Origin of the sequence: Clostridium sp. YIM B02506 (genome assembly GCF_022324845.1) — a bacterium.
Classification (GTDB): Bacteria; Bacillota; Clostridia; order Clostridiales; family Clostridiaceae; genus Clostridium_T; species Clostridium_T intestinale.
This window is the reverse complement of the sequence record NZ_JAKGTG010000020.1, coordinates 1-57,267: the sequence shown is the minus strand read 5'-3', so window position 1 is coordinate 57,267 and position 57,267 is coordinate 1. Positions and strand designations below refer to the sequence as shown.

The 57,267-nt window shown below is 32.6% G+C and carries 71 protein-coding genes, 1 tRNA gene and 1 other annotated feature (1 of these 73 only partly in view); of the genes, 69 read left to right on the top strand and 3 right to left on the bottom strand.

All coding sequences use genetic code 11. From position 1 onward, the window contains the following. The 63 genes from L1S49_RS15060 to cwlD all read left to right on the top strand — a co-directional run. Positions 1-964 carry the 3' portion of a PIN/TRAM domain-containing protein gene (locus tag L1S49_RS15060; RefSeq protein WP_073022783.1) on the top strand. Its footprint begins 128 nt before the window's first position, so the window shows 964 of its 1,092 coding nt (coding positions 129-1,092); the start codon falls outside the window, past its left edge; it ends in the stop codon at positions 962-964. A gap of 19 nt (positions 965-983) precedes the next feature. After that, positions 984-1,658 carry a 2-C-methyl-D-erythritol 4-phosphate cytidylyltransferase gene (gene ispD, locus L1S49_RS15055; protein WP_238905908.1) on the top strand — a complete coding sequence of 225 codons (675 nt, stop codon included), beginning with the start codon at positions 984-986 and terminating at the stop codon, positions 1,656-1,658. Between the two features lie 289 nt (positions 1,659-1,947). Further along, positions 1,948-3,384, top strand: coding sequence for a proline--tRNA ligase (gene proS / locus L1S49_RS15050; protein WP_238905907.1), 1,437 nt, complete (start codon positions 1,948-1,950; stop codon positions 3,382-3,384). Between the two features lie 107 nt (positions 3,385-3,491). Further along, positions 3,492-4,892, top strand: coding sequence for a cysteine--tRNA ligase (cysS, locus tag L1S49_RS15045; RefSeq protein WP_238905905.1), 1,401 nt, complete (start codon positions 3,492-3,494; stop codon positions 4,890-4,892). Positions 4,893-5,208: 316 nt separating this feature from the next. Next, positions 5,209-5,616: a ribonuclease III domain-containing protein gene (locus L1S49_RS15040; protein WP_238905903.1), complete on the top strand. Its 408-nt coding sequence runs from the start codon at positions 5,209-5,211 to the stop codon at positions 5,614-5,616. 71 nt (positions 5,617-5,687) lie between these two features. Beyond that, complete coding sequence (rlmB, locus tag L1S49_RS15035) at positions 5,688-6,482, top strand: 23S rRNA (guanosine(2251)-2'-O)-methyltransferase RlmB (RefSeq protein WP_238905901.1); 795 nt, start codon at positions 5,688-5,690, stop codon at positions 6,480-6,482. 19 nt (positions 6,483-6,501) lie between these two features. Beyond that, positions 6,502-7,011, top strand: coding sequence for an NYN domain-containing protein (locus L1S49_RS15030; protein ID WP_238905892.1), 510 nt, complete (start codon positions 6,502-6,504; stop codon positions 7,009-7,011). Positions 7,012-7,091: 80 nt separating this feature from the next. After that, complete coding sequence (gene sigH / locus L1S49_RS15025; protein WP_238905931.1) at positions 7,092-7,709, top strand: RNA polymerase sporulation sigma factor SigH; 618 nt, start codon at positions 7,092-7,094, stop codon at positions 7,707-7,709. Between the two features lie 92 nt (positions 7,710-7,801). Beyond that, positions 7,802-7,877: transfer RNA gene (locus L1S49_RS15020), tRNA-Thr, on the top strand. A gap of 61 nt (positions 7,878-7,938) precedes the next feature. Further along, complete coding sequence (tuf, locus tag L1S49_RS15015) at positions 7,939-9,132, top strand: elongation factor Tu (protein ID WP_021800139.1); 1,194 nt, start codon at positions 7,939-7,941, stop codon at positions 9,130-9,132. 171 nt (positions 9,133-9,303) lie between these two features. Beyond that, positions 9,304-9,453, top strand: a complete 150-nt coding sequence (gene rpmG, locus L1S49_RS15010; protein WP_021800140.1) for a 50S ribosomal protein L33 — start codon at positions 9,304-9,306, stop codon at positions 9,451-9,453. Positions 9,454-9,489: 36 nt separating this feature from the next. Next, the gene (gene secE / locus L1S49_RS15005) at positions 9,490-9,723 is read left to right on the top strand and encodes a preprotein translocase subunit SecE (protein WP_073022857.1); all 234 of its coding nucleotides are present in this window, start codon (positions 9,490-9,492) and stop codon (positions 9,721-9,723) included. Between the two features lie 33 nt (positions 9,724-9,756). Then, positions 9,757-10,278 (top strand): transcription termination/antitermination protein NusG, encoded by a 522-nt coding sequence (gene nusG / locus L1S49_RS15000; RefSeq protein ID WP_073022858.1) that lies wholly within the window; start codon positions 9,757-9,759, stop codon positions 10,276-10,278. A gap of 85 nt (positions 10,279-10,363) precedes the next feature. Continuing rightward, positions 10,364-10,789: a 50S ribosomal protein L11 gene (gene rplK, locus L1S49_RS14995; RefSeq protein WP_021800143.1), complete on the top strand. Its 426-nt coding sequence runs from the start codon at positions 10,364-10,366 to the stop codon at positions 10,787-10,789. Positions 10,790-10,844: 55 nt separating this feature from the next. Further along, on the top strand, positions 10,845-11,534 hold the full coding sequence (rplA, locus tag L1S49_RS14990) for a 50S ribosomal protein L1 (protein WP_021800144.1): 690 nt from the start codon (positions 10,845-10,847) through the stop codon (positions 11,532-11,534). Between the two features lie 44 nt (positions 11,535-11,578). After that, positions 11,579-11,708 (top strand) — a sequence feature (ribosomal protein L10 leader region). Positions 11,709-11,743: 35 nt separating this feature from the next. Continuing rightward, positions 11,744-12,250, top strand: a complete 507-nt coding sequence (gene rplJ, locus L1S49_RS14985) for a 50S ribosomal protein L10 (RefSeq protein WP_021800145.1) — start codon at positions 11,744-11,746, stop codon at positions 12,248-12,250. Between the two features lie 55 nt (positions 12,251-12,305). Continuing rightward, positions 12,306-12,668: a 50S ribosomal protein L7/L12 gene (gene rplL / locus L1S49_RS14980; RefSeq protein WP_021800146.1), complete on the top strand. Its 363-nt coding sequence runs from the start codon at positions 12,306-12,308 to the stop codon at positions 12,666-12,668. A gap of 298 nt (positions 12,669-12,966) precedes the next feature. Next, positions 12,967-16,671, top strand: coding sequence for a DNA-directed RNA polymerase subunit beta (gene rpoB / locus L1S49_RS14975; protein WP_073022859.1), 3,705 nt, complete (start codon positions 12,967-12,969; stop codon positions 16,669-16,671). 20 nt (positions 16,672-16,691) lie between these two features. Then, positions 16,692-20,228 carry a DNA-directed RNA polymerase subunit beta' gene (gene rpoC, locus L1S49_RS14970; RefSeq protein WP_238905890.1) on the top strand — a complete coding sequence of 1,179 codons (3,537 nt, stop codon included), beginning with the start codon at positions 16,692-16,694 and terminating at the stop codon, positions 20,226-20,228. A 150-nt stretch (positions 20,229-20,378) separates the two neighbouring features. Then, complete coding sequence (locus L1S49_RS14965) at positions 20,379-20,618, top strand: ribosomal L7Ae/L30e/S12e/Gadd45 family protein (RefSeq protein WP_073022861.1); 240 nt, start codon at positions 20,379-20,381, stop codon at positions 20,616-20,618. Positions 20,619-20,668: 50 nt separating this feature from the next. Further along, complete coding sequence (rpsL, locus tag L1S49_RS14960; RefSeq protein WP_021800150.1) at positions 20,669-21,046, top strand: 30S ribosomal protein S12; 378 nt, start codon at positions 20,669-20,671, stop codon at positions 21,044-21,046. 141 nt (positions 21,047-21,187) lie between these two features. After that, positions 21,188-21,658, top strand: coding sequence for a 30S ribosomal protein S7 (gene rpsG, locus L1S49_RS14955; protein WP_073022862.1), 471 nt, complete (start codon positions 21,188-21,190; stop codon positions 21,656-21,658). Positions 21,659-21,733: 75 nt separating this feature from the next. Beyond that, positions 21,734-23,797 carry an elongation factor G gene (gene fusA / locus L1S49_RS14950; protein WP_073022863.1) on the top strand — a complete coding sequence of 688 codons (2,064 nt, stop codon included), beginning with the start codon at positions 21,734-21,736 and terminating at the stop codon, positions 23,795-23,797. 54 nt (positions 23,798-23,851) lie between these two features. Beyond that, on the top strand, positions 23,852-25,045 hold the full coding sequence (gene tuf, locus L1S49_RS14945; protein ID WP_238905888.1) for an elongation factor Tu: 1,194 nt from the start codon (positions 23,852-23,854) through the stop codon (positions 25,043-25,045). A gap of 397 nt (positions 25,046-25,442) precedes the next feature. Then, a complete protein-coding gene (gene rpsJ, locus L1S49_RS14940; RefSeq protein WP_021800153.1) occupies positions 25,443-25,751 on the top strand; it encodes a 30S ribosomal protein S10 in 309 nt (102 codons plus the stop codon). An 87-nt stretch (positions 25,752-25,838) separates the two neighbouring features. Next, positions 25,839-26,468: a 50S ribosomal protein L3 gene (gene rplC, locus L1S49_RS14935; protein ID WP_238905887.1), complete on the top strand. Its 630-nt coding sequence runs from the start codon at positions 25,839-25,841 to the stop codon at positions 26,466-26,468. A gap of 23 nt (positions 26,469-26,491) precedes the next feature. After that, positions 26,492-27,112: a 50S ribosomal protein L4 gene (gene rplD, locus L1S49_RS14930; RefSeq protein ID WP_021800155.1), complete on the top strand. Its 621-nt coding sequence runs from the start codon at positions 26,492-26,494 to the stop codon at positions 27,110-27,112. Then, the gene (gene rplW, locus L1S49_RS14925; RefSeq protein WP_073021322.1) at positions 27,112-27,411 is read left to right on the top strand and encodes a 50S ribosomal protein L23; all 300 of its coding nucleotides are present in this window, start codon (positions 27,112-27,114) and stop codon (positions 27,409-27,411) included. Before rplD ends, rplW begins: the two co-directional genes overlap by 1 nt. A 56-nt stretch (positions 27,412-27,467) precedes the next feature. Continuing rightward, positions 27,468-28,301 carry a 50S ribosomal protein L2 gene (rplB, locus tag L1S49_RS14920; RefSeq protein ID WP_021800157.1) on the top strand — a complete coding sequence of 278 codons (834 nt, stop codon included), beginning with the start codon at positions 27,468-27,470 and terminating at the stop codon, positions 28,299-28,301. Positions 28,302-28,368: 67 nt separating this feature from the next. Beyond that, positions 28,369-28,650: a 30S ribosomal protein S19 gene (gene rpsS, locus L1S49_RS14915; protein ID WP_021800158.1), complete on the top strand. Its 282-nt coding sequence runs from the start codon at positions 28,369-28,371 to the stop codon at positions 28,648-28,650. A 23-nt stretch (positions 28,651-28,673) separates the two neighbouring features. Beyond that, the gene (gene rplV / locus L1S49_RS14910) at positions 28,674-29,009 is read left to right on the top strand and encodes a 50S ribosomal protein L22 (RefSeq protein WP_021800159.1); all 336 of its coding nucleotides are present in this window, start codon (positions 28,674-28,676) and stop codon (positions 29,007-29,009) included. 18 nt (positions 29,010-29,027) lie between these two features. Beyond that, positions 29,028-29,693 carry a 30S ribosomal protein S3 gene (gene rpsC, locus L1S49_RS14905; protein WP_238905885.1) on the top strand — a complete coding sequence of 222 codons (666 nt, stop codon included), beginning with the start codon at positions 29,028-29,030 and terminating at the stop codon, positions 29,691-29,693. A gap of 21 nt (positions 29,694-29,714) precedes the next feature. After that, a complete protein-coding gene (gene rplP, locus L1S49_RS14900; protein ID WP_021800161.1) occupies positions 29,715-30,149 on the top strand; it encodes a 50S ribosomal protein L16 in 435 nt (144 codons plus the stop codon). Next, complete coding sequence (rpmC, locus tag L1S49_RS14895; protein WP_021800162.1) at positions 30,149-30,361, top strand: 50S ribosomal protein L29; 213 nt, start codon at positions 30,149-30,151, stop codon at positions 30,359-30,361. The genes rplP and rpmC overlap by 1 nt, the downstream gene beginning before the upstream one ends. A gap of 30 nt (positions 30,362-30,391) precedes the next feature. After that, the gene (gene rpsQ, locus L1S49_RS14890) at positions 30,392-30,646 is read left to right on the top strand and encodes a 30S ribosomal protein S17 (protein WP_021800163.1); all 255 of its coding nucleotides are present in this window, start codon (positions 30,392-30,394) and stop codon (positions 30,644-30,646) included. 31 nt (positions 30,647-30,677) lie between these two features. After that, positions 30,678-31,046, top strand: coding sequence for a 50S ribosomal protein L14 (gene rplN / locus L1S49_RS14885; RefSeq protein ID WP_021800164.1), 369 nt, complete (start codon positions 30,678-30,680; stop codon positions 31,044-31,046). Between the two features lie 20 nt (positions 31,047-31,066). Continuing rightward, positions 31,067-31,381 carry a 50S ribosomal protein L24 gene (gene rplX / locus L1S49_RS14880; protein WP_021800165.1) on the top strand — a complete coding sequence of 105 codons (315 nt, stop codon included), beginning with the start codon at positions 31,067-31,069 and terminating at the stop codon, positions 31,379-31,381. 22 nt (positions 31,382-31,403) lie between these two features. Next, on the top strand, positions 31,404-31,946 hold the full coding sequence (gene rplE, locus L1S49_RS14875; RefSeq protein WP_073021327.1) for a 50S ribosomal protein L5: 543 nt from the start codon (positions 31,404-31,406) through the stop codon (positions 31,944-31,946). Between the two features lie 15 nt (positions 31,947-31,961). Then, positions 31,962-32,147 (top strand): type Z 30S ribosomal protein S14, encoded by a 186-nt coding sequence (locus L1S49_RS14870; protein ID WP_021800167.1) that lies wholly within the window; start codon positions 31,962-31,964, stop codon positions 32,145-32,147. Positions 32,148-32,178: 31 nt separating this feature from the next. Beyond that, positions 32,179-32,577: a 30S ribosomal protein S8 gene (gene rpsH, locus L1S49_RS14865; RefSeq protein WP_073021328.1), complete on the top strand. Its 399-nt coding sequence runs from the start codon at positions 32,179-32,181 to the stop codon at positions 32,575-32,577. Positions 32,578-32,649: 72 nt separating this feature from the next. Next, positions 32,650-33,192: a 50S ribosomal protein L6 gene (gene rplF / locus L1S49_RS14860; protein ID WP_021800169.1), complete on the top strand. Its 543-nt coding sequence runs from the start codon at positions 32,650-32,652 to the stop codon at positions 33,190-33,192. An 18-nt stretch (positions 33,193-33,210) separates the two neighbouring features. Next, a complete protein-coding gene (gene rplR, locus L1S49_RS14855) occupies positions 33,211-33,573 on the top strand; it encodes a 50S ribosomal protein L18 (RefSeq protein WP_021800170.1) in 363 nt (120 codons plus the stop codon). 19 nt (positions 33,574-33,592) lie between these two features. Next, complete coding sequence (gene rpsE, locus L1S49_RS14850; protein ID WP_021800171.1) at positions 33,593-34,090, top strand: 30S ribosomal protein S5; 498 nt, start codon at positions 33,593-33,595, stop codon at positions 34,088-34,090. Between the two features lie 13 nt (positions 34,091-34,103). After that, positions 34,104-34,283: a 50S ribosomal protein L30 gene (rpmD, locus tag L1S49_RS14845; protein ID WP_021800172.1), complete on the top strand. Its 180-nt coding sequence runs from the start codon at positions 34,104-34,106 to the stop codon at positions 34,281-34,283. 20 nt (positions 34,284-34,303) lie between these two features. Continuing rightward, complete coding sequence (rplO, locus tag L1S49_RS14840) at positions 34,304-34,744, top strand: 50S ribosomal protein L15 (protein ID WP_021800173.1); 441 nt, start codon at positions 34,304-34,306, stop codon at positions 34,742-34,744. A gap of 1 nt (position 34,745) precedes the next feature. Further along, positions 34,746-36,026, top strand: a complete 1,281-nt coding sequence (secY, locus tag L1S49_RS14835) for a preprotein translocase subunit SecY (RefSeq protein ID WP_073021331.1) — start codon at positions 34,746-34,748, stop codon at positions 36,024-36,026. 23 nt (positions 36,027-36,049) lie between these two features. Next, entirely contained in the window at positions 36,050-36,697 is a 648-nt protein-coding gene (locus L1S49_RS14830; RefSeq protein WP_073021333.1) for an adenylate kinase, read from the top strand. 2 nt (positions 36,698-36,699) lie between these two features. Beyond that, a complete protein-coding gene (map, locus tag L1S49_RS14825; RefSeq protein ID WP_073021336.1) occupies positions 36,700-37,449 on the top strand; it encodes a type I methionyl aminopeptidase in 750 nt (249 codons plus the stop codon). Between the two features lie 85 nt (positions 37,450-37,534). Then, entirely contained in the window at positions 37,535-37,816 is a 282-nt protein-coding gene (locus L1S49_RS14820) for a hypothetical protein (RefSeq protein ID WP_181601617.1), read from the top strand. A gap of 7 nt (positions 37,817-37,823) precedes the next feature. Next, complete coding sequence (infA, locus tag L1S49_RS14815) at positions 37,824-38,042, top strand: translation initiation factor IF-1 (protein ID WP_021800178.1); 219 nt, start codon at positions 37,824-37,826, stop codon at positions 38,040-38,042. A gap of 71 nt (positions 38,043-38,113) precedes the next feature. Beyond that, positions 38,114-38,227 (top strand): 50S ribosomal protein L36, encoded by a 114-nt coding sequence (rpmJ, locus tag L1S49_RS14810; RefSeq protein ID WP_003448032.1) that lies wholly within the window; start codon positions 38,114-38,116, stop codon positions 38,225-38,227. A 209-nt stretch (positions 38,228-38,436) separates the two neighbouring features. Next, a complete protein-coding gene (gene rpsM, locus L1S49_RS14805; protein ID WP_021800179.1) occupies positions 38,437-38,805 on the top strand; it encodes a 30S ribosomal protein S13 in 369 nt (122 codons plus the stop codon). Between the two features lie 15 nt (positions 38,806-38,820). Further along, positions 38,821-39,216, top strand: coding sequence for a 30S ribosomal protein S11 (gene rpsK / locus L1S49_RS14800; protein ID WP_021800180.1), 396 nt, complete (start codon positions 38,821-38,823; stop codon positions 39,214-39,216). Positions 39,217-39,242: 26 nt separating this feature from the next. Continuing rightward, positions 39,243-39,863, top strand: coding sequence for a 30S ribosomal protein S4 (gene rpsD / locus L1S49_RS14795; protein WP_073021340.1), 621 nt, complete (start codon positions 39,243-39,245; stop codon positions 39,861-39,863). A gap of 100 nt (positions 39,864-39,963) precedes the next feature. Then, on the top strand, positions 39,964-40,911 hold the full coding sequence (locus tag L1S49_RS14790) for a DNA-directed RNA polymerase subunit alpha (RefSeq protein ID WP_021800182.1): 948 nt from the start codon (positions 39,964-39,966) through the stop codon (positions 40,909-40,911). 12 nt (positions 40,912-40,923) lie between these two features. Further along, on the top strand, positions 40,924-41,265 hold the full coding sequence (gene rplQ, locus L1S49_RS14785; protein WP_021800183.1) for a 50S ribosomal protein L17: 342 nt from the start codon (positions 40,924-40,926) through the stop codon (positions 41,263-41,265). A gap of 119 nt (positions 41,266-41,384) precedes the next feature. Next, positions 41,385-42,230 carry an energy-coupling factor transporter ATPase gene (locus L1S49_RS14780; RefSeq protein ID WP_238905883.1) on the top strand — a complete coding sequence of 282 codons (846 nt, stop codon included), beginning with the start codon at positions 41,385-41,387 and terminating at the stop codon, positions 42,228-42,230. After that, positions 42,215-43,069, top strand: coding sequence for an energy-coupling factor transporter ATPase (locus L1S49_RS14775; RefSeq protein WP_238905880.1), 855 nt, complete (start codon positions 42,215-42,217; stop codon positions 43,067-43,069). The genes L1S49_RS14780 and L1S49_RS14775 overlap by 16 nt, the downstream gene beginning before the upstream one ends. Positions 43,070-43,084: 15 nt before the next feature. Then, the gene (locus L1S49_RS14770) at positions 43,085-43,894 is read left to right on the top strand and encodes an energy-coupling factor transporter transmembrane component T (RefSeq protein WP_073021349.1); all 810 of its coding nucleotides are present in this window, start codon (positions 43,085-43,087) and stop codon (positions 43,892-43,894) included. 11 nt (positions 43,895-43,905) lie between these two features. Continuing rightward, on the top strand, positions 43,906-44,640 hold the full coding sequence (truA, locus tag L1S49_RS14765) for a tRNA pseudouridine(38-40) synthase TruA (protein WP_238905878.1): 735 nt from the start codon (positions 43,906-43,908) through the stop codon (positions 44,638-44,640). 161 nt (positions 44,641-44,801) lie between these two features. Continuing rightward, complete coding sequence (gene rplM, locus L1S49_RS14760; RefSeq protein WP_021800188.1) at positions 44,802-45,236, top strand: 50S ribosomal protein L13; 435 nt, start codon at positions 44,802-44,804, stop codon at positions 45,234-45,236. Positions 45,237-45,261: 25 nt separating this feature from the next. After that, positions 45,262-45,654, top strand: coding sequence for a 30S ribosomal protein S9 (gene rpsI / locus L1S49_RS14755; protein WP_073021355.1), 393 nt, complete (start codon positions 45,262-45,264; stop codon positions 45,652-45,654). 181 nt (positions 45,655-45,835) lie between these two features. Continuing rightward, positions 45,836-46,504 carry an N-acetylmuramoyl-L-alanine amidase CwlD gene (gene cwlD / locus L1S49_RS14750; RefSeq protein WP_238905860.1) on the top strand — a complete coding sequence of 223 codons (669 nt, stop codon included), beginning with the start codon at positions 45,836-45,838 and terminating at the stop codon, positions 46,502-46,504. Positions 46,505-46,555: 51 nt separating this feature from the next. On the opposite strand, the gene L1S49_RS14745 is transcribed toward cwlD, so the two are convergent. Continuing rightward, on the bottom strand, positions 46,556-47,353 hold the full coding sequence (locus tag L1S49_RS14745) for a hypothetical protein (protein WP_238905858.1): 798 nt from the start codon (positions 47,351-47,353) through the stop codon (positions 46,556-46,558). Between the two features lie 105 nt (positions 47,354-47,458). Between L1S49_RS14745 and L1S49_RS14740 the strand changes: the two genes are divergently transcribed. Beyond that, on the top strand, positions 47,459-48,301 hold the full coding sequence (locus tag L1S49_RS14740; RefSeq protein WP_238905856.1) for a fumarate hydratase: 843 nt from the start codon (positions 47,459-47,461) through the stop codon (positions 48,299-48,301). 13 nt (positions 48,302-48,314) lie between these two features. Continuing rightward, positions 48,315-48,872 (top strand): Fe-S-containing hydro-lyase, encoded by a 558-nt coding sequence (locus L1S49_RS14735; RefSeq protein WP_238905854.1) that lies wholly within the window; start codon positions 48,315-48,317, stop codon positions 48,870-48,872. Positions 48,873-48,920: 48 nt separating this feature from the next. On the opposite strand, the gene L1S49_RS14730 is transcribed toward L1S49_RS14735, so the two are convergent. Further along, positions 48,921-49,778 (bottom strand): YitT family protein, encoded by an 858-nt coding sequence (locus tag L1S49_RS14730; protein WP_073021367.1) that lies wholly within the window; start codon positions 49,776-49,778, stop codon positions 48,921-48,923. A gap of 229 nt (positions 49,779-50,007) precedes the next feature. Here L1S49_RS14730 and L1S49_RS14725 point away from each other — a divergent pair, with 229 nt between their 5' ends. From L1S49_RS14725 to L1S49_RS14710, 4 genes are all read left to right on the top strand, one after another. Beyond that, positions 50,008-50,715: a response regulator transcription factor gene (locus L1S49_RS14725; protein ID WP_021800195.1), complete on the top strand. Its 708-nt coding sequence runs from the start codon at positions 50,008-50,010 to the stop codon at positions 50,713-50,715. After that, entirely contained in the window at positions 50,693-52,549 is a 1,857-nt protein-coding gene (locus tag L1S49_RS14720) for a HAMP domain-containing sensor histidine kinase (protein ID WP_238905852.1), read from the top strand. The genes L1S49_RS14725 and L1S49_RS14720 overlap by 23 nt, the downstream gene beginning before the upstream one ends. Positions 52,550-52,814: 265 nt before the next feature. Next, on the top strand, positions 52,815-55,040 hold the full coding sequence (locus tag L1S49_RS14715; RefSeq protein ID WP_238905850.1) for a ribonucleoside-diphosphate reductase subunit alpha: 2,226 nt from the start codon (positions 52,815-52,817) through the stop codon (positions 55,038-55,040). A 9-nt stretch (positions 55,041-55,049) separates the two neighbouring features. After that, complete coding sequence (locus L1S49_RS14710) at positions 55,050-56,090, top strand: ribonucleotide-diphosphate reductase subunit beta (RefSeq protein ID WP_021800198.1); 1,041 nt, start codon at positions 55,050-55,052, stop codon at positions 56,088-56,090. A gap of 19 nt (positions 56,091-56,109) precedes the next feature. Here the strand turns inward: L1S49_RS14710 and L1S49_RS14705 are convergent. Beyond that, positions 56,110-57,267: DHHA1 domain-containing protein (locus L1S49_RS14705; RefSeq protein WP_238905848.1), on the bottom strand; the 1,158-nt coding region annotated here is incomplete at its 5' end.

Genomic DNA, 57,267 nt, shown 5'->3' with positions numbered 1-57,267 from the left:
TAGAATATCATTTCTAGTTTTTATAACTATTTTATTTGGACTTATCTTCTTTTTATTATCACCATATATTTATAAAGGAATTACTAAATTAATTGAGTATGCAGAAAAAAGTATACAAAAGTTAAGTGCTTCTGAAATTATTTTTGGTGCAGTAGGTGTAATCATAGCCTTGATAATAACATCTTTAGTAGGTATGCCTCTGAATAGAATTGAGAAAATACCTGTAGTTGGGCAAGTTCTATTTATATTATTTAATATAATAGGTGCAATTATAGGAGCAGATGTAGCTATAAAGAAAAAAGAGGATATTTACAATATAATTGCGTCTATGAAAAAGGCTCCAAAGGATAAAAAGGCTAAGACCAAAGCTATATCTAAAGTTCTTGATACGTCAGTTATCATTGATGGTAGAATATTTGATATATGTGAAACAGGATTTGTAGAAGGTCCTTTAGTTATACCTAATTTCGTTTTGGATGAATTAAGACATATATCAGATTCATCAGATTCTCTAAAAAGAAATAGAGGTAGAAGAGGTTTAGACATACTTAATAAGATTCAAAAAGAGCTTGCTATAGAAGTTCAAATCTGGGAAGGAGATTTCCCAGAAATCGCAGAAGTTGATTCAAAATTATTAAAATTAGCACAAAAATTAGGTGGTAAGGTTGTAACAAATGATTATAATCTTAATAAAGTAGCTGAATTTCAAGGTGTACCAGTACTAAATATAAATGAGCTTGCAAATGCTATAAAACCTGTAGTAATACCTGGCGAAGAGATGAGAATACCTATAATCAAAGATGGAAAAGAATCTGGTCAAGGTATAGGATATCTAGATGATGGTACTATGATTGTAGTTGAAGGCGGAAGAAGATTTATAGGAGAAGAGTTAGATGTTACAGTTACATCGGTTCTTCAGACTGCTGCTGGTAGGATGATATTTGCGAAACAAAAAGAGGCTTAATTTTAGAAAGGGATATTAAATGAATAAGGTAAGTGCCATTATATTAGCAGGTGGAAAAGGTAAAAGAATGGGGAATGAGATAAGCAAACAATTCTTAGACCTTAAAAAAAAGCCTATGCTTTATTACACTTTAAAGAAGTTTTTAAATAATGGTAATGTTCATGAAATTATTCTAGTTTTACCTGAAGATGAAATTGATTATTGCAAAGAGGAAATTCTAGATAAATATGAATTAAAGGTTGATAGAGTAGTAGTGGGAGGCAAAGAGCGAAGTGATTCTGTTTATAATGGATTAAAGGCGATTGAAGATTCTTCAATAGTTCTTATACATGATGGAGCAAGGCCTTTTGTATCTAATAGAATCATTGACGAAGGAATAGATTACGCCAAGAGATATGGAGCAACTGCATGTGGAGTTACTCCTAAAGATACTATAAAAATTGTTGATAATTCAGGCTTTTCTAAAGAAACGCCAGATAGAAGTACTTTAATAGCTATTCAGACGCCACAAACTTTCGATTATAAAATGATATTAGAAGCTCACGAATGGGTTAGAGAAAAAAAACTTGCTGTTACAGATGATACAATGGTAGCAGAAGCCTATGGAAAGAAAGTATTCATATATGAAGGAGACTATACTAACATAAAAATTACTACACCTGATGACTTGATACTTGCAGAAAGATTAGTATAGATAAACTTATTGACAGTACTTTTTTTAGAAGTTATAATATGAAAAGAAAAATATAATACGAAAAGCAGTGAAGAAGAATAGTAGAGACTATATTAAAGAGAGATAATCCTAGGCTGAAAGATTTTCAACTGTTTCGAACCCGCTTTGGAGTTGTAGGGAAAAACTATCGGTTTAACACCGTTAACATTACTAGAGTACAAATTTAGGTGGTACCGCGACTATGAGTTCGCCCTAATATAGGGCGGACTCTTTTTATATTTAATAATTATAAACTAAAGGAGGATTTTTTATGGGAAAAAATAAAAAATTAGTTGAAGCAATAACCTCAATGGATGTAGACTTTGCTCAATGGTATACAGACATAGTAAAAAAGGCTGAGTTAGTTGACTATTCAAGTGTAAAGGGTTGTATGATAATAAGACCTTATGGTTATGCTATATGGGAAAATATACAACAAGATTTAGATAGAAGATTTAAAGAAACAGGTCATGAAAATGTATATATGCCAATGTTTATTCCTGAGTCTTTACTTCAAAAAGAAAAAGATCACGTTGAAGGATTTGCACCAGAGGTTGCTTGGGTAACACATTTTGGAGAAGAAAAACTTACAGAAAAGTTATGCGTTCGTCCAACTTCTGAAACGTTATTTTGTGAACACTACTCTAAGATAGTACAATCTTATAATGACCTTCCTAAATTATATAATCAATGGTGTTCAGTAGTTAGATGTGAAAAAACTACAAGACCATTCTTAAGAACTACAGAATTCTTATGGCAAGAAGGGCATACAGTACATGCTACTGCAGAAGAATCTATGGAAGAAACTAAGAGAATGCTTAATGTTTATGCAAGTTTCTGCGAAGAGTTTTTAGCTATCCCTGTAGTTAAGGGACAAAAAACTGAAAAAGAAAAATTTGCAGGAGCAGAAGCTACCTTTACAATAGAAAGTTTAATGCATGATGGTAAAGCACTTCAAACAGGAACTTCACACAATTTTGGAGATAACTTTGCTAAAGCATTTAATATTCAATACACAGATAAAAATGGTAAGTTACAATATGTTCATGAAACTTCATGGGGAATGACAACGAGATTAATAGGTGCTGTTATAATGGTACATGGAGATGATAATGGATTAGTACTTCCACCAAAAGTAGCACCAACACAAGTAGTTATTGTTCCAGTAGCACAACATAAAGAAGGTGTTTTAGAAAAAGCAAACGAGCTTAAAGAGAAGATAGCTAAAATAGCTAGAGTTAAGCTTGATGATAAAGATAAAATGCCAGGTTGGAAGTTTGCTGAGTACGAAATGAAAGGTGTTCCAGTAAGATTAGAAATAGGACCAAAAGACATCGAAAATAATCAATGTGTATTAGTTAGAAGAGATACATTAGAAAAAACAGTTGTATCTTTAGATAATTTAGAAGAAAGCGTTAAAGAACTTCTTCTAAATATCCAAATTAATATGTTAGAAAAAGCAAGAAAAAATAGAGATGAGCATACTTATGTAGCTAAAAATATAGAAGAACTTAAAGGAGTAGTAGAAAATACTCCAGGATTCGTAAAAGCTATGTGGTGTGGCGATAGAGCTTGTGAAGATAAAATAAAAGAAGAAACAGGAGCTACATCAAGATGTATTCCATTTGAGCAAGAAAAACACTCAGAAGAATGTGTATGTTGTGGTAAGAAAGCAGAAAAAATGGTTTATTGGGGTAGAGCATATTAATAAGTAAGGCATATCATTATTATATGATAGGAGAAAGTTAATTTGCTTTCCATATATAATACAGTAAACAAAATTTCATACACGAAAATTAAAGAAGGAGGGAAAAAATGAAGGTTTATAATACCCTAACGAGAAAAAAAGAAGAGTTTATCCCAATTACACAAGGAGAAGTAAAGATGTATGTTTGCGGACCTACAGTTTATAACTTCTTTCATATTGGTAATGGAAGAACTTTTATAGTATTTGATACAATAAGAAGATATTTTGAATACAGAGGATACAAAGTAAAATTTGTTCAAAACTTTACTGATGTTGATGACAAATTAATAAAAAAAGCTAATGAAGAAAACATTACACTAAGACAAATCGGAGATAAATATATATCAGAGTATTATAAAGATGCGGATGGATTAAACATAAAAAGAGCTACAATAAATCCTAGAGCTACTGAATATATAGATGAAATAATAAAGTTTGTAGAGGAACTAATCCAAAAAGGCTTTGCATATGAAGTTGACGGCGATGTTTACTTCAGTACTAAAAACTTCACTACTTATGGGAAATTATCGGGACAGAATTTAGATGATTTACAAGCTGGAGCTAGAATATCTGTTGATGAAAGAAAAAAAGATTCTATGGATTTTGCTATTTGGAAAGCTAAAAAAGAAGGCGAACCAGGCTGGGAATGTCCATGGGGAGAAGGAAGACCAGGTTGGCATATAGAGTGCTCATGCATGGCTAAGAATATATTAGGAGATACTATTGATATACATGCAGGTGGTTCAGACTTAGTGTTTCCACACCATGAAAATGAGATAGCACAAAGTGAAGCTTTAACTGGCAAAACTTTTGCTAACTATTGGATGCATTCTGCTTTTGTTAATATTAATAATGAAAAGATGTCAAAGTCACTAAATAACTTCTTTACAGCAAGAGAAATTTTAGAAAGATATGATGCTGACGTAATTAGATTTTTAATGTTATCTGGACATTATAGAGTTCAATTAAATTTCTCGGAAGATCTTCTTGAATCGGCAAAAGCTTCAGTTGAAAGATTATACAATGCAGTATCTAATCTAGAAAATCTTCTTGAAGAAAGTTGTGTTGAAGAGATAAATGATAAAGAAGAAAAATATATTGCTTCGTTAGATGTATACAGGAAGAGATATATAGACAAGATGGATGATGATTTCAATACTGCAGATGCTATATCTGTTCTATTTGATTTAGTAAAGGATATTAATACTAATATAAGTGTTGATTCATCTAGAAAAGCAATTCAAGGTGCATTAGATATTATAAGAGAACTTGGAGATCCTCTTGGAATACTTCAAAAATCAACTAAAGGAAGTATAGAAGAAGAAATAGAGAAGCTTATTGAAGACAGACAACAAGCAAGAAAAAATAGAGATTTTGCGCTAGCAGATAAAATAAGAGACGATCTAAAAGATAGAGGAATAGTATTAGAAGACACACCACAGGGTGTTAGATGGAAAAAGATTAATTAATCAATTAAAAAGAGGCTATATATCCTTAGAGATTATAGCTTCTTTTTGTTTATATAGATTTCAGGCATAAAATTATTTTGTTGATTTTAGTTGGGTTTATAAAATATTATGTTTAATAACCATATAACCATATAACCAGTTAACTGGTTAACCAGAAATCCAGAAATCCAGATATCCAGAAAACCAGCCGAAAAATTTAATGATTCATTGTTTTTAAAGACAAAATTAAATTATATTTAATATAATTTGAATACTTATGAGTTTATGGTATATTAAGTAGAGTAGGTAAATCATAAAGTTAAAGGAGAGTTAATCTTTGGAAAACTTATTATATAGAAAATTCACAAAAGAAGAGGCTAGAATGCTAAATCCACTTCAACTGGCTTTTGTAGGGGATGGAGTATACGAGGTATTTATAAGAAATTATATTTTAAATAATAATAAAGAACTATCTACACATAAACTGCATGTAGAGGCCATTAAGTATGTTAAAGCTCATGCTCAAAGTGAGATAATTAGGAGAATAGAGTCAGATTTAACTGAAGAAGAAATATATATCTATAAACGTGGAAGGAATACAAAATCAGCAACAGTACCTAAAAATGCAAATTTAGCTGAATATAGAGCTGCAACAGGATTTGAAGCTCTTGTTGGATATTTATACTTAATTAATGAGATAGATAGATTAAATACTATATTATTAAAATCAGTAGAGCAGGAATAAAATTAATTTGTTTTATTAATAATTAGATAGATATATAAGTTTAGTTAACTATAGAAAATGAGGAGAAAAAGATGTCAAATAAAGAGGAATATAAAAAAAATAAAGAGAATAAAGAAAAAACAATTAGAGAAGATTTGATAGAAGGTAGAAATTCAGTGTCAGAGGCCTTGAAATCTGATAGAACAATAGAATATTTATTAATAGCAAAAGGTAATGTTGAAGGATCTATAAAAAAAATAATACAAGTAGCTAAAGATAAAAAGATAGTCATAAAAGAAGTAGAAAAAAGAAAACTAGACTCTATGAGCGAAACAGGGTCACATCAGGGTGTTATGGCGGTAGTAACTCCTTTTAAATATTCAGAAATAGATGAGATATTAGAGTATGCTAAGAAAAAAGAAGAAGATCCATTTATAGTTATTTTAGATGAATTAGAAGATCCTCATAATTTAGGGTCTATAGTAAGAACTGCTGAGTTATGTGGTGTACATGGGATAATAATACCTAAAAGAAGAAATGTAGGTGTTACACCAACTGTATATAAATCTTCAGCTGGAGCTGTTGAACATATGAAGATTGCAAAGGTAACTAATATAAATGTAGCAATAGATAAATTAAAAGATCAAGGTTTATGGGTTTATGGTGCAGATATAAATGGAGAAGATTATAGTTATAATACTAATTTTTCTGGCTCTTGTGCTATTATAATAGGAAGTGAAGGGAGAGGAATATCTAACTTAACTTTAAAGAAATGTGATAAACTTGTTAAAATTCCTATGGTGGGCAAAATAAACTCTTTAAACGCTTCTGTTGCAGGTGGTATAATGATGTATGAGGTTTTAAAATCTCGAATAACAAAAAGATAGATTTGAGAGTGATAGGGTTTTGAAAATTTTATTTGTTGACGGATATAATGTTATCAATAGTTGGCCAAATCTTAAAAAAATTAAAGAGTATAGTTACGAGTCAGCTAGACAGCAGCTTATAGAAACTCTCCACAATTATGCTAATTATGAAGATTGTAATATAAATATAGTCTTTGACGCACATAAGGTAGAAGGAAATCTGGAGAATAAAGAAGAAGTGGATAAAAGACTGTCGGTTGTTTTTACAAAAGATGGTGAAACCGCGGATAATTACATAGAGAGACAAGTAAATGAGCTGGGAAGAAGGTTTGAGGTTTTAGTTGTTACGTCTGATTGGTTGGAGCAACAAACCATATTTCAAAGAGGTGCTATACGAGTATCTTCATTAGAGTTTTATCACATTATAGTTAATATGGAAAAAGAAATAATGAGCGAAACTAGGAAAGTAACAAAAGGTAGTAAAAATCTTTTGGAGGATAGCATAGATAAAGAGGTATTGAAAAAGTTGGAGAAGATGAGAAGAAGTTAAATTCTAGTATTTTATTAGCTCCTTTAATTCTTGATAGTGGCATGTGAGGGGGGAGTACTTTGGGTTATAGTGAAAGGTCTATAGAAAGAAATGTTGATTTTAAGAATAGATTGGATGAAGATGTTGCTGTTGAGGCTAAGGAAGGGAATATTGAGGCTCAAGAATACCTAATTAGCAAATATGAGACGTTTGTAAAAACAAAGGCTAAATCTTATTTCTTAATTGGTGCGGACAAAGAAGATATATATCAAGAAGGAATGATAGGCTTATATAAGGCTATAAGAGATTTTAACCCTCATAAATTAGCTTCATTTAGAGCTTTTGCAGAGCTTTGTATAACAAGGCAGATAATTACAGCTATAAAAACAGCTACTAGACAGAAGCATATACCATTAAATACTTATATATCTTTGAATAAACCTGTTTATGAAGAGGAGTCTGAGAGAACTTTATTAGATATTTTATCTGGAATTAAGATATCAGATCCTGAGGAGTTGATAATAAGTAAAGAAGAGATAGAGAGGATGGAAAAAGAGATTTCTAATGCCTTAACAGAATTAGAAATGGAAGTGTTAACATCCTACCTAGATGGTAAGTCATATCAAGAGATTGCTTGTGATTTAGATAGACATGCTAAATCAATAGATAATGCCCTTCAGAGGGTGAAAAGGAAACTTGAAAAATGTCTCAAATTATAGCAATTATTTTAATTCAAATATATTGACAAATACCAAATTGGATAGTAAACTTTATAATTGGTATATATATTATACATATATGTATTTAAGTTGCTCACGTAGCTCAGTAGGTAGAGCGTCGCCTTGGTAAGGCGGAGGTCGTCGGTTCAATCCCGATCGTGAGCTCCAATTTTTTCAAAATACAAAACGCTAGGCAAAGTTTATTTAATTAGTAAGGAGGAAAATAAAAATGGCTAAGTCAAAATTCGAAAGAAATAAACCACACGTAAATATTGGAACAATAGGACACGTAGACCACGGTAAGACAACATTAACAGCAGCAATAACAACAGTATTAGCAAAAAAAGGGTTTGCAGAAGCATTTAACTATGCAGATATAGATAAGGCACCAGAAGAAAAAGAGAGAGGTATAACAATAAATACCGCTCACGTAGAATATCAAACAGAAAACAGACACTACGCACACGTAGACTGTCCAGGACATGCTGACTATGTAAAGAACATGATAACAGGAGCAGCACAAATGGATGGAGCGATCTTAGTTGTATCAGCAGCAGACGGTCCAATGCCACAAACAAGAGAACATATACTACTAGCATCAAGAGTAGGAGTTGACTATATCGTAGTATTCTTAAACAAAGCAGATATGGTAGATGACGAAGAGTTATTAGAGTTAGTAGAAATGGAAGTAAGAGAATTACTAAGTGAATACAACTTCCCAGGAGATGATATTCCAGTAATAAAAGGATCAGCATTACAAGCATTAGAAAACCCAACAGATGAAGCTAAAATAGCACCAATCTTAGAGTTAATGGATGCAGTAGATAGCTATATCCCAACACCAGAAAGAGCAACAGATAAACCATTCTTAATGCCAGTAGAAGATGTATTCACAATTACTGGTAGAGGAACAGTTGCGACTGGAAGAGTGGAAAGAGGGATACTACACGTAGGAGACGAAGCAGAAATCGTTGGACTAAGTGAAGATAGAAGAAAAGTAGTAGTAACAGGAATAGAAATGTTCAGAAAGTTACTAGATGAAGCACAAGCAGGAGATAATATAGGAGCATTATTAAGAGGAGTACAAAGAACAGATATTGAAAGAGGTCAAGTACTTTCAAAAACTGGATCAGTAAACCCACATAGTGCATTCGTAGGTCAAGTTTACGTATTAAAGAAAGAAGAAGGCGGAAGACATACACCATTCTTTGATGGATATAGACCACAATTCTATTTCAGAACAACAGACGTAACAGGATCAATCAAATTACCAGATGGAATGGAAATGGTAATGCCAGGAGACCACATAGATATGAATGTTGAATTAATAACAACAGTAGCTATGGATGAAGGATTAAGATTTGCTATAAGAGAAGGCGGAAGAACTGTAGGTTCTGGAGTTGTTACTACTATAGTTAAATAATAAAAGATGTTTAAGGGCTGGGTTCTCTAACCTAGTCCTTTACATAGTGATAAAATGTTGACTTTGTAATTTATTTGTGATAATGTTATGAAGTGAATGACATAGTAAGGTAAAAGCTTATACTAATACGAAGCTTATGCTGTATATAGAAAAAAACTGGAGGTGCAGACAATGAGAGTAAAGATAACTTTAGCTTGCACAGATTGCAAACAAAGAAATTACCACTCAATGAAGAACAAGAAAAATGACCCAGATAGATTAGAGGTTAAAAAGTACTGCAAATTTTGCAAAAAACATACTCTTCACAGAGAAACTAAGTAATAAAGTTCTCAGCTTTTTTTAAGGATGTGAATAATAATGGCTGTAAATGGCAAGGTTAAAAAAGAGTCTGCACCTAAAAGGGAAGCAGGCATTGTTAAGTTCTTTAGAGAGGTTAAAGGTGAAGTTAATAGAATAACTTGGCCTAATAAAAATGAAGCAAAAAAAGCCTTAATAGCTACAATTGCCTTTACACTAGCATATGTTGTGCTAGTTGGTGGCTTAGACCTTGTTTTTAAAAACCTCTTTGAAATTATTTTAAAATTAAAATAAGGGAGGTTTGGGTGAGCTATTCATCCTGATAATATGAGTGAAAGAGCTAGATGGTATGTGGTACACACATATTCTGGATATGAAAATAAGGTAAAAGCAAACATTGAAAAAACTATAGAGAATAGAGCTCTTGAGTCCTTAATTCAGGATATACAAGTTCCTATGGAAGAAGTTATCGAAGAAAAGGATGGAAAACAAAAAATATCTCTAAAGAAGAAGTTTCCAGGATATGTTTTAGTAAAAATGTTGATGAGTGACGAATCTTGGTATGTTGTTAGAAACACAAGAGGAGTTACAGGTTTTGTTGGACCTGGATCAAAACCTGTTCCTTTAACTGATGAAGAAGTTGATTCTATGGGTGTAGTTGATATGCCTGTTGAAATTAATTTAGAGGTTGGAGAGAGCGTAAGAATAGTATCAGGACCATTTAAGGATATGCTTGCTACTGTTGTTGAGATAAACACAGAAAAGCGTAAAGTGAAAGCTTTAGCAGAATTATTTGGTAGAGAGACTTCTATTGAAGCCGAATTAAATCAGGTTGAAAGATTAGTTTAATACTAATTTTTATCAATAAAGACTATGGTCTTAATTAAGTGGGAGGGCTAAAGTCCGTATTACCACAGTATAGGAGGAATAACACATGGCTAAGAAAGTAACAGGAATGATAAAACTTCAACTTCCTGCAGGTAAGGCAACACCAGCTCCACCAGTTGGTCCAGCATTAGGACAACATGGAGTTAATATAATGGGATTCTGTAAGGAGTTTAATGCTAAAACTGCTGATAAAGCTGGTTTAATAATACCAGTTGTTATAACAGTATATCAAGACAGATCATTTAGCTTTATATTAAAAACTCCACCAGCTGCAGTTTTAATTAAAAAAGAATTAGGACTAGAAAGTGGTTCAGGAGTTCCAAACAGAACTAAAGTTGGAAAAATAACTAAAGAACAAGTAAGAAAAATTGCTGAGTTAAAAATGCCAGACTTAAATGCTGCATCAGTAGAAACTGCAATGAGTATGATTGAAGGTACTGCTAGAAGCATGGGAGTAACTGTAGTAGAGTAATTTCTAGAAATTGGTGGGAGGTAATAACCGTTAATACCACAAAGGAGGCTTAATAATGGGAAAGAAATATGTTGAAAGTGCAAAATTAGTAGATAAGAGTGCTTTATACACTCCAGTTGAAGCTTTAGATTTAGCAGTAAAAACTGCAAAAGCTAAGTTTGATGAAACAATAGAAATACACGTAAGATTAGGGGTAGACCCAAGACATGCTGATCAACAAGTTAGAGGAGCAGTTGTTCTTCCACACGGAACTGGTAGATCAGTTAAAGTATTAGTATTTGCTAAAGGTGATAAAGCTAAAGAAGCTGAAGCAGCTGGAGCAGAATTCGTTGGAGCTGAAGAATTAGTTTCTAAAATCCAAAACGAAAACTGGTTTGATTATGATGTAGTTGTAGCTACTCCAGATATGATGGGTGTAGTTGGTAGATTAGGTAGAGTATTAGGACCAAAGGGATTAATGCCGAACCCAAAATCAGGTACAGTTACATTTGATGTTGCTAAAGCAATCGCTGATATCAAAGCTGGTAAGGTTGAATATAGAGTAGATAAAACTGCTATAGTTCACTGCCCAATCGGAAAGAAATCTTTCGGAGTGGAAAAATTAGCTGACAACTTCCGTGCTTTAATGGAAGCTGTAGTAAAAGCTAAACCAGCAGCTGCTAAAGGACAATACGTTAAGTCAGTTTCTTTATCAGCAACAATGGGACCTGGAGTTAAAGTTAACCCAGTTAAAGTTTTAGAATAATATTGACATATGTCGAGAAATGATATATAATCAATAACGTTGTAATAACTGAATAGGTAAAACCGTAGACAGTGGGTGCGATGTGCATAACGTAAACAACCTACCGAGGGTTCCATACAAATGCTTGTAATGGGTCTTTCCTTGTCTGCGGAAAGACCCTTTCTTAATTATAAAAAAGCAGTTAAAAACTGTGAGGAGGTGGACACACAGTGGTAAATAAGAATAGACAGTTAAAAGAAGCAAAAGTTGCTGAAATTAAAGAGAAGTTAGAAAAAGCTCAATCTGTAGTTCTTACAAGTTATCAAGGATTAACAGTTGAAGAAGATACTCAACTTAGAAAAACTCTTAGAGAAGCTGGTATAGAATATAAAGTATATAAAAATACTTTAGTTACATTAGCAGCTAAGGAATTAGGCCACGAAGGAATAGTTCCATTCTTAGAAGGACCTGTATCGATAGCATTCGGTTACGAAGATGTTACAGCTCCAGCAAGAATTTTAAGCGATTTTGCTAAAACTCATAAGAAATTAGAGTTAAAAGCAGGAATAGTATCTGGTGAAGTTTATGATGCAGAGAAAGTTAAACAACTTGCTGCAATACCACCAAAAGAAGTTCTTATTGCAAAACTTCTTGGAAGCTTCAAAGCTCCATTATCAAATCTTGCATATTTATTAAATGCAATAAAAGAGAAAAAAGAATCAGAATCTGCTGAATAATTAGTGATTATAGCAGAAAAAAATAATTAGTAAAAAATTTCGGAGGTGCCTTAAAATGACAAAGGAACAAATCATAGAAGCTGTAAAAGCTATGAGCGTTTTAGAATTAAATGAATTAGTAAAAGCTTGTGAAGAAGAATTCGGAGTAAGTGCTGCTGCACCAGTTGCTGCTGCAGGCGGAGCTGCTGTTGCCGCTGTTGAAGAAAAGACTGAATTCGACGTAGTTTTAACTAGCGCTGGAGCTAACAAAATAAAAGTTATAAAAGTAGTTAGAGAAGTAACTGGATTAGGATTAAAGGAAGCTAAAGAAATAGTTGACGGAGCTCCTAAAACAATTAAAGAAGCTATAGCTAAAGAAGCAGCTGAAGAAATAAAAGCTAAATTAGCTGAAGTTGGAGCAGAAGTTGAAGTAAAATAATTTCTGTTTAGCATAAAAGAGGTGCTAGTACTAGCGCCTCTTTAATTTCTCTATAAATAATTTAGAAATTACAATAAAAGTGATTATAAGGTAAAACAAGTATTGACAGCGCAAGATCAATATGATAATATCATTTAATGTACTATTCAATATGGAATAGTATATATAATTTTAGAATAGCCGTATATAAATTAATAATCTAGGTTATACTAAAATAATGACATTACCCGAAAGTAACCTTCCGTAGGGGGAAGTGCGTACTTTTGGTTATTTTAGTTTAAACGAGGGGTGAAAGTTGATGGTACATCCTGTCCAAGTGGGAAAAAGAACTAGAATGAGCTTTGGAAAGGTAAAAGAAGTTGCAGAAATGCCAAATCTGATTGAGGTTCAATTAGATTCATACAACTGGTTCCTAAAAGAAGGGCTTTATGAGGTTTTTGAAGATGTAAACCCTATAACTAACTTCACGGGAAATCTAGTTTTGGAGTTTACTGACTTCAAGCTTGACAAAGATAACATTAAGTACTTAGTAGAAGAGTGTAAAGAAAGAGATGCAACTTATGCTGCACCTTTAAAAGTATCTGTAAGACTTCAGAACAAGGAAACTGGAGAAATTAAAGAGCAAGAGGTTTTCATGGGAGATTTCCCATTAATGACTGAGCAAGGTACTTTTGTTATAAATGGAGCAGAAAGAGTTATAGTAAGCCAATTGGTTAGATCACCAGGTGTTTATTATAATGTGTCAAGAGATAAAAGTGGTAAGAAGCTATTTTCTTCAACAGTAATACCTAATAGAGGAGCATGGTTAGAGTATGAAACAGATTCTAATGATGTAATCTATGTAAGAATTGATAAGACAAGAAAGTTACCGATAACAATCTTAGCAAGAGCTATGGGTTTTGGAACTGATACTGAACTTATTGAGTATTTTGGTGAAGACGAAAGATTCAAGGCTACTATTGAAAAAGATAATACTAAGACTAAAGAAGAAGCACTATTAGAAATTTACAAGAGATTAAGACCAGGAGAACCACCAACTGTTGATAGTGCAGTATCTCTTATTGATTCATTATTTTTTGACGCAAAAAGATATGATTTATCTAGAGTTGGAAGATATAAATTCAATAAAAAGTTAGCTATAAACTTAAGAATTGCTAATCAAATAGCAGCAACAGATATAGTTAACCCAGAAACTGGAGAGATTCTGGTAGAGAAGAATCAAAAGATAGCAAGAACTGTAGCTAAAGAAATTCAAAATTTAGGGATAAACTCTGTAGATATATTAGTTGATGATAGAATCTTTAGAGTAATCGGAAATCACTTTGTTAAAATCCAAAATCATGTTGATTTTAATGTAGATGATTTGAATATTAAAGAAAATGTTCATTTCCCTACCCTAAAAGAAATTCTTGATACTTATTCTACTGAAAAAGAGATTAAGGATGCTATAAAGAAGAATATTAACAGACTTATACCTAAGCATATTGTTAGAGATGATATATATGCAACAATAAGTTATGAATTAGGATTACCTTATGGTATAGGAAATGTTGATGATATAGATCATTTAGGAAATAGAAGATTAAGAAGTGTTGGAGAACTTCTACAAAATCAATTTAGAATTGGTTTATCAAGAATGGAAAGAGTAGTTAAAGAAAGAATGACTATTCAAGACCAAGAAGGAATAACTCCACAAGTATTAATTAACATAAGACCAGTAGCAGCTGCTATTAAAGAATTCTTTGGTAGTTCACAGCTTTCTCAGTTCATGGATCAAACAAATCCATTATCTGAACTTACTCACAAAAGAAGATTATCAGCTTTAGGACCTGGAGGACTTTCGAGAGAAAGAGCTGGGTTTGAAGTTAGAGACGTTCACTACTCACACTATGGGAGAATGTGTCCGATAGAAACACCAGAAGGACCTAATATAGGACTTATAAACTCTTTAGCTACTTATGCAAGAGTTAATGAATATGGTTTTATAGAAACTCCTTATAGAGTTATAGATAAAGAAACTAGTCTTGTTACAAATGAGATTAGATACTTCACAGCAGATGTTGAAGATCAATATTACGTTGCACAAGCTAAGGAACCGATAGGAGAAGATGGAAAACTATTAGATTCTAGAGTTACTGTAAGATACATGGAAGATGTTCTTGTGATTCCTAGAGAAGATGTAGATTTAATTGATATATCTCCAAGACAAATAGTTTCTGTTGCTACTGCTATGATTCCTTTCTTAGAGAACGATGATGCTTCCAGAGCACTTATGGGATCTAACATGCAACGTCAAGCAGTTCCATTATTAAAACCACAAGCACCAATTGTAGGTACTGGGATTGAATTTAAAGCGGCTGTAGATTCTGGGGTTCTACCTAAAGCAGTTAATGCAGGGGTAGTGTCCTATGTAAGTGCTAATGAAGTTAGAGTTAAAAGAGATTCTGATGGAGGAACTGACACATACAGACTTCTAAAGTTCAAGAGAAGTAACCAAGGTACTTGTATTAATCAAAGACCTATAGTTTCTAAAGGCGAATACGTATCAAATGGTACTGTATTAGCTGATGGACCATCTACTGATTTAGGAGAAATAGCATTAGGTAAAAATATCAGAATGGGATTTATAACCTGGGAAGGATATAACTACGAAGATGCTATGCTTATTTCAGAAGAACTAGTTAGAGAGGATGTGTTCACATCTATTCATATAGAAGAATATGAATGTGAAGCTAGAGACACTAAATTAGGACCAGAAGAAATAACTAGGGATATTCCAAATGTTGGTGATGATGCAATAAGAGATCTTGACGAAAGAGGAATCATCAGAATTGGTGCTGAAGTTAGATCTGGAGATATTCTTGTAGGTAAAGTAACACCTAAAGGAGAAACTGAATTAACAGCAGAAGAAAGACTATTAAGGGCTATATTCGGAGAAAAAGCTAGAGAAGTAAGAGATACTTCTTTAAGAGTTCCTCATGGAGAAGCTGGTATAATAGTTGATGTTAAAGTGTTCACTAGAGAAAATGGTGATGAACTTACTCCAGGAGTTAATGAATTAGTTAGATGTTATATAGCACAAAAGAGAAAAATATCTGTTGGAGATAAGATGGCTGGACGTCATGGAAACAAAGGGGTTATTTCTAGAGTTTTACCAGAAGAAGATATGCCATTTTTACCTGATGGAAGACCACTACAAATATGTCTAAACCCTCTAGGGGTTCCTTCACGTATGAATATTGGTCAGGTACTTGAAGTTCATTTAGGATGGGCAGCAAGTAAATTAGGTTGGCATATAGCTACACCAGTATTTGATGGAGCTACAGAAAAAGATATTGAAAACTGTCTTGAAGATGCAGGATATAATGCAAATGGAAAGACTGTACTTTATGATGGTAGAACTGGAGAACCGTTTGATAACTCTGTTACTGTTGGGATAATGTATATCTTAAAACTAGCCCATTTGGTTGATGATAAGATACATGCTAGATCTACAGGTCCATACTCACTAGTTACTCAACAACCACTTGGAGGTAAAGCTCAATTTGGTGGTCAAAGATTTGGTGAGATGGAAGTTTGGGCACTTGAAGCTTATGGTGCTGCTCATACATTACAGGAAATTTTAACAGTTAAATCAGATGATATTGTAGGTAGAGTTAAAACTTACGAATCAATTGTAAAAGGTGAAAATATACCTGAACCAGGCGTACCTGAGTCATTTAAGGTTCTTATTAAAGAACTTCAAGCTCTTTGCTTAGATGTAAGAGTTCTTAATGATGAAAATCAAGAAGTTAAACTTAAAGAATTGACAGAAGATGATGACGCAGTTGAATTAGATGTAAATATAGAGGGTAATGAAGATTTTGTACCAGCAACTCCAGATGGAGAAGATAGTTATTTAACTGGAGATGAGGAATTGGAAGAAGAGTTAGATTATGAATCATTCCAATTAGATGAATTCCAAGAAGATTTAGAACTTGATGATTTTAATGATGAACACTAATTTGAAGGGAGGATATACCCTTGATCGAATTAAATAATTTTGATGCATTGCAAATAGGTTTGGCTTCTCCACAACAGATAAGAGAATGGTCTAGAGGGGAAGTTAAAAAACCAGAAACTATTAACTATAGAACATTAAAGCCAGAAAGAGATGGTTTGTTCTGTGAAAGAATATTTGGACCACAAAAGGATTGGGAATGTCATTGTGGAAAATATAAGAGAGTAAGATATAAGGGAATTGTCTGCGATAGATGTGGAGTAGAGGTAACTAAAGCTAAGGTAAGAAGAGAGAGAATGGGGCATATAGAACTTGCTGCCCCTGTATCTCACATATGGTATTTTAAAGGGATTCCGTCAAGAATGGGGCTAATATTAGATATGTCTCCAAGGGCTCTTGAAAAAATATTGTATTTTGCTTCTTATGTAGTGATAAACCCTAAAGAAACACCATTATTAAAGAAACAGTTATTAAATGAAAAAGAATATAGAGAAGCTGTAGATAAATATGGTGAGGAAAGTTTTGTAGCTGGAATGGGTGCTGAATCTATAAAAATGTTATTAGGAGAAATAGATTTAGAGAAACATTCAGTAGAGCTTAAAGAAGAATTAAAACAAAGTACAGGTCAAAAGAAAGTTAGAATAATTAGAAGATTAGAAGTTGTTGAATCTTTCAGAAAATCAGGAAACAATCCTGAATGGATGATAGTTGATGTTATACCAGTTATACCTCCAGATTTAAGACCAATGGTTCAATTAGACGGAGGAAGATTTGCAACGTCTGACTTAAATGATCTATATAGAAGAGTTATAAACAGAAATAACAGACTTAAAAAACTTTTAGATCTTGGAGCTCCTGACATAATAGTGAGAAACGAAAAAAGAATGCTTCAAGAAGCTGTAGATGCACTAATAGATAATGGTAGAAGAGGAAGACCTGTTACAGGTCCTGGAAACAGACCACTTAAATCTTTGTCTGATATGCTTAAAGGTAAGCAAGGAAGATTTAGACAAAATCTTCTTGGTAAAAGAGTTGATTACTCAGGAAGATCTGTTATAGTTGTTGGACCTGAGTTAAAGATGTACCAATGTGGGCTTCCAAAAGAAATGGCTCTAGAATTATTTAAGCCATTTGTTATGAAAAAATTAGTTCAAGATGGTGTAGCTCATAATATAAAAGCTGCTAAGAGAATGGTTGAAAGAGTTAGTGCTCAGGTGTGGGATATACTTGAAGAAGTAATAAGTGATCATCCTGTATTATTAAACCGTGCTCCTACTCTTCATAGATTAGGTATTCAAGCATTCCAACCAGTTTTAGTTGAAGGTAGAGCTATTAAACTTCATCCATTAGTTTGTACAGCTTATAATGCTGACTTCGACGGTGACCAAATGGCTGTTCACGTTCCTTTATCAGTTGAAGCACAAGCAGAAGCTAGATTCTTAATGCTAGCTGCTGGAAATATACTAAAACCATCTGATGGTAAGCCAGTTTCTGTACCTACACAGGATATGGTTCTAGGTTCTTACTATCTAACTGTAGATAAAGATGGTGTTAAAGGAGAGGGATCTTACTTCTCTTCAGTAGATGAAGTGCTTATGGCATATTCGTTAAAGGAAATTGATATTCATGCTAAAATAAATGTAAGATTGTATAGAGAAATAGATGGTAAACTTGAAAGTGGAATAGTTAAAACTACTGTAGGAAAGATTATATTTAATGAATCAATTCCTCAAGATCTTGGATATGTAGATAGAACTAATCCTGCTGAAAGATTTAATCTAGAGGTTGATTTCTTGGTGACAAAAGGTACACTTGGGGGAGTAATTGATAGATGCTATGTTAAACATGGTCCAACTAAGACTTCTGTAATGTTAGATAATATTAAAGCTACAGGTTATCATTATTCTTCAATTGGAGCTATTACAATAGCAGCTTCAGATATGATAGTTCCTCAAAGAAAATATGAGTTACTTGAAGAAACTGACAAAACAGTTGATAGAATTGAAAAGATGTTTAGAAGAGGATTGATTTCAGAAGAAGAAAGATATGATAGAGTTATTCAAAAGTGGACTGATACGACTGAAGAAGTTGCGAATGCACTTATGGATAGTATGGATAAGTTTAATCCTATATATATGATGGCGGATTCTGGAGCCAGAGGATCTAAATCTCAGATCAAGCAATTAGCTGGTATGAGAGGGCTTATGGCAAATCCTTCAGGTAAGATTATAGAATTACCTATTAGAGCATCATTTAGAGAAGGCCTAGATGTATTAGAGTACTTTATATCAACTCATGGAGCTAGAAAAGGTAATGCTGATACAGCTCTTAAAACAGCTGACTCTGGATACTTAACAAGAAGACTTGTTGATGTATCTCAAGATGTTATAGTTAGAAGTCAGGATTGTGGAACAACTGAAGGAATAGTTGTTGCAGATATCAAAGAAGGAAATGAAGTTATCGAAGGTTTAAAGGAAAGATTAACAGGAAGATATAATGCTGAAGACATAATTAATCCAGAAACTGGAGAGGTTATACTTGCTAAAGATAACTATATGGATGTTCATATGGCTGATAAAATAGTAAAAGCTGGTGTTAAGAAAGTTAAAATTAGATCAGTATTTACATGTAAGGCTAAAGTTGGAGTTTGTGCTAAGTGTTATGGTATGAACATGGCAACTGGACAAAAGATAAATATCGGTGAAGCAGTAGGTATTATAGCAGCTCAATCTATAGGAGAACCAGGAACTCAGCTTACAATGAGAACATTCCATACAGGTGGAGTTGCTGGAGCGGATATAACTCAAGGGCTTCCTAGAGTTGAGGAGTTATTTGAAGCTAGAAAACCTAAGGGATTAGCTATAGTAAGTGAAATACATGGTACAGTTAAGTTTGAAGAGACAAAGAAAAAGAGAGTAGTTTATGTAGTATCTAACGAAGGTGCTGAGAAAACTTATGATATACCTTTTGGATCAAGACTTAAGGTTAGTGATGGAGATATAGTTTCAGCTGGAGATGAAATCACAGAAGGATCTGTAAATCCACATGATATCATGGGTATTAAGGGAGTAGATGGGGCTAGACAATATCTGCTTTCAGAAGTTCAAAAAGTTTATAGACTACAAGGTGTTGATATAAATGATAAACATCTTGAAGTAGTAGTTAGACAAATGACTAGAAAAGTTAAGATAAGCGAATCAGGTGATACTGAACTATTATCAGGAACTTTAATAGATATGTTTGATTTTGATGAAGAAAATGCTAGAGTGGAAGCTTTTGGTGGAGAACCAGCTCAAGGAGAAAAGGTACTTCTAGGTATAACTAAAGCAGCTCTTGCAACGGATAGTTTCCTTTCCGCAGCGTCATTCCAAGAAACTACAAGAGTTCTTACTGATGCAGCAATAAAAGGAAAAATAGATCCACTTCTTGGATTGAAGGAAAATGTAATTATTGGTAAACTGATTCCGGCAGGAACAGGTATGTTGAGATATAGAACAGTAAAACTCAATACTGAGGATAATATTGCAGATGAAATAGATGAAATTGCTATTGAAGATTAAACAATCAATATTATTGACATGTGTATGCTTAGATGATAAAATAAACTTTGTGTGATTTGTAAGCTACTGTATAGTATACATTTGTCTACATGATTACATGAGCAAAGTTTTCTAAACTTTGCCCATGTTCTATATAATTGGGGGGATTTCATGATAGACAGACTGATAGGGAAAAAACTTATTGGGATTAAACAATGTGCTAAAGCTATGAAAAATGGTTCCGGTACAAAGTTATATGTAGCTAAAGATTCAGATGAAAGGTTAATTTTACCTTTAATAGAATTAGCCACAGAAAAAAACATTCAAATTAATTATGTTGACACCATGAGGGATTTAGGCAAAATGTGTAGCATAGAAGTAGGTGCAACATCTGCTTTAATGCTTGAATAACGCAATTATCTAATTTATATAGATAAGTGAAAAAATCAGGAGGTGAAACCATGCCAACTATTAGCCAATTAGTAAGAAAAGGTAGAAAGACAGTTGTTACTAAATCAACTGCACCAGCACTAAAGGAATGTCCACAAAGAAGAGGAGTATGTACAGTAGTTAAAACTACGACTCCAAAGAAACCAAACTCAGCTCTAAGAAAAATAGCAAGAGTTAGATTAACTAACGGTTACGAAGTAACAGCTTATATCGGAGGAGTAGGTCACAACTTACAAGAGCACAGCGTTGTTCTTATAAGAGGTGGTAGAGTTAAGGATCTTCCAGGTGTTAGATATCATATTGTTAGAGGAGCTCTTGATTCTGCAGGAGTTGCTAACAGAATGCAAGCAAGATCAAAGTATGGTGCAAAGAGACCAAAGAAAAAATAATATGGTAATTTAGTGCAATGCCTTCAGCATTTACATAGATAAAGAAAAATCTTTAATATATACTGCAGGAGCAGCGCACTTTACGGCAAATGAGTCGAGTACCAATGAACTTAAACTAAGATTGTTAAGGAGGGAAGAAAAGTGCCAAGAAAAGGACATATATCTAAAAGAGATGTATTAGCAGATCCAGTTTACAACTCAAAGGTTGTAACAAAATTAATCAACAGTATAATGGAAGATGGTAAAAAAGGGGTAGCACAAAAAGTGTGTTACGGAGCTTTTGAAACTATTGAACAAAAAACAGGTAAAGACCCATTAGAAGTATTCGAGGCAGCAATGAATAATATAATGCCATTACTAGAAGTAAAGGCAAGAAGAATAGGTGGAGCTAACTATCAAGTTCCAATAGAAGTTAGACCAGAAAGAAGACAGACTTTAGGTTTAAGATGGTTACTTATCGCAACTAAAAAAAGAGGCGAAAAGTACATGAGAGAAAAATTAGCTGGAGAATTAATGGATGCAGCTAATAATACTGGAGCAGCTGTTAAGAAGAGAGAAGATACTCACAAAATGGCTGAAGCTAATAAAGCATTTGCTCATTACAGATACTAATTTCAAAACTGTTTTGGCTAATGCCAAAACAGTTTTATCTAATTTAAAAAACACAATTTGAGAGGAGGAAATTTCATGGCTAGAAAATATCCTTTAGACAAATTCCGTAATTTTGGAATAATGGCTCATATAGATGCTGGTAAAACAACAACTACTGAGCGTATATTATTCTATACAGGAAGAAGCCATAAAATTGGTGAAGTTCATGAAGGAGCAGCTACTATGGACTGGATGGTTCAAGAGCAAGAAAGAGGTATAACAATTACTTCCGCTGCTACAACATGTGTATGGAAAGATCATGAATTGAATATTATAGATACACCAGGACACGTAGACTTTACGATAGAGGTTGAAAGATCACTAAGAGTACTAGATGGAGCAGTAACTGTTCTTGATGCTAAATCTGGTGTTGAACCTCAAACTGAAACTGTTTGGAGACAGGCGGATAAGTATGGTGTTCCAAGAATGATTTATGTAAATAAAATGGATGCTACTGGTGCTGATTTCTTTAGATGTATTAATACAGTTAGAGATAGATTAAAAGCTAATGCAGTTCCAATACAAATTCCAATTGGATCAGAAGAAAACTTCAAAGGTATTGTTGATCTTATTAAAAATAAAGCCGAAGTATATTATGATGATTTAGGTAAGGATGTTAGAGAAGAAGATGTACCTGCAGACTTAGCGGATCAAGCTGAAGAATATAGAGGAGCTTTAATTGAAGCAATAGCTGAAACTGATGAAGAATTAATGATGAAATACCTAGATGGTGAAGAAATAACTGTTGATGAGTTAAAAGCAGCTTTAAGAAAAGCTACTATAGCAAATGAGATAGTTCCATGTATATGTGGATCTTCATATAAAAATAAAGGTGTACAATTAATGATCGATGGAGTTGTTGATTACTTACCATCACCATTAGATATACCACCAGTTCAAGGTACTTCTTTAGATGGCGAAGAAGATTCAAGAGAGGCTTCAGACGAAGTTCCAATGTCTTCATTAGCATTTAAAATTGCTACTGACCCATTTGTTGGTAAGTTAGCATTTACAAGAATATATTCTGGAGTAATGCGTAGTGGTTCTTATGTTCTTAACTCAACTAAGGGCAAAAAAGAAAGAGTTGGAAGACTTGTAAAAATGCATGCAAATACAAGAGAAGAAGTTCAAGAGCTAGAAGCTGGTGAATTAGGAGCTGTTATTGGATTAAAGAACACTACTACAGGTGATACTTTATGTGATGAAAACAATCCAATAATACTTGAATCTATGGAATTCCCAGAACCAGTTATAAATGTAGCTATTGAACCTAAAACAAAAGCAAGCCAAGAGAAGATGGGATTAGCATTAGCTAAGTTAGCTGAAGAAGATCCATCATTCAGAACTTGGACTGATGAAGAAACTGGTCAAACAATTATTGCAGGTATGGGTGAATTACACTTAGAAATAATTGTTGATAGACTTACAAGAGAGTTTAAAGTTGAGTGTAACGTAGGGGCTCCACAAGTTGCTTACAAAGAAACAATTAGATCTGCTGTTAAAGCGGAAGCTAAATACGCTAAGCAATCAGGTGGTAAGGGTCAATATGGTCACTGTGTAATTGAAATGGAACCTACTGAAGGCGAATATGTATTTGAAAATGCTGTAGTTGGAGGAGCTATTCCAAGAGAATACATTCCAGCAATAGATAATGGAATACAAGAAGCTTCAAAAAATGGTATCATAGCAGGATATCCAGTTATCAACTTTAAGATTAAGTTAGTTCATGGATCTTACCATGAAGTTGACTCCTCAGAAATGGCATTTAAGATTGCAGGATCTATGGCGTTTAAAAATGCGATGTCAAAAGCAAGTCCAGTATTACTTGAACCATCAATGAAGGTTGAAGTTACTATGCCAGAAGAGTATATGGGTGACGTAATCGGAGACATAAACTCAAGAAGAGGAAGAATTGAAGGTATGGAAGCATTAAATGGTGCTCAAGTAGTTAGAGCATTCGTTCCACTTTCAGAAATGTTTGGTTATGCAACTACTTTGAGATCAAGAACTCAAGGTAGAGGAGTTTACTCAATGGTATTTGATCATTATGAGGAAGTTCCAAAGAACATTCAAGAGCAAATAGCAGGAAAAAGAGCTTAATAGCTTTTAAAATAAGTTATTCTAAATTTGACCTTATTAAGGAGGAAAATAAAAATGGCTAAGTCAAAATTCGAAAGAAATAAACCACACGTAAATATTGGAACAATAGGACACGTAGACCACGGTAAGACAACATTAACAGCAGCAATAACAACAGTATTAGCAAAAAAAGGGTTTGCAGAAGCATTTAACTATGCAGATATAGATAAGGCACCAGAAGAAAAAGAGAGAGGTATAACAATAAATACCGCTCACGTAGAATACCAAACAGAAAACAGACACTACGCACACGTAGACTGTCCAGGACATGCTGACTATGTAAAGAACATGATAACAGGAGCAGCACAAATGGATGGAGCGATCTTAGTTGTATCAGCAGCAGACGGTCCAATGCCACAAACAAGAGAACATATACTACTAGCATCAAGAGTAGGAGTTGACTATATCGTAGTATTCTTAAACAAAGCAGATATGGTAGATGACGAAGAGTTATTAGAGTTAGTAGAAATGGAAGTAAGAGAATTACTAAGTGAATACAACTTCCCAGGAGATGATATTCCAGTAATAAAAGGATCAGCATTACAAGCATTAGAAAACCCAACAGATGAAGCTAAAATAGCACCAATCTTAGAGTTAATGGAAGCAGTAGATAGCTATATCCCAACACCAGAAAGAGCAACAGATAAACCATTCTTAATGCCAGTAGAAGATGTATTCACAATTACTGGTAGAGGAACAGTTGCGACTGGAAGAGTAGAAAGAGGAATACTACACGTAGGAGACGAAGCAGAAATCGTTGGACTAAGTGAAGATAGAAGAAAAGTAGTAGTAACAGGAATAGAAATGTTCAGAAAGTTACTAGATGAAGCACAAGCAGGAGATAATATAGGAGCATTATTAAGAGGGGTACAAAGAACAGATATCGAAAGAGGTCAAGTACTTTCAAAAACTGGATCAGTAAACCCACATAGTGCATTCGTAGGTCAAGTTTACGTATTAAAGAAAGAAGAAGGCGGAAGACATACACCATTCTTTGATGGATATAGACCACAATTCTATTTCAGAACAACAGACGTAACAGGATCAATCAAATTACCAGATGGAATGGAAATGGTAATGCCAGGAGACCACATAGATATGAATGTTGAATTAATAACAACAGTAGCTATGGATGAAGGATTAAGATTTGCTATAAGAGAAGGCGGAAGAACTGTAGGTTCTGGAGTTGTTACTACTATAGTTAAATAGTTTTAAAAAAAGATATAAATAGCGCTAAAAAACAGTGATATCACAAAAAAAAGGTAATAGGGGACGCCCTATTACTTTTTTTATAAAAAAGACTATTAACACTTATAAAATAATAGAATATGGGTTAGAATTTAAAAAGATAAATAGATAAAAATTAAGTTAAAAAAAACTTGCTAAGGAAATAGTTATATAGTATAATAAAGAAGTTGCAAAGCATACAGCGATGATTCAAGAGGTTGCCGGACTTCCGGGTAATTCTTGTTGAGCACGTTAGAATCTAGAATTCGACGACAGTTGTGTTTGTTTGTGTTTAAAGGTTGGATACACCTGGGACAGTTTACATTAATACAGCTGGTGTGCGTTAGAAGTAAAGCGTACATGAAAAGGAGGGAATAAGATGTCAAAACAAAAAATCAGAATAAGATTAAAGGCGTTTGATCACACAATATTAGATCAATCAGCTGAAAAAATTGTTGAAACTGCAAAAGCTACAGGAGCTAAGGTAGCAGGTCCAATACCACTACCAACTGAAAAAGATGTGATTACAGTATTAAGAGCCGTTCATAAGTACAAAGATTCTAGAGAACAGTTCGAAATAAGAACTCACAAGAGACTAATTGATATAGTTAATCCATCACCAAAAACTGTTGATGCATTAATGAGATTGAATCTTCCAGCTGGTGTTGATATAGAAATAAAACTATAGAAGATTTAATAAAAAATTAACAATTTAAATTAATAGACTATTATGATTGCAGATGCAATCCGCTAATATGTTTAGGAGGTGTAGTAAATGAAAAAAGCTATAATCGGAAAGAAAATAGGTATGACACAAATTTTCGATGCTAATGGCAAAGTAGTTCCAGTAACAGTTGTAGAAGCTGGTCCATGTGTAGTGGTACAAAAGAAAACAACTGAAAAAGATGGATATGAAGCTATTCAAGTTGGATTCGGTGATATAAGAGAAAAGTTAGTTAATAAACCTAGAAAAGGACATTTCGCAAAAGCCAATGTAGCTTTAAAGAGAACTTTAAAAGAGTTCAGATTAGAAGACATTAGCAGCTACGAAATAGGTCAAGAAATAAAGGTTGACATATTTGAAGTTGGAGATAAAGTGGATGTTTCTGGGATTTCTAAAGGTAAGGGATTCCAAGGAACAATAAAAAGATGGAATGCAAGCAGAGGACCTATGTCACATGGATCTAAGTTCCATAGAGCAGTAGGTTCAATGGGAGCGTCATCTGATCCATCAAGAACTTTCAAAAACAAAAGAATGCCAGGACATATGGGAGCAGAAAAAACTACTGTATTAAATTTAGAAGTAGTTAAAATAATGCCTGAAAAGAACCTAATATTAATAAAGGGTGGTATCCCAGGTCCAAACAAAGCAACAGTAGTTATAAGAAACGCTGTTAAAGCTTAATTCACTAGAAAGGAGGAAGCAGGATGCCTACAGTAGGATTGTTCAATAAAGAAGGTCAAAAAGTTGGAGATTTCCAACTAAATGAAAATGTGTTCGGAGTTGAAATTAATGAAGCAGCACTTCATCAAGTAGTTGTTGCACTATTAGCTAACAAAAGACAAGGAACACAATCAGCTAAAACAAGAGCTGAAGTAAGAGGAGGCGGAATTAAGCCTTGGAGACAAAAAGGAACTGGTAGAGCAAGACAAGGTTCTATAAGAGCACCACAATGGATACATGGTGGAGTTGTATTTGCACCAAAACCAAGAGACTATAAAGTTTCAGTTCCAAAAACTATGAGAAGAGTTGCTATGAAATCAGCATTATCAAGTAAGGTAGCTGAAAATGAATTAATAGTTTTAGAAAGCTTAGAATTAGCAGCTCCAAAGACTAAAGATGTTGTTAATATTTTAAAAGCATTCGAAGCTAAGAAAACTTTAATAGTAACTGCTGAATCAAACGAAAATGTTTATAAATCAGCAAGAAACATTCAAGGTGTAGCTGTTTTACCAGTTAACAATATAAATGTTTATGACTTGTTAAAGTATGAAAAAGTATTAATTACTAAGGATGCTGTAACTAAGATTGAGGAGGTGTACGCATAATGAAATTAACTAGCCATGATATTATAAGAAAACCTGTTATAACTGAAAAAAGTATGGCAGAAATGGCAGATAGAAAATACACCTTCATAGTTCATACATCAGCAAACAAAGTTCAAATAAAAAGAGCTATTGAAGAAGTTTTTGGCGTAAAAGTTGAAGATGTCAATACTATGAATATTGAAGGAAAAACTAAAAGAGTTGGCGTTCACGTAGGAAAGAGAGCTAGCTATAAGAAGGCAACTATTAAGTTGGCAGAAGATAGCAAAGGAATAGAATTCTTCGAAGGAATGCTACAATAACAAAGCGTATTATTGGCTAAGAAGCCAGAGAAGCTACAGTAAGGAGGGAATTTTAAATGGCAGTTAAGAAGTTTAACCCTACTACCCCATCAAGAAGAGAGATGACTATGTCAACATTTGATGAAATAACAACAAATGTACCTGAGAAATCACTTCTTGTATCTTTAACTAAGACTGGTGGTAGAAATGCTCAAGGTAAAATAACTGTAAGACACCATGGTGGTGGCGCTAAGAGAAAATATAGAATAATAGATTTTAAAAGAAATAAGGATGGTATTCCTGCAAAAGTTGCAACTATAGAATACGATCCAAACAGAACAGCTTATATAGCATTAGTTGTATACGCTGATGGGGAGAAGAGATACATATTAGCTCCAGTTGGATTAAAAGTTGGAGATGTAGTAGTATCAGGACCTAACTCTGATATCAAGCCAGGTAACACACTTGCTCTAAAGGATATGCCAGTTGGTACAATTGTACACAATATAGAATTACAAGCAGGTAAAGGTGGTCAATTAGTTAGATCAGCAGGAGCTTCAGCTCAGTTAATGGCTAAAGAAGGAAACTATGCAACACTTAGATTACCTTCAGGTGAAATGAGATACGTTAGAATAGAGTGTAGAGCTACTATCGGTACAGTATCAAATACAACTAATAATATAGTTAATTTAGGAAAAGCTGGTAGAAAGAGACACATGGGATGGAGACCTACAGTAAGAGGATCTGTCATGAACCCTAATGACCATCCACACGGTGGTGGTGAAGGTAAATCACCAGTTGGTAGACCAAGTCCAGTTACTCCATGGGGTAAACCAGCACTTGGATACAAAACAAGAAAACACAAGAAGTACTCAGATAGATTCATCATCAAGAGAAGAAATAGCAAATAGTATGAAGAGAATATATATTTCTCTTCATAGTCTGCAAGCATAAAGGTTAATGAAGGGAGGATTTCAAGTGAGTAGATCAATTAAAAAGGGACCTTTTATAAAAGATAGTCTTTTAAAGAAAATAGAAGAAATGAATGCAAGTGGAGATAAGAAGGTAGTAAAGACATGGTCAAGAACTTCAACAATATTTCCACAAATGATTGGTCACACTATAGCTGTACATGATGGAAGAAAACATGTTCCAGTTTATGTATCAGAAGATATGGTTGGACACAAACTAGGAGAATTCGCTTTAACTAGAACTTATAAAGGTCACGTGAACACAGAAAAGTCATCAAAGAGAAAGTAGTAGCCTAGAAAGGAGGATCATCAATGGAAGCTAGAGCTATAGCTAAGTATATAAGAATGTCTCCTTTGAAAGTAGGAGTAGTTCTTAACTTAATAAGAGGAAAGAATGTTAATGAAGCTTTCGCAATATTACAATATACTCCAAAAGACGCTGCAGTTGTTATAAACAAAGTGTTGAAATCAGCTGTTGCTAATGCAGAGAATAATTTAAACTTAGATTTAAGTAAATTATATGTTGCAGAAGCTCACGTAGGTCAAGGTCCTACATTAAAGAGATTTAGACCACATGCTCAAGGTAGAGCGTTCAGAATTAATAAAAGAACTAGCCACATAACTGTAGTAGTTAAAGAAAGAGCATAGTAGAAGGAGGGAAATAGATTGGGTCAAAAAGTACATCCTCATGGACTTAGAGTTGGTGTAATCAAAGGTTGGGACGCAAAATGGTATGCTAATAAAAAGAATTTTGCAGATAACCTTGTTGAAGATAACCAAATAAGAGAATTTGTAAAGAAGAAACTATACTCAGCTGGTATATCAAAGATTGAAATCGAAAGATATACTAATAGAGTTAAGCTAAATATATCTACTGCTAAACCAGGTGTTGTTATTGGTAGAGGCGGATCAGGAATAGAAGCATTAAAAAAAGATTTAGAAAAATTCGTTACTGAAAAAAATATACTAATAAATATAGTAGAAATCAAAAACTCTGAAGTTGAAGCACAATTAATGGCTGAGAATGTAGCAGCTCAATTAGAAAAGAGAATATCTTTTAGAAGAGCTATGAAACAAACAATTCAAAGAGCTATGAGATCAAGTGTTAAGGGAGTTAAGATTGCATGTTCAGGTAGATTAGGCGGAGCTGAAATCGCAAGAACAGAGCACTATCATGAAGGAACTATACCACTACAAACTTTAAGAGCTGATATAGATTATGGATTTGCTGAAGCAGATACAACATATGGAAAAATTGGAGTTAAAGTGTGGGTATACAACGGAGAAATTCTTCCAACTAAGAAAGTGGAAAAGGAAGAAATTAACGCGTAATAAGGAAAGGAGGAATACGTCATGTTAATGCCTAAAAGAGTAAAACATCGTAAGGTACAACGTGGTAGAATGAAAGGAAAAGCTACTAGAGGTAATTTCCTTGCATATGGAGATTTCGGTATTCAAGCTACATCTTGCGGATGGATAACAAGCAATCAAATAGAGTCTGCCAGAATCGCAATTAATAGATACATTAGAAGAGGAGGAAAACTTTGGATAAAGATTTTCCCAGATAAGCCAGTTACTGAAAAACCAGCTGAAACAAGAATGGGTTCCGGTAAAGGATCACCAGAGTATTGGGTAGCGGTTGTTAAGCCAGGCAGAGTATTGTTCGAACTATCAGGAGTTCAAGAAGAAGTTGCTAGAGAAGCAATGAGACTTGCTCAGCATAAACTTCCTGTAAAGAGTAAGTTCGTTACAAGAAGAGATTTTGAGGAAATGGGTGGTGAAGAATAATGAAGGCTAATGATTTAAAAGAGTTAAGATCAAGCAATCCTCAAGATTTAAAGGTTAAGTTAGGTGACCTTAAGGCTGAATTATTCAACTTAAGATTCCAATTAGCTACAGGACAGTTAGAAAACCCAATGAGAATTAGAGAAGTTAAGAAATCAATTGCCCAAATTAAGACTATCATCAGAGAAGAAGAATTAAAGGCGATTGAGCAGTAATTTCGATAGGCTGAAAGGAGGTAAGTCCCAGTGGAAAGAGGATTAAGAAAAAAGAGAATTGGTAGAGTCGTTTCAGATAAAATGGATAAGACAATTGTAGTTGCTGTTGAGACTAAGGTTAGACACCCATTATACGGAAAAACTGTTAACAGAACTACTAAATTTAAAGCTCATGATGAAAATAATGAAGCTAAATTAAATGATAGAGTATTAATAATGGAAACTAGACCATTATCAAAAGATAAGAGATGGAGACTAGTTGAGATCATCGAGAGAGCGAAGTAGTCTTTCGTAAGATTGAAAGGAGGTTAATTATATGATACAACAACAAACCTTACTAAAAGTTGGAGACAATTCTGGTGCGAAAGAAATTATGTGTATCAGAGTTTTAGGTGGATCCAAGAGAAAGTACGGAAATATTGGAGATATAATCGTTGCTTCAGTTAAAAGTGCAACACCAGGTGGAGTTGTTAAAAAGGGTGACGTTGTAAAAGCAGTTATAGTAAGATCAGTAAGAGGATTAAGAAGAGCTGATGGGTCATATATAAAATTTGACGAGAATGCAGCTGTTATTATAAAAGATGATAAGCAACCAAGAGGAACTCGTATCTTCGGACCAGTTGCTAGGGAGCTAAGAGATAAAGAATTTAATAAAATATTATCATTAGCACCAGAAGTTCTATAATAGAGTAGGAGGTGGCTAAGGTGAAGGTACACGTAAGAAAGAACGACACAGTTATAGTTATATCAGGACAAGATTCAGGAAAAACTGGCGAAGTTTTAAAAGTAATACCTAAGAGCGGTAAAGTTATCGTTAAAGGCGTTAATATAGTAAGTAAGCACCAAAAACCAAACAAAGAAAATATGCAAGGTGGTATAATCAAAAAGGAAGCTGCAATATACAGCTCAAAAGTAATGTTATACTGTACTAAATGCAAAAATGCTACAAGAATAGCAAACAAAATCTTAGAAGATGGTTCTAAGGTAAGAGTATGTAAGAAGTGTGGAGAAACATTCTAGATCTGAAAGGAGGGTTCTTTAAATGGTACCTAGACTACATGAAAAATATGAAAAAGAAGTAGTTCAAGCGATGATCGAGAAGTTCGGATATAAGAACGTCATGGAAGTACCAAAGCTTGAAAAAATCGTAATAAATATGGGAGTTGGAGAGGCTAAAGAAAACCAAAAGGTTTTAGAATCAGCAGTTAATGATTTAACATTGATTTCAGGACAAAAGCCAATCTTAACTAGATCAAAGAAATCAGTTGCGAACTTTAAAATAAGAGAAAATATGCCTTTAGGTTGCAAAGTAACATTAAGAAGAGCAAAAATGTTTGAATTTGCAGATAGATTAATGTCTACAGCACTTCCTAGAGTTAGAGACTTTAGAGGAGTTTCTGCTAATTCTTTTGATGGCAGAGGAAACTACGCTTTAGGAATTAAAGAACAATTAATATTCCCAGAAATCGAGTATGACAAAATTGATAAAGTTAGAGGGATGGATATTATCTTCGTTACAAGTGCAAATACTGACGAAGAAGCAAGAGAATTGTTAAGATTTCTTGGTATGCCATTCGCTCAATAATAAGGAGGGGATATCGTGGCACGTAAAGCAATGATCGAAAAGTGGAAAAAAGAACCTAAATATTCAACAAGAGCGTACACTAGATGCAGAATATGTGGAAGACCACATGCGGTGCTAAAGAAATTTGGTATCTGCAGAATTTGCTTCAGAGAACTTGCTTATAAGGGTCAAATTCCTGGATGCAAAAAGGCAAGCTGGTAATATCTAATGTAGTGAAAGGAGGCACAATTCAATGGTTATGACAGATCCAATTGCAGATTTGCTAACACGTATAAGAAATGCAAATGCTGTAAGACACGAAACAGTAGAGATTCCTTCTTCAAATGTAAAGAAGGCTTTAGCTAATATATTACTACAAGAAGGTTATGTTAAAGAAATAGAAGAATATAACGACGGTGTAGTACCTATGTTAAGAATAGCGCTTAAATACGGTGCTAATAAGGAAAGAGTAATAACTGGTCTTAAGAGAATATCTAAACCAGGATTAAGAGTTTACTGTAAAAAAGATGAAGTACCTAAAGTACTTAATGGTTTAGGAGTTGCTGTTATATCAACTTCTAAAGGAGTTATAGTAGATAGAGAAGCTAGAAACCAAGGTTTAGGCGGAGAAGTTATCTGCTATGTATGGTAATTTTCAGATTGAAAAATATCTATAAAGTTTTAATATAGAAATGTTCTAAAATGGAATACAGGAGGTGCAATTATGTCAAGAGTAGGTAGATTACCAATAGCTATTCCAGCTGGAACTACTGTTACAGTAACACCAGAGAACGTTGTTACTGTAAAAGGAGCTAAAGGTGAGTTAGTAAAAACTATGCACAAAGACATAAAAATAGCAGTTGAAGACAATCAAGTTGTTGTAACAAGACCAAGCGACAACAAAGATCATAGAGCTCTTCACGGATTAACAAGAGCACTTATAAATAATATGGTTACTGGAGTTTCTCAAGGGTATGCAAAGACTCTTGAACTAGTAGGCGTAGGTTATAGAGCTCAAATTCAAGGAACAAAATTAGTTATGAATCTTGGATATTCTCATCCAGTAGAAATAGAACCAATTACAGGGGTTACTTTCAAAACTGATGGAACTACTAAGGTTATAGTTGAAGGTATAGACAAAGAAAAAGTTGGGGCTGCTGCTGCTGACATTAGATCATGGAGAGAGCCAGAGCCATATAAAGGCAAAGGTATTAAGTACTCTAATGAAGTTATTAGACGTAAAGAAGGTAAAACTGGTAAGAAATAATAGAAAGGAGTGAGACTTATGTTCAAAAAGGTAGACAGAAAACAATCAAGAGAGAAACGTCACCTAAGAGTTCGTAAGAAAATATTTGGGACTCCTGAAAGACCAAGATTATGTGTTTTCAGAAGTGATAAAAATATATATGCTCAAATCATAGATGATGTTAACGCTGTAACACTTGTTGCTGCTTCAAGTTTAGATAAAGACTTCGATGGAAAAGCAGGAAGCAACAAAGAAGCTGCTAGAATAGTTGGAACTGCAGTTGCAAAGAAAGCTATTGAAAAAGGAATTTCAGATGTGGTATTTGACAGAGGTGGATACATATACCATGGAAGAATTCAAGAGTTAGCTGAAGGTGCAAGAGAAGCAGGCCTTAAATTCTAAAAAACAAGGAGGGAAATAAATGAGAATCGATCCTAGCACACTAGACCTTAAAGAAAAGGTTGTTTTCATAAACAGAGTAACTAAGGTTGTTAAGGGTGGTAGAAACTTCAGATTCAGCGCTTTAGTCGTTGTAGGTGACGAAAACGGACACGTAGGCGTTGGAATGGGAAAATCAGTTGAAATACCTGAAGCAATCAGAAAAGGAATTGAAGACGCAAAGAAAAATTTAGTAGAAGTTGCTATGGTTGGAACAACTGTTCCACATCAAATATATGGAAAATTCGGTACTGGTAATGTTCTAATAATGCCAGCTACAGAAGGTACAGGAGTTATCGCTGGAGGTCCAGCTAGAGCTGTTCTTGAATTAGCAGGACTAAAAGATGTTAGAGCTAAGTCATTAGGTTCTAATAACCCAAGAAACATGGTTAACGCTACAATTAATGGATTAGCAAGCTTAAGAACTGCAGAAGATATTGCAAAATTAAGAGGCAAATCTGTTGAAGAAATACTAGGTTAGGAGGGGAATTGCTATGGCTAAACTAAAAGTAACATTAGTTAAGAGCTTAATCGGTAGAAAAAAAGATCATATCGCTACTGCAAATGCCCTTGGACTAAAGAAAATAGGTAAATCAGTAGAACATGAGGTTAATCCTCAAATCAACGGTATGATAAACAAAGTAAGCTACTTATTAAAAGTTGAAGAAGTTTAAAACGAGGAGGTGTAAGTAGCATGAAACTTCATGAGTTAAAACCAGCAGCAGGAAGCAAAAAAGCTCCTAAAAGAGTCGGTAGAGGTACTGGATCAGGATTAGGAAGAAATGCTGGTAAAGGTGAAAAGGGACAAAATTCTAGAACTGGTGGTGGAGTAAGACCTGGATTTGAAGGAGGTCAAATGCCACTATATAGAAGACTTCCCAAAAGAGGTTTTACTAATATATTTGCTAAAGAATACATTTCTATAAATGTTGATAGATTAAATATATTTGAAAATGGAACTGAAATCACTCCAGAAGTTTTACTTGAAACTAGAGTAATAAGTAAAATTAGAGACGGAGTTAAGATATTAGGAAATGGAAACTTAGAAAAGAGCCTAACTGTAAAAGGATGTAAATTCTCTAAGTCTGCAATAGAAAAGATAGAAGCAGCTGGAGGAAAAGTTGAGGTGATCTAATATGCTATCAACCCTACGTAATGCCTGGAAGGTTCCAGATTTAAGAAAAAAGTTATTATGGACAGTTTTATTTGTTGCAATTTACAGGATGGGAAGTCATATTCCTGTTCCTGGAATTGATACTGAGTATCTTAAAACTCTTACTGAATCTGGAAATAATTTATGGAGCTTCTATGATTTAATGTCTGGTGGTGCTTTAAGTAGATTTAGCATACTAGCATTAGGAGTTGTTCCATATATTAACTCATCAATAATAATGCAATTACTTACTATAGCTATTCCACCTTTAGAGCAATTATCTAAAGAAGGAGAAGAAGGACGTAAGAAGATTCAAAATATAACAAGATATGCATCGATTTTATTTGGTGTAATTACAGCCTACGGTACTTATGTATTAATGTATAATCAAGGTGGTATACGTGAATCAGGTTTTGCATTCATATATCTTATTATACTAACTTTAACTGTAGGATCAGCTTTCTGTATGTGGTTAGGTGATCAAATAACTGTAAAAGGAATAGGAAATGGTATATCATTGATAATATTTATTAACATAGTATCAAGAATACCAAATACTATAGCATCAATAGCAGCATTAAAGAATATGGATCAGGTAGATATAATTCAAATAGCTTTATTTGCAGTTTTTGTTGTTTTACTTTTAGCAGTAGTAATATATTTATCACTAGCAGAAAGAAGAGTAACTGTTCAGTATGCTAGTAAAGCTGTTGGTAATAGAGTAGCTAAAGGTCAATCAACCCATATTCCATTAAGTTTAATTGGTTCAGCGGTTATTGCAATAATATTTGCTATGTCAGTTATGCAATTTCCTAAGACTATTGCACAACTTTTCCCAGATAAAGACTGGGCAAAATGGATAACGGGAAGTACATACAGTGTATTTAATGAAAAAACTTGGATGTATCCAGTAATTTATGCTGTATTGACAATATTCTTTACTTGGTTTTATACTCAAATAACATTTAAGCCAGATGAAATGGCTGAAAATATGAATAAATCAGCAGGTTTTATACCTGGAATTAGACCAGGTAAACCAACTGAAAAGTATTTAGAAAATATTTTAACAAAAGTTTCAATCTTTGGTGGCATATTTGCTGCAATATTAGCGATCACTCCAATAATAATAGAAAATAACACTCAATTTAAGGGTATTTCATTTGGAGGAACTTCACTATTGATCTTAGTTGGTGTTGCATTAGATGTAATGCGAACTCTTGAGTCTCAATTAGTTGTGCGCCACTATCAAGGATTCCTTAAATAAAGTACAAAATGGAGATGGTGTCGGTGAAAGTTGTTTTATTTGGTCCGCCAGGGGCAGGAAAAGGAACACAAGCAAAATCAATTTGTAATAGATACTCCATACCTCATATATCAACTGGGGATATTTTTAGAAAGAACATTTCTGAAAATACACCATTGGGAATTGAGGCAAAGAAATATATTGACAATGGTCAATTAGTTCCGGATGAAGTAACTATTAATATGGTTAAAGATAGATTACAAGCAGAAGATTGTAGAATGGGTTATCTACTAGATGGATTTCCAAGAACAGTACATCAAGCTAATGCACTGGAGGAATTTTTAGATGATAGAAAAGAATCTTTGGATACTGCTCTATTAATTCAAGTTCCTAGCGAGTTCATACTAGAAAGAATGACTGGAAGAAGAGTATGCCCTTCATGTGGAGCAAGTTATCATGTTAAATTTAATCCAACAAAGATTGAATCAAAATGTGATGTTTGTGGATCCGACATCATTCAAAGAAAAGATGATTCGGAAGAAACAGTTAAAGAAAGATTAGCTGTATATGAAAGACAGACTCAACCACTTATAGAGTACTATAAGGAGAAAGATTTACTTTCAGTTGTTGATGGCACAAAAGCAATCAATGAGGTCTTTGAAAGTATCTGTAAGATATTAGGAAGTGAGTAAATGTGATTATATTAAAAAATGATAAAGAAATCGACCTAATGAGAAAAGCAGGTAGAACCTTGGCAGAGGCCCTACTTTTAGTAGAATCAAAAGTCAAACCTGGTATTACTACTGCAGAGTTAGATAGAATAGCAGAAGAATTTATAACTAAGCAGGGAGGAAAGCCCTCCTTTAAAGGATTATATGGTTTTCCAAGTGCACTTTGTATCTCTATAAATGAACAGGTTGTCCATGGATTTCCGAGTTCGTATAAATTACAAGATGGAGATATTGTAAGTATTGATTGTGGGGTCTTTCTAGATGGATTCCATAGTGATGCTGCAAGAACTTTTCCTGTAGGAGAGATATCAGAAATATCTAAAAAGCTTATAGATGTTACTGAAAAAAGTTTTTTTAAAGGTATAGAAAAAGCTGTTGAAGGTAATAGATTAACAGATATATCTTATGAAATCCAAAGTTATGTTGAACAAAATGGATTTTCAGTTGTAAGAGATTATGTGGGTCATGGAATAGGGAAAGCTGTTCATGAAGATCCGGAAGTACCTAATTTTGGTAGACCAGGTAGAGGTCCGAGATTATCATCAGGTATGGTACTCGCTATAGAACCGATGGTTAATATTGGAACATGGAGAGTGAAAACATTAGATGATGATTGGACTGTTGTAACAGCGGATGGCATGAAGTCAGCTCATTATGAAAACACTGTTGCTATATTACAAAATGGTCCTGAGATTTTAACACTAATTAAGTAATTAAGTGTTGCTTAGTTATAAATTCACAATTACCATAGAGGGATTTGTAGATTTATTACTAGGGTAATCATTGAGGTGAAATAAGTTGAATAAAAGCAACTTAATTGGAAAGTTAGTATTTTCAAAAGCTGGTAGAGATAAAAACAATCCCTATTTAATAGTGAACGTAATAGCTGAAGACTATGTTTACTTAGCAAATGGAAGTACAAAAAAGATAGAAATGCCTAAAAAGAAGAAAATAAAGCACTTGAATTTTACGGAAATCATAGATGAAGAACTAAAGAACTCTATTTTAAATAATGAGGATAATCTAGATTTAAAAATTAAGAATTTTATAAAATTTGAAGGCATTGATAAGGAGGTTTGATTACCTTATGTCAAAAGATGATGTAATAGAAATGCAAGGAACAGTTTTAGAGTCACTACCTAATGCTATGTTCCAAGTTGAACTAGAAAGTGGTCATAAAATATTAGCTCATATTTCAGGTAAACTAAGAATGAATTTCATAAGAATTCTGCCAGGAGATAAGGTTACTGTTGAATTATCTCAATATGACCTTACTAGAGGAAGAATTACTTGGAGAGCAAAATAGTAATATCGAATACTAATTAATATCTTGCGAATATTTTTTCAAGATTATAAGTAATACAAGGAGGGTTAGCGATGAAAGTAAGACCATCAGTTAAGCCTATTTGCGAAAAGTGCAAAATCATTAGAAGAAAAGGTAGAGTAATGGTTATTTGCGAAAACCCAAAGCACAAGCAAAAACAAGGCTAAAATAAATAAAATCCATAAAAATTTGTTAGAATGGAATACAAATTTTATTGACTTTTTTTCCATTCTAAAATATCATTAGATAGGCATTTAATTAAGCATAAATAAATTTTAGGGCGGCTGACAGTGGTGTTTCCATTGACCTGAGATTTTATTTATATATATTTACCACATTGAAAAGGGAATTTAATTACCAGGAGGTGTAAGTTTTAATGGCTAGAATAGCTGGTATAGATCTACCAAAAGAAAAAAGAGTTGAGATAGGTCTAACTTATATATACGGAATCGGTTTATCAACCGTACACAAAATATTAGCAGAAACTGGAGTAAATCCAGACACAAGAGTTAGAGATTTAAACGAAGACGAAGTTAACGCTATAAGAAATTTCATCAACAAGAATTTAGTTGTTGAAGGTGATTTAAGAAGAGAAATAGCACTTAACATAAAAAGATTAGTAGAAATTGGTTGCTATAGAGGAATGAGACATAGAAGAGGTCTTCCAGTAAGAGGACAAAGAACAAAAACAAATGCAAGAACTAGAAAAGGTCCAAAGAAAACTATTGCTAATAAGAAAAAATAGTAAGGAGGGAAGACAATGGTAGCAGCAAAAGTTAAGAAAACTAGAAGAAGAAAAGAAAGAAAAAATGTTGAACATGGAGCAGCTCACATTAAGTCAACTTTCAATAACTCTATCGTAACTTTAACTGATGCAGTTGGTAATGCATTATCATGGTCATCAGCGGGTGCGTTAGGATTTAGAGGGTCAAGAAAGAGTACTCCTTTTGCGGCTCAAATGGCAGCTGAAACAGCGGCTAAAACAGCTATGGAACACGGATTAAAAAGTGTTGAAGTATATGTAAAAGGTCCAGGATCAGGTAGAGAAGCTGCTATAAGAAGTTTACAAGCAGCAGGATTAGAAGTAACTTTAATTAAAGATGTTACTCCAATTCCACATAACGGATGTAGACCACCAAAAAGAAGAAGAGTGTAGTAGAAACATCATAGGAGGTGTAATTAATGGCAAGATATACTGGAGCATCATGTAGATTGTGCAGAAGAGAAGGCGCTAAGCTATTTCTTAAAGGAGATAGATGCTATACAGATAAATGTGCTTTCGTGAGAAGAAGCTACGCACCAGGACAACATGGAGCTAGTAAAAAGAAGCTTTCTAACTACGGAATGCAGTTAAGAGAAAAGCAAAAAGCTAAAAGAATTTATGGAGTACTTGAAAAACAATTTTCTAAGTACTATGAAAAAGCAGATAAGATGAGAGGCATAACAGGTGAAAACCTACTTATGTTACTAGAAATGAGACTAGATAACGCAGTATTCAGATTAGGATACGGTGCATCTAGAACTGAGGCTAGACAATTAGTTAATCACGGACATTTCTTAGTTAACGGTAAAAAAGTTGATATTGCTTCATATAAAGTAAGTGTTAACGACGTTATCTCTGTATCTGAAAAAAGCAGAGGAACTGAAAAGTTCAAAGTATTTGCTGAAAATCCAAAAACATTACCAAAATGGATAATGTCAACACCTGAAAACTTTGAAGGTAAAATAATTGCTATGCCAGCAAGAGAAGACATTGATACTGCAATCAATGAAACTCTTATCGTTGAGTTATACAGCAAGTAATAATATGCTATTTGCGAGGGGGTTATACTCTCCTTTGCAAATATTGAATCAGTTGCCCTCATAATAAGGTTGCCACATTATAAAAAGGAGGGTTTTGCGCATGTTAGAAATAGAAAAACCAATAATTGAATGTATAGAACAAAGTGAAGATGGTACTTATGGGAAATTCGTAGTTGAACCATTAGAAAGAGGTTATGGAATTACTCTGGGAAATGCGTTAAGAAGAATACTTCTTTCATCATTACCTGGTGTAGCTACTACTTCTGTTAAAATTGATGGAGTACTACATGAGTTTTCTACTGTTACTGGTGTTAAGGAGGATGTTACTGAACTTATCCTTAATATAAAAGGGTTAGCTCTTAGAATGAATGGAGAAGGACCAAAGGTTATTTACATTGATTCTAAAGGACCTGGAGTAGTAACAGGTGCAGATATTAAAACAGATGGAGACGTTGAAGTAGTTAATAAAGATATGCATATAGCTACTTTAGACGAAAATGGAAGATTATATATGGAGCTTACTGTTAACAGAGGTAGAGGATATGTGACTCAAAATAAAAATAAGTCAGATTCATTACCATTAAGCGCTATAGCAGTAGATTCAATCTATACTCCTGTAAAAAGAGTAAACTTCACAGTTGAAAATACAAGAGTAGGTCAAATTACTGACTATGATAAGTTAGCATTAGAAATATGGACTAATGGAACAATCAAGATAGATGAAGCTATAAGTCTTTCAGCCAAAATTTTAATTGAACACTTCAAACTTTTCATGTCACTTACAGATAATACAAATGACATGGAGATAATGATTGAAAAAGAAGAAGATAAAAAAGAAAAAGTCCTTGAGATGACTATTGAAGAGCTTGATCTTTCAGTTAGATCATATAACTGTTTAAAGAGAGCAGGTATAAATACTGTTCAAGAGCTTGCATTGAGATCAATGGATGATATGATGAAAGTAAGAAACTTAGGTAAAAAATCTCTCGAAGAAGTTGAGAGAAAACTTAAGGAATTAGGCTTAGGTTTAAGACTAAGTGACGAGTAAGGAGGTAGAATCATGGCAGGATATCGTAAGTTAGGTCGTCCAACAGACCAAAGAAGAGCTATGCTAAGAAACCTTGTTACAAGCTTCTTAAAGCATGGTAAAATAGAAACTACAGATACAAGAGCAAAAGAAGCAAGAAGTCTTGCTGAAAAGATGATTACTTTAGCTAAAAGAGGAGATCTTCACGCTAGAAGACAAGTATTATCTTTTGTTACTGAAGAAGCTGTAGTTAAAAGATTATTTGAAGAAATTGCTCCTAAATATACTGAGAGAAATGGTGGATACACTAGAATGTTCAAAGTTGGTCCTAGAAGAGGAGACGGAGCAGAAGTAGTTATACTTGAGTTAGTATAATATAGAGGGGATTAAGTATATACTTAGTCCCCATTTTATCATACTTAGATATAATTATTATAAAGTATATATTCAATTATAGATTTTATAATAATTATATAACTAAGGGGGCGAATAGCATGGAAGACAAAATCATTAAATGTGAAGATATTAGTTTTAAATATTTTTCGCACGAAAATGGAGAAGAACATTACGCATTAAATGGTGTGAACCTAGAAGTTAAAAGAGGAGAATTTTTAGTAGTACTTGGTCATAATGGATCAGGAAAATCTACTATTGCAAAACATATAAATGCTTTATTATTACCCACTGAGGGGGCAATATATGTTAAAGGTTTGAATACTAAAGATAAAGATAATTTATGGGAAGTTAGAAAAACGGCAGGAATGGTTTTTCAAAATCCAGATAATCAATTAGTTGCAACTATAGTTGAGGAAGATGTAGCATTTGGTCCTGAAAATTTAGGGGTCGAGTCTAAGGAAATAAGAGCTAGGGTAGATGAAGCGCTTAAAAAAGTTGGAATGTATGAATATAGAAGGCATGCACCTCACCTATTGTCAGGGGGGCAAAAACAAAGAATCGCTATAGCTGGGATATTAGCTATGCAACCAGAGTGCATAATATTTGATGAGCCTACTGCTATGTTAGACCCATCAGGTAGAAAAGAAGTTATGAATACCATAAGAGAAATAAATAAAAACTTAGGAATTACCATAGTGCTTATAACACATTATATGGATGAGGCTGCTCAAGGAGATAGAGTTATAGTTATGGAACAAGGTAAAATTGTTCTAGAAGGAAATCCAAGAGAAGTGTTTTCAAAAGTTAAGACAATGAAGGAAATAGGACTGGATGTTCCTCAGGTTACGGAATTAGCTTATGAACTTCAAAAAGAAGGTATAAATATTAGTACCGAAATATTAAATGTAGATGAGATGGTGAATGCATTATGTCAATTAAAGTAAACAAATTAACTCATATATATATGCCTAAGACACCTTTTGAGAAAAAGGCACTAAATAATGTATCTGTTGATATAGAACAAGGTGAATTTGTGGCATTAATTGGTCATACAGGCTCAGGTAAGTCAACATTAATCCAACATCTAAATGGATTATTGGAAGCCAGTTCTGGAGAAATAATAGTAGATGGAACTAATATCACTGCGAAGGGCTCTAAGCTAAGTGAAATAAGAAAAAAAGTAGGGTTAGTGTTCCAATATCCTGAATATCAATTATTTGAAGAAAATATAGAAAAAGATATTGCATTTGGGCCTAGGAACTTAGCATTAGGTGAAGAAGAAATACATAAAAGAGTAATCAAGGCCATGAATATGGTTGGACTCGATTATGAGATTTATAAAGATAAATCTCCATTTGAGTTAAGTGGTGGACAAAAACGTAGAGTTGCTATAGCAGGTGTAGTTGCAATGGAACCTAAGGTTTTGATATTAGATGAACCTACCGCAGGATTAGATCCTAAGGGACGAGATGAGATATTAGTACAGATTCAAAAGTTACACAAAGAATATGGAATGACTATAGTATTAGTATCTCATAGTATGGAGGACGTAGCCAAAGTTGCTAATAGAGTTATAGTAATGAATTCGGGTGAAATTATATTAGATGGAGAGCCTAAAGAAGTATTTAAGGAAAGTGAAGTACTAGAGAGTGTTGGATTAGCAGTTCCTCAGGTAACTTACTTAATAAAAGCATTGATAGAAAAAGGTTTTAAAGTAGATAAAGATATATTTACAATTGACCAAGCTAAGGAAGATCTTATTAAGATTTTAAGGAAGAACTAGGGGAGGGATTTTAAAATGATAAAAGATATAACTATTGGGCAATACGTTCCTGGAGATTCCTTCATACATAAATTGGATCCTAGGACAAAAATAATATCTGCAATATTATTTATTGTGTCGTTATTTATAATAAATGAATTTATTGGTTATATTTTTGTAGTGGCATTTATAGCATCTGCAATAATTAGTTCTAAAGTATCTCCTAGGTTCTACTTTAAGGGAATTAAACCTGTCATGACTTTAATAATAATAACCGCTATACTGAATATTTTTATGATAAAAGGAACAAGCGATACACTTTTATTTAGTTGGAAGTTTATAAAAGTATATGAAGAGGGAATTAATATAGCTATATTTATGACATTAAGACTATTATTCTTAATAATAGGAACATCTATATTAACCTTAACTACATCACCTATAGAGCTTACAGATGCTTTAGAAAGGCTGCTAAAACCTTTAGGGGTAATAGGGATTAGTTCACATGAAGTAGCTATGATGATGACTATTGCTTTAAGATTTATACCAACCTTAATAGATGAAACTGATAAGATTATGAAAGCACAAAAAGCAAGAGGCGCTGATTTTGATGGTGGAAATATATTTCAGAAAGCTAAGAGTCTTATACCATTATTAGTTCCTTTATTTATAAGTTCATTTAAGAGAGCTGATGAGTTAGCGATGGCAATGGAAGCTAGATGCTATAGAGGTGGAGATGGTAGAACTAGGATGAAACAACTCAAATATACATCTATAGATACATTAGCTTACTTCATAGTAGCTATGTTAATTGTTATAAGTATTGGTGTAAGAGTTTTATTATAAGGTGAAACTGAATGAGAAATATTAAGCTTAAGGTTGAATACGATGGTACTCATTTTTGTGGGTGGCAGAAGCAAACAAATGGAAGAACAGTAGAAGCGGTATTACAGCTTGCTGTAGAAACTATAGTTAAGGAAGATATAAAGCTAATAGGATGTAGTAGAACGGATTCTGGGGTGCATGCAAAAGAATATGTGGTAGCATTTAAAACCAATAGTAAAATACCAGCTGAAAAATTTAAAAATGCTATTAATACAAAGCTTCCTAAGGATATAGTAGTACTTTGTTCAGAAGAGGTTTCAGAAGAATTTCATCCGAGATATCATACTAAAGGTAAAACTTATTGCTATACTATATTAAATTCTGAATTACCTAGAGCTATAGGTAAAGATTATGTATATCACTTTAAGTGGAAGCTAGATGTGGATAAGATGTCTGACGCATCTAAATATTTTATAGGTACTCATGATTTTAATGCATTTAGATCTCTAGGTGGTTCTGTAAAGACAACGGTAAGAACAATATGGGATATTAAAGTAAAAAAAGATGAAGAAGTTATAAAAATTTATGTATCAGGTGATGGTTTTCTCTATAATATGGTAAGAATAATAGTAGGTACTTTAATACAAGTGGGAAGAAGTAAAATAGAACCATCAGAAATAGAGGATATAATTAATAAAAAGGATAGAAAAAATGCTGGGAAGTGTGCTCCAGCTGCAGGTTTATGTTTAGAAAAAGTTTTTTATTAAAAAGTTAAAATAAAAGTGTTAAATTTATTGACACGCCCGTAAGCGTGTATTATAATGTTACTTGTTGTTATGATAGTTTGTGTATAAGATTCATAGTATTGGAATCTAAACATAAAGTTAGGACATAAATGTTTAAAATAGTAGTTCAGGGAGGGAAAATGATGAAATCATACATCGCTAAACCACAAGAAGTTGAAAGAAAATGGTATGTAGTTGATGCTGCTGGTAAACCACTTGGTAGAGTTGCTAGCCAAATAGCTTCAATATTAAGAGGAAAAAATAAACCAACATTTACACCAAATGTTGATTGTGGAGATTTCGTAATAGTTATAAATGCTGAGAAAGTTGTTTTAACTGGTAAGAAATTAGACCAAAAATTCTTAAGAAAACATAGTTTATATCCAGGTGGATTAAAAGAAACTCCATATAGAGAAGTTTTAGAAAAAAAACCTGAGTTTGCTTTTGAAGAAGCTGTAAGAAGAATGCTTCCAAAGGGAGTATTAGGAAGACAAATGTTAAAGAAACTTAAGGTTTATAGAGGAGAAGAACATAATCACGCTGCTCAACAACCAGAAGTACTAGAATTAAAGTACTAATACAGACTCGGGAGGAGGAAGAAAAATGGCAAAAGTTCAATACATGGGAACTGGAAGAAGAAAGAAATCAGTTGCAAGAGTAAGACTTGTACCAGGTGAAGGTAAAGTTATAGTAAATAAGAGAGAAATAGAAAACTACTTCGGATTAGAAACTCTAAGAGTTGTAGTTAACCAACCATTAGTTTTAACATCAACTAAAGAAAAATTTGATGTATTAGTTAATGTTCATGGTGGTGGTTTAACAGGTCAAGCAGGAGCAATCAGACATGGAATAACTAGAGCTTTATTAAAAGCTGATGAAGCTTTAAAGCCAGAGTTAAAGAAAGCTGGATTCCTAACTAGAGACCCAAGAATGAAGGAAAGAAAGAAATATGGTTTAAAGAAGGCAAGAAGAGCTCCTCAATTCTCAAAGAGATAGTATCTGCCTTTTTACAAGAGAGGTTTTACCTCTCTTTTTTTTATTTGGGCAAAAAACTTAATTGGAAAATACTTTTATACAAAAATATAATTGAAGATTTTATATAATATATAAAAATAGTATATATTATATAAAAATGAGAAAGCTACATAGTAGATTATTAAAGATGGAGGATTATAAAATGTTTAAAAGATATGTTGCATCTTTTTTGCTAGTAGCAAGTTTAATATTAAATCCCTCAATAGCTAAAGCAGAGGAGATTAAGGAAAGAAGAATACTTATAGATCCTGGTCATGGAGGTATAGATGGTGGAGGCCATGCAAAAGATGGTACTTTAGAAAAAGAGATTAATTTAGCTATAAGCCTTAAATTAAAAAAGGCTCTAGAGGATGAAGGATTTAAAGTGTTTAGTACTAGGGAAGAAGATAAAGGATTATATGATGAGAACTTAAAAGTAAAACAAAAAAAAATTCAAGATTTAAAAAATAGATGTGAAATGAAAAAAGAAACTAATTGTGATATTTTTATAAGCATACATCAAAATATGTATGTACAGAGTGCAATAAATGGAGCACAAGTTTGGTACGCTTCAAATGAAAAGAGTAAAAGATTAGCAGAATTACTACAAGCTTCACTAAAAGAAATACTAGAACAAAATAATAATAGAGTAGCTAAAGATTCTAAAGATGATTATAGAATCTTAAGAGATGGATTTGAGGGAGCAAGTGTAATAGTTGAATGTGGTTTTTTATCAAATCCGACAGAATCAGAGTTATTAAAAGATGAAAAATATCAAGATAAAATAGTTAGTGCACTAGTTAAGGGAATAAAATCATATTACAAAGAATAAATAATAATTTCCTGGGAAATTTAAAAGACCTATGTAGAACTAGGTCTTTTTTTAGCTTTCAATATTAGCATTAGCAGTAATTATTTTTATCTTATCAGAACATTTTATCCATATAGTATTACCTCTTAATAGAGAGAGATTAATTTCTTTAGAATTATTTATCATTTTTATATTATTTCCTTCAATATTAAGACGTTGTAGTTTTCCACCAGAAAAAAGTAATCCTTGATTAATACTGTCATTAGATGAGGAAGTAAATTCTATAAGTATGTTGGTAAAAGCTAACGGTGCGTTAGAAGTTTTATGAACGTCTTTTACATTCTTCGAAAAATGATAATATTGACCTTTTTGAAAAATAAAACTTGTACTTATAGAATCACTAAAGGGTATAAAAATTGTATCAATATTTTCATTGAATTCATGTGAATCTAAATCAGGAGGATCAATAAAATCAATATAAGGTAAAGTATCTAAAGATATAGTAGAAATATTTTCAATAGATTCTTGAATAGGTATATGTTTATTGTAGAATATACCGTCATAACTTAAAGTATTAGATACAGCGTTATATGTTTCTATAACAATATCTGCTTTATTAATTCCATATAGCTCTGTTATATTTGAACTATTATAGCAAACTTTTAATAAATTATACGATGTATTAACATCTTGAATAACTTCACCTGTTATAGGAGAAACATTTATAGAATTAGGTGGTTGAGTAGTTTGATCTTTTACATCCCTTTTTAATAGATTTATATATGAATTATAGCTTACAAAAATTATGAGGAAACCTATTAATATATAAACAATAAAGGCAAAAAGTTTATCACTATCATTTTTTTTCATACTTAATCCTTTCGAAATATCTTTCTTTAAATTATAATTAACATTATTAAGTAATATTCCATAATATAAATTAAATTTAGATAGAATTTATTTGGGGAGGAAAATATGAAAGAAATAAATACAAATGAGATAATTAATGGAGTAAAAAAAATATGTATAGAATCTAATTATTATTTAAGTAAAGACATATCAAAAAAACTAAAAAAAAGCAGGGAAGAAGAAACGTTTCCAATAGCTAAACAAATGTTGGATAAAATTATAATTAACTCGGATATAGCAAGTAAAGAAAACATGCCAATGTGTCAGGATACAGGAATGGCAGTAATATTTGTTGAATTAGGTCAAGACATTCATATAGTTGGTGGGGGTTTGAAGGAGGCAATCAATGAAGGAGTCCGACAAGGCTATAGTGAAGGATATTTAAGAAAATCTGTAGTGAAAGATCCATTAACAAGAATAAATACTGGGGATAATACTCCAGCTGTTATACATATAGATGTAGTAGAGGGAGAAGAATTAAAGATAACAATAGCACCTAAGGGGTTTGGATCAGAAAATATGAGTAGAATAAAAATGTTAAAACCATCAGATGGTGTTGAAGGAGTAAAGGAATTTGTGTTAGAAACAGTTAAAATTGCAGGTCCCAATCCATGTCCTCCTATAATTGTAGGTGTAGGAATAGGAGGGACTTTTGAAAAAGCAGCAGAATTGTCTAAAAAAGCTCTTTTAAGAAGCATTGAAGAGAGAAATAAGGATACCTATTATAGTGATTTAGAGGATGAATTAATTAGTAAAATAAATAAGCTAGGAATAGGTCCTCAAGGATTTGGGGGTAAAACAACTGCTTTGGGAGTGAATATAGAGACTTATCCTACTCATATAGCAGGACTTCCAGTGGCAGTTAATATAAGTTGTCATGCTACTAGGCACGCAGAGATAATTCTATAGGAGGATAACTGAGATGAATAAGAAAATAGAAACACCATTAACAATAGATAAAGTTAAAGAATTAAATGCAGGAGATATTGTGTTACTATCAGGAGAAATATTTACTGCAAGAGATGCCGCACATAAAAGATTAGTTGAACTTGTTGATAAAAATGAAAAGCTTCCTTTAGAACTACAAGATGCAATAATATATTACGTTGGTCCAACTCCTCCTAAACCTGGAGAAGTGATTGGATCAGCAGGGCCTACTACCAGTTATAGAATGGATTCTTATACACCGAAGCTTTTAGATCTAGGACTAAAGGGAATGATTGGCAAAGGATTAAGAGGAAAAGAAGTAATAGATTCAATGATTAAAAATAGATGTATATATTTTGGAGCTATTGGTGGTGCAGCTGCATTAATGGCTAAGTGTATCAAGAAGTCAGAGTTGATAGCCTATGAAGATTTAGGTGCAGAAGCTATTAGAAAACTTTGGGTAGAGGATATGCCTTTAGTAGTAGTGATAGATTCGCATGGAAATAATTTATACCAAATAGGACAAAAAGAATATTTAGAAACCATTAAGTAAAATATAAAATGAGGATGTTACTATAATTATAGTGACATCCTCATTAAACTATATATTATTAAATCCTTTTCCCCTAACTTCAGAGACATCTATTATAGTTATAAATGCTTTAGGGTCCATAAGCATTATACTATTCTTAAGGTAGATTAATTGTGAAAGTGTAACTATACAGTAAATCATTTTTTTCTTACTATGAGTATATTCACCTTCAGCTGGAAGGGAAGTTACACCTCTATGAACATCCTTAATAATAAATTTAATTATATCCTCTTCCTTTTCAGTTAAAATCATTAAAAGCTTTTTAGAACCAAAGCCTTTAAGGACCTTGTCTAATATTAAACTTTGTATGTAAATTGATATAACAGTATATAATGCTCTTGGGAGGCCAAAGAATATAGCTCCAATAACAACTATTATCATATTTAGAGAAAAACCAAGTTTACCTATATCAAAATTATTAAAGTTTTTTCTAACAAGCATAGTAATTATATCCATACCGCCTGTTGATCCATTTCTAGCAAATACAATACTATATCCAAGTCCACATAACACACCGCCATATATACAATAAACTAAAATATCATCAACATTAACGTATATAGGGAGTTTTTCAGTTAACAATAAAGCGATAGATAATGAAAGCATTCCTATTGCTGAGTAAAATGTAAATTGACGACTTAATTTAATATAGCTAACGATAAAAAGTGGAAAGTTAATTAGAAATACTGAGTAACCAGCTTTAAAGCCTGTTAGGTATTGAAGGATTAAAGCTAGACCTGTAGCTCCCCCACTTAGAAGCTTAGCTTGGGCTAAAAACATATTAATGCCTATGGATGCTATAATGCAGCCTATAAAAATAAGTATGATGTCTAAGAAAAGAGTTTTTCTATCATTTAAAAAGTCCATAAGATTCTCCTGTAAGTGAAATATTCAGATTTATTATAGTAATAAAACATAAAATAAACAAATAAGATTTATGATGAAAAATACCGTTATATCCAAATAATTTGATATAATTAAATTATGCGCAGATTATCTATAAAACTTTACTTGCATATTTTAAGAAATTTTTAATAAAAACTTGCAAAATATTTATGAAATTTTTATTAATATATAAGATAGGGGGATGAGAGTAATGGAAAAATATAAAATATTAGTAGTTGATGACGAAAAAGAAATTAGAGATGCAGTTGAGATATATTTAAGAGGAGAGAATCATATCATATTAAAAGCAGAAGATGGGATAGAAGCATTAGAAGTATTTAATGTAGAAAAACCTCATTTAGTTATCCTTGACATAATGATGCCTAAGTTAGATGGAATGAGAACATGTTTAAAAATAAGAGAGAAAAGTAATGTACCTATAATAATGCTGTCTGCTAAAGGCGAAGATTCTGATAAGGTACTTGGTCTTAACTTGGGAGCAGATGATTATGTAACTAAACCATTTAATCATTTAGAGCTAGTAGCTAGAGTTAAGTCTCAATTAAGAAGATATGATAACCCGATTATAGCTAAACAAAGAGAAAAAGAAATAGAAGGTGAGATTTTAGTTATAAGGGATCTTGTTATTAATAAAGAGACAAAAAGTATTACGGTAAGAGGTAAAGAAATAAAAGTTACTGCTACGGAGTATAAAATTCTGTTATTATTAGCTTCTAACCCAGGTAGAATTTTTTCTATACAGGAGATATACGAAAGAGTTTGGGATGAGCCTTTTTATAATAGTGAAAATACAGTTACCGTGCACGTGAGAAGAATAAGAGAAAAGATTGAGATAAATCCAAAAGAGCCTGAGTATCTAAAGGTGGTGTGGGGTATTGGGTACAAAATTCAAAAATAGATATATAAGGTGGAAAGATAACGTCTATATAATAGATTTTGTTATATGTATATGTATAGTAATATTAACTTTTAATGCTTTGGGAATATTTGTAGAACAGGCATCTAAAGGTATTTTTGCTATGGATGCAATTATTAGTCCAGATAACTATAGAAAGAATAGACTGAAAAAAGAAAGTAAGGTTTTAATTCATAATATTCAAACTCAATCAAATATTATGAATATGGGAGAAAAATTTATAAAAGATAATAGAAATCTTAGTAATAGCAATATTATAGGAGATGGATTTTTTATAGGATACTTATACATAATAAAAGATAAAAAAGATGAGAATGGAAAGTACTATTATATAACAAATAGGAGTTGGTTAGCTGAGCAAATTGATGGAGGAGCAGATATCAATACACTTTTTGAAAATTTGCATCAGTCTCAAGGCGTAATATGGTATAGCGTAGATAATAAAAAGAACTTCAATGAAGTTAATAGCATGGATCAAAATATGTTAACTCCTGAGGTTAAAAAAAACATAGAGAATATAACTGAATATTATTTTATTAAAGCAGATTACTATGAAAACTTCATAATAAAAAGCCGGATGTTATTTATAACCTATATTTTAAACCTGTCTTTAGTAATATTAATAATCATAAAGTATGAAGAGTTGATAAAACGCAAGGGGAATAGGTTTATAATTGAAGGGATTTATAAAAGTAAATTTGGAGAAACTATGTATTATTTGAAGGAAACTCCAAAAAGATTGTTAAGAAATATAAACAAAGGAATAGTTAAATTCACAATTTCTCTTATTATATTTAATATAGCAATTGGGGTATTAGATGCAACTAAGTTTTTCACTTTTATAGATAGTGTTATAAACTTATTTACTAATAGATATATAGACAGCTTAATTATGACTAATAAACTTGTGGATATTATTAATTTCTCATCAATTCTTTTCTACATAGGGTATTTTATATTCTGCATTCTTAGAAATTATATATTTGTGTATGAATTGCTTGATATAGTTAGAGAGTTTAAAAATGGGAACATGAATATAAAATTAACATATACAGATAAAAGAGAGATGAATGAAATAGTAGAGGGAATTAAATATATTCAGGAAGAGTATAAAATAATTGCCGAAGAAAGAATAAAGAATGAACAATTAAAAACAGAACTTATATCTAATGTTTCTCATGATTTAAAAACCCCGCTTACTTCGATAATAAATTACGTAAATATACTAGATAGAGATGACATAACATATGAGGAAAGAAAACAATATTTAAAGATACTTGGAACTAAGTCTCAAAGATTACAGGGATTGATAGAAGATTTATTTGAAATGTCTAAATTTAATTCAGGAAAGATTAATTTAGATAAATATGAAGTAGATATAGTTCAATTAGTTCATATGGTAATAGGTGAACAGGAAGATAAGCTTAAAGAAAAAGGATTAACTACTAGAGTAATATCTTATAGCGAAAGCGTTTTTATACAGATTGATCCGGATAAAATGGTCAGAGTTTTTGATAACCTAATTGTAAATGCAATAAAATATTCTTTAGCAAACACAAGAATTTATATAGATATTTTTGATGATGGTAATTGGGTAACAATAAGTACTAAAAATATCTCCTCTTATGAGATGAACTTTAAGCCAGAAGATATGATGGAGAGGTTTGTAAGAGGAGATAGATCCAGAAACTCTAATGTTGAAGGTTCTGGATTAGGGCTAGCCATAGCTAGGAGTATAGTGGAGATGCATGATGGTGACTTAAAATTAGAAGTTGAAGGAGATATGTTTAAAACTTATGTTATGTTAAAAAAATAAACTTAAAGCAGGGATTAGATATTTCCCTGCTTTTTTTGTCGATAAATTATATTATCTAAGTTTTTGTTTTAAAAGATAAAAAATATCAATTACAAGGAAATAATAAGAAAATAAGAGATAACTATAGAATTTTAAATACAAACTAGGATTATTGAAATTTACAAATCTACAAATTACCATTATAATTAACAAGTCGATATATTGTGCATAAATAAAAAGTATGCAATGAATGACCACAATATATAGTGAAGAGGGGAAGAGCATTATGGATTTGAAAGCTTTATGTGAAATGGCATTAGAAGCAATAGGAAGTGAAAAAGAAGTATATAATGAGGAGAAATTAAAAAACTCTTTAAATAGAATAATAACTCCAGATATGAAGGAGACTGAATTAACAAAAAGTGTAATGCAGATACTGCTTGAATTAACTTCAGGGGAAGAGCCACAGTGGCAAGTGGGTGCTGCTAGATTATATATACATTTATTATATAATAAAGTAAAGGAAAACAGAGGATTAGAAGAAGAAAACCCTTATGAAGATTTATATGGTTTTATCGAAACATTAACGGATAAAGGTCTTTATGGAAAATACATATTAGATAACTATACAAAGGATGAAGTACAAGAATTAGAAAAAGAGATAAAACCTGAGAGAGATTTTCTATTTACTTATAGTGGAATAAACCTTTTAGATAAAAGATATCTAATTCAAGACTTCAATAGAAAAACTCTAGAGTTACCACAACAGATGTTTATGGGAATAGCAATGCATTTAGCTATACCAGAAAAAAAGGAAAATAGATTATATTGGGCTAAAAGAATATACGATGTTTTAAGTTCATTAAAAGCTACTATGGCAACACCTACAATGTCTAATGCTAGAAAGCCTTTCTATCAATTAAGCTCATGTTTTATAGACACAGTAGATGATTCATTGAATGGAATTTATAAGTCAATAGATAACTTTGCTAAAGTTTCAAAGTTTGGCGGTGGAATGGGTATATATATAGGGAAGATAAGAGCATTAGGATCACCTATAAGAGGCTTTAAAGGAGCTTCAGGAGGAGTTATTCCATGGGTAAAGCTGTTTAACGATACAGCTGTGGCTGTTGACCAACTAGGTGTAAGAAATGGTAGTGTAGCTATTTGGTTAGATGCGTGGCATAAAGATATGCCAGAATTTCTTCAAATAAGAACAAACAATGGAGATGATCGAAAAAAAGCTCATGACGTATTCCCTGGAATTTGTTATCCAGATTTATTTTGGAAACTTGCAGAAACTAATATAGATGCAAATTGGTATATGATGTGTCCTCATGAAATTAGAAGTATTAAGGGATACTCTCTTGAAGATTTCTATGGTGAAGAGTGGGAAAAGAGGTATTATGAGTGTGTAGAAGATGAAAGAATAGAAAAAAGAGCGATGATTGTTAAAGATATAGTAAGACTCATAATAAAGTCAGCAGCAGAGACAGGAACACCGTTTGCTTTTTATAGAGATACTGTAAATAAAATGAACCCTAATAAACATAAGGGAATGATTTATTCATCTAATTTATGTACGGAAATAATGCAAAATATGAGCCCAATGGAAATATATAAAGAAGAAATAGTAGATGAGAATGGTGATAAAATAGTAATAGAGAAAACAAAATCAGGAGATTTTGTTGTATGTAATCTATCATCTCTAGTATTAGGTAATATAGAAGTACTAAATGAAGAGGAACTTGAGTATGTAGTAGAAACTCAGATAAGAGCTATGGATAATGTTATAGATTTAAACTATTATTCCGTGCCTTTTGCAGAAGTAACTAATAAAAGATATAGAGCTATAGGACTTGGAACATCTGGTTACCACCACATGTTAGCTAACAATAAAATAGGATGGACATCAGATGAACATGAAACTTTTGCAGATAAAGTTTATGAAAATATCAATTATTTCTCTATAAAAGCAAGTATGAATATAGCTAAAGAAAAAGGATACTACGAGTATTTTAAAGGTTCAGATTGGGATAATGGAAATTATTTTGAACTGAGAGAGTATAACTCACCAAGATGGGAAGAGCTAAAAGAGGAAGTAAAACTCCAAGGTATGAGAAATGGGTATTTAATTGCAGTAGCACCAAACGGATCTACAGCTACTATAGCTGGAACCTCAGAGGGTGTTGATCCAGTTATGGCTAGATTCTGGTTAGAAGAGAAAAAAGGAAGTATAACACCTAAGACAGCGCCTAACCTTTCTATGGATAACTATTGGTACTATATATCTGCTTATAACATAGATCAGGCTTGGAGTGTAAAAATGAATGGTGTAAGACAAAGACATATAGATCAAGGACAATCGTTTAATTTATATATAACTACAAACTACACTATGAGACAAATAATGAATTTATATATAGATGCATGTAAGTATGGAGTAAAAAGTATCTACTATGTAAGATCAAAATCATTAACAGTTGAAGATTGTGAAAGTTGTTCAGCTTAGGAGGGTAAAATGAGTAATTTAATTAATAAAAAGCCATTATTTAATGAAAATGGTGATATAGACACATCTAAAAAACAAATGATAAATGGAAATACTACAAATTTAAATGATTTTAATAATATGAAATATAATTGGGCCTCAGACTGGTATAGGCAGGCTATGAATAACTTCTGGATACCAGAAGAGATAAATTTATCTCAAGATTTAAAGGACTATAAAGCTCTTACTGAGAAAGAAAGAGTGGCTTATGATAAGATATTATCTTTCTTAATATTCTTAGATTCAATACAAACAGCTAATTTAGGTAATATAAACAACTTTATAACAGCTTCAGAAGTAAATTTATGCTTAACTATTCAAGCATTCCAAGAAGCTGTCCATTCTCAAAGTTATTCATATATGTTAGATTCCATATGCTCTCCAGAGAAAAGGAATGAAATATTATACCAATGGAAAGATGATAAGATTCTTTTAGAAAGAAATAAATTCATAGGAGATTTATATAACGATTTTGTAGAATCTCCTACTGAAAGAAACTTTATAAGAGCAATAATGGCTAACTATATATTAGAGGGTGTCTACTTCTATTCAGGATTTATGTTCTTCTATAATCTAGAGAGAAATGGTAAGATGCCAGGTTCGGCTCAAGAGATAAGATATATAAATAGAGATGAAAATACACATTTATGGCTATTTAGAAGCATAATAAAAGAGCTTCAACAAGAGCAACCTCAAATGTTCACTCCTGAAATAGTGGAAGAGCTTAGAGGAATGATTAAAACAGGTGTTGAAAATGAAATAGCTTGGGGGCACTATGTTATAGGAGATAATATAGCAGGTATAAACAAGCAAATGATAGAAGACTATATAAAGTATCTAGGAAACTTAAGAGCATGGTCATTAGGCTTTGAACCGCTATATGAGGGATATGAAGATAATCCAGCTCAATGGGTTGATTTTTATGCAGATGCTAATCAAGTTAAAACAGATTTCTTTGAAGCGAAATCAACAGCTTATGCAAAAGCTGGAGCATTAATAGATGATTTATAAAAAATAAGTAGGAGAAATCCTACTTATTTTCATTAAGAGTATTTTTAATTTTCATGAAAGCATAATCTAAGGTAGAATCGAGATTGTTTGTATTCTTACCCCCACCTTGAGCGGAAAAAGTACTTCCCCCACCTTTTCCATCGATAAGGCTGATAGCATCTTTAAGAAGCAAATTCATACTTATAAAGTTAATATTTTTAGAGCAAGAGAATATAAGATTAGCCTTCTCTTGATCTTTCACAGCAAAAAGAGTAATTACATCATTAAAAGCAGTTAATTTGGTAGCTAAGGTGTTAATATATTTCAAACTTTCGCTGGAATAAGTTTTCTTAACCACAGTGATACCAGATATTTTTTCACTTTCTTCTAAAATATCTTTAATTTCGTAATTAGATATCTTATCTTTAAGAAGTCTATTTTCTGCTAGTATTTTGTTTAACTCGTCTCTTTGTTTTTGAATTTGATCTATGGCTTCGGCTTCACTACATTTTAGCAAAGAGCATATTTCAGTAGAAAATATGTATTTTTGAAGACTTTCTTTTATTGCTCTCTCTCCACATAAAAAGTGCATTCTAGTGGGATTCTTATATTTTTCCCATTTGAGGATTTTAATCAATTGTACTTCTATAGTGGATTTAGGATGTAATCCACAGCAAGGATTAAAATCAATGTCTCCAATTTTAACTACACGTATCTGTTCGTTTATCTTAGGTGAAATTTTCTTTATAGGCATTTTTTTAAGCTCTGATTTAGTAGGATAGAGAAATTCTACAGTTATATTATCTAATATCAGGCTATTAGATAAATTTTCAGCTTCATCAATTTGATCTTTAGTAAAAAACTTATCAATATCAATAGTGCAGATAGATTCTCCTAAATGAAAACCAATAGTAGAAGCATTAAAAAGCTTAGAAAAAGAAGCAGAAAGAATATGTTGTCCTAGATGCTGCTGCATAATATCAAATCGTCTTTTCCAATCTATAGAGCACTTAACTCTGTGGATTTTAATAGGTTTAACTGAACTCACATGATAAACATCGCCGTTTTCCTCATATACATAATTTATGGGTGAGACCTCTATAGTACCAGTATCAGAAGGTGCGCCCAATGTCGTCAACTTAGGGAAATATAAAAAATAATAAAAAAAACACTTGACAATAGATAAGAAAAATGAAGT

Excerpts from the sequence above, each read along its gene's own strand:
- fusA (WP_073022863.1), top strand. The coding sequence starts at position 21,734 with ATGGCTAGAAAATATCCTTTAGACAAATTCCGTAATTTTGGAATAATG.
- rpmD (WP_021800172.1), top strand. The coding sequence starts at position 34,104 with ATGGCTAAACTAAAAGTAACATTAGTTAAGAGCTTAATCGGTAGAAAA.
- rplL (WP_021800146.1), top strand. The coding sequence starts at position 12,306 with ATGACAAAGGAACAAATCATAGAAGCTGTAAAAGCTATGAGCGTTTTA.
- rplB (WP_021800157.1), top strand. The coding sequence starts at position 27,468 with ATGGCAGTTAAGAAGTTTAACCCTACTACCCCATCAAGAAGAGAGATG.
- secY (WP_073021331.1), top strand. The coding sequence starts at position 34,746 with ATGCTATCAACCCTACGTAATGCCTGGAAGGTTCCAGATTTAAGAAAA.
- secE (WP_073022857.1), top strand. The coding sequence starts at position 9,490 with ATGGCTGTAAATGGCAAGGTTAAAAAAGAGTCTGCACCTAAAAGGGAA.
- rplR (WP_021800170.1), top strand. The coding sequence starts at position 33,211 with ATGTTCAAAAAGGTAGACAGAAAACAATCAAGAGAGAAACGTCACCTA.
- L1S49_RS14745 (WP_238905858.1), bottom strand. The coding sequence starts at position 47,353 with ATGAAAAAAAATGATAGTGATAAACTTTTTGCCTTTATTGTTTATATA.
- L1S49_RS14780 (WP_238905883.1), top strand. The coding sequence starts at position 41,385 with ATGGAAGACAAAATCATTAAATGTGAAGATATTAGTTTTAAATATTTT.
- rpmC (WP_021800162.1), top strand. The coding sequence starts at position 30,149 with ATGAAGGCTAATGATTTAAAAGAGTTAAGATCAAGCAATCCTCAAGAT.
- rpsM (WP_021800179.1), top strand. The coding sequence starts at position 38,437 with ATGGCTAGAATAGCTGGTATAGATCTACCAAAAGAAAAAAGAGTTGAG.
- rpmJ (WP_003448032.1), top strand. The coding sequence starts at position 38,114 with ATGAAAGTAAGACCATCAGTTAAGCCTATTTGCGAAAAGTGCAAAATC.
- L1S49_RS14740 (WP_238905856.1), top strand. The coding sequence starts at position 47,459 with ATGAAAGAAATAAATACAAATGAGATAATTAATGGAGTAAAAAAAATA.
- rplC (WP_238905887.1), top strand. The coding sequence starts at position 25,839 with ATGAAAAAAGCTATAATCGGAAAGAAAATAGGTATGACACAAATTTTC.
- L1S49_RS14790 (WP_021800182.1), top strand. The coding sequence starts at position 39,964 with ATGTTAGAAATAGAAAAACCAATAATTGAATGTATAGAACAAAGTGAA.
- rpsJ (WP_021800153.1), top strand. The coding sequence starts at position 25,443 with ATGTCAAAACAAAAAATCAGAATAAGATTAAAGGCGTTTGATCACACA.
- rpsD (WP_073021340.1), top strand. The coding sequence starts at position 39,243 with ATGGCAAGATATACTGGAGCATCATGTAGATTGTGCAGAAGAGAAGGC.
- rplP (WP_021800161.1), top strand. The coding sequence starts at position 29,715 with ATGTTAATGCCTAAAAGAGTAAAACATCGTAAGGTACAACGTGGTAGA.
- cysS (WP_238905905.1), top strand. The coding sequence starts at position 3,492 with ATGAAGGTTTATAATACCCTAACGAGAAAAAAAGAAGAGTTTATCCCA.
- rpsI (WP_073021355.1), top strand. The coding sequence starts at position 45,262 with ATGGCAAAAGTTCAATACATGGGAACTGGAAGAAGAAAGAAATCAGTT.
- rplE (WP_073021327.1), top strand. The coding sequence starts at position 31,404 with ATGGTACCTAGACTACATGAAAAATATGAAAAAGAAGTAGTTCAAGCG.
- rplW (WP_073021322.1), top strand. The coding sequence starts at position 27,112 with ATGAAATTAACTAGCCATGATATTATAAGAAAACCTGTTATAACTGAA.
- rpmG (WP_021800140.1), top strand. The coding sequence starts at position 9,304 with ATGAGAGTAAAGATAACTTTAGCTTGCACAGATTGCAAACAAAGAAAT.
- rplM (WP_021800188.1), top strand. The coding sequence starts at position 44,802 with ATGAAATCATACATCGCTAAACCACAAGAAGTTGAAAGAAAATGGTAT.
- rpsE (WP_021800171.1), top strand. The coding sequence starts at position 33,593 with ATGAGAATCGATCCTAGCACACTAGACCTTAAAGAAAAGGTTGTTTTC.
- L1S49_RS14965 (WP_073022861.1), top strand. The coding sequence starts at position 20,379 with ATGATAGACAGACTGATAGGGAAAAAACTTATTGGGATTAAACAATGT.
- rplV (WP_021800159.1), top strand. The coding sequence starts at position 28,674 with ATGGAAGCTAGAGCTATAGCTAAGTATATAAGAATGTCTCCTTTGAAA.
- rplA (WP_021800144.1), top strand. The coding sequence starts at position 10,845 with ATGGGAAAGAAATATGTTGAAAGTGCAAAATTAGTAGATAAGAGTGCT.
- cwlD (WP_238905860.1), top strand. The coding sequence starts at position 45,836 with ATGTTTAAAAGATATGTTGCATCTTTTTTGCTAGTAGCAAGTTTAATA.
- rlmB (WP_238905901.1), top strand. The coding sequence starts at position 5,688 with ATGTCAAATAAAGAGGAATATAAAAAAAATAAAGAGAATAAAGAAAAA.
- L1S49_RS14770 (WP_073021349.1), top strand. The coding sequence starts at position 43,085 with ATGATAAAAGATATAACTATTGGGCAATACGTTCCTGGAGATTCCTTC.
- rplD (WP_021800155.1), top strand. The coding sequence starts at position 26,492 with ATGCCTACAGTAGGATTGTTCAATAAAGAAGGTCAAAAAGTTGGAGAT.
- infA (WP_021800178.1), top strand. The coding sequence starts at position 37,824 with ATGTCAAAAGATGATGTAATAGAAATGCAAGGAACAGTTTTAGAGTCA.
- rplK (WP_021800143.1), top strand. The coding sequence starts at position 10,364 with ATGGCTAAGAAAGTAACAGGAATGATAAAACTTCAACTTCCTGCAGGT.
- rplN (WP_021800164.1), top strand. The coding sequence starts at position 30,678 with ATGATACAACAACAAACCTTACTAAAAGTTGGAGACAATTCTGGTGCG.
- rplF (WP_021800169.1), top strand. The coding sequence starts at position 32,650 with ATGTCAAGAGTAGGTAGATTACCAATAGCTATTCCAGCTGGAACTACT.
- L1S49_RS14710 (WP_021800198.1), top strand. The coding sequence starts at position 55,050 with ATGAGTAATTTAATTAATAAAAAGCCATTATTTAATGAAAATGGTGAT.
- L1S49_RS14725 (WP_021800195.1), top strand. The coding sequence starts at position 50,008 with ATGGAAAAATATAAAATATTAGTAGTTGATGACGAAAAAGAAATTAGA.
- tuf (WP_238905888.1), top strand. The coding sequence starts at position 23,852 with ATGGCTAAGTCAAAATTCGAAAGAAATAAACCACACGTAAATATTGGA.
- rpsL (WP_021800150.1), top strand. The coding sequence starts at position 20,669 with ATGCCAACTATTAGCCAATTAGTAAGAAAAGGTAGAAAGACAGTTGTT.
- tuf (WP_021800139.1), top strand. The coding sequence starts at position 7,939 with ATGGCTAAGTCAAAATTCGAAAGAAATAAACCACACGTAAATATTGGA.
- rplQ (WP_021800183.1), top strand. The coding sequence starts at position 40,924 with ATGGCAGGATATCGTAAGTTAGGTCGTCCAACAGACCAAAGAAGAGCT.
- L1S49_RS14715 (WP_238905850.1), top strand. The coding sequence starts at position 52,815 with ATGGATTTGAAAGCTTTATGTGAAATGGCATTAGAAGCAATAGGAAGT.
- nusG (WP_073022858.1), top strand. The coding sequence starts at position 9,757 with ATGAGTGAAAGAGCTAGATGGTATGTGGTACACACATATTCTGGATAT.
- L1S49_RS14775 (WP_238905880.1), top strand. The coding sequence starts at position 42,215 with ATGTCAATTAAAGTAAACAAATTAACTCATATATATATGCCTAAGACA.
- rpsK (WP_021800180.1), top strand. The coding sequence starts at position 38,821 with ATGGTAGCAGCAAAAGTTAAGAAAACTAGAAGAAGAAAAGAAAGAAAA.
- rpsH (WP_073021328.1), top strand. The coding sequence starts at position 32,179 with ATGGTTATGACAGATCCAATTGCAGATTTGCTAACACGTATAAGAAAT.
- truA (WP_238905878.1), top strand. The coding sequence starts at position 43,906 with ATGAGAAATATTAAGCTTAAGGTTGAATACGATGGTACTCATTTTTGT.
- L1S49_RS14735 (WP_238905854.1), top strand. The coding sequence starts at position 48,315 with ATGAATAAGAAAATAGAAACACCATTAACAATAGATAAAGTTAAAGAA.
- rplO (WP_021800173.1), top strand. The coding sequence starts at position 34,304 with ATGAAACTTCATGAGTTAAAACCAGCAGCAGGAAGCAAAAAAGCTCCT.
- ispD (WP_238905908.1), top strand. The coding sequence starts at position 984 with ATGAATAAGGTAAGTGCCATTATATTAGCAGGTGGAAAAGGTAAAAGA.
- rpoB (WP_073022859.1), top strand. The coding sequence starts at position 12,967 with ATGGTACATCCTGTCCAAGTGGGAAAAAGAACTAGAATGAGCTTTGGA.
- L1S49_RS14730 (WP_073021367.1), bottom strand. The coding sequence starts at position 49,778 with ATGGACTTTTTAAATGATAGAAAAACTCTTTTCTTAGACATCATACTT.
- proS (WP_238905907.1), top strand. The coding sequence starts at position 1,948 with ATGGGAAAAAATAAAAAATTAGTTGAAGCAATAACCTCAATGGATGTA.